Below are 56,713 nucleotides of genomic sequence, written 5' to 3' on the forward strand. Positions count from 1 at the left end.
TGGTCGCCGGATTCCGCACCGCAAGTGTCGAATCCGCGGGGGACGGCCAGGTGTCGCTGATCTCCGATGGCGGTCACCGGGTCGAGAACGTCGACAATGTCGTCGCATTGACCGGCTTCCGTCCTGATTTGTCCTGGCTCTCGGAAATCCGCCTCGGTCTCGACCCCGTATTGCAGGCACCGACACAGCTCGCGCCGCTGATCGACCCGAACGTCCACTCCTGTGGCACGGTGTATCCCCACGGCGCGAAGGAACTTCGACACCCCGAACCGGGTGTGTACCTGGCGGGGATGAAGAGCTACGGCCGCGCGCCGACGTTCTTGGCCATGACCGGATACGAGCAGGTTCGCAGCATCGCCGCCGAACTTGCCGGTGATCACGAAGCTGCTGCCCGGGTGGAGTTGATTCTCCCGGAAACCGGAGTCTGCGGTGGGGCAGGAGTTTTCGACGAACCCGATACCGCGGAAAGTGAAGGTGGTTGCTGCGCTACACCGGCTCCGCAACTGATTTCACTCTCCGGCCGCGCCGGTAGTGCCAACTCCTGCGGATAGAACCCAACCGATGACCACCGTCGAGGATCCGTCCGTTGCCCTCGCTCCTTCGGGTCTGCGGCGGGTCCTGGCGGCGTTGTGCCTGACAGAAATTACCAGTTGGGGAATCCTGTACTACGCGTTTCCTGTTCTGTCGGTGTCGATCTCACGCGACACCGGATGGTCGATCACGGTGATCGTGGCTGCGTTCTCCGTCAGTCAGCTGATTGCTGCCGCAGTCGGGATTCCGGTCGGGCGAGTCCTTGACCGACACGGGCCCCGCTGGGTCATGACCACGGGTTCGGTGCTAGCGGTCCCTGCGGTTGTCGCCATTGCGACAGCACCGACGATCCCTGTCTTTTTTGCCGGGTGGGTACTCGCAGGAGTCGCTATGGGGGCGGTGCTGTATCCACCGGCATTCGCCGCGTTGACGCGTTGGTACGGTGACGGCCACGTCAAAGCGCTGATGATCCTCACACTTGCCGCCGGCCTGGCCAGCACGATCTTCGCGCCGATTTCCGCTGTTCTCGACGATCGATTCGATTGGCGCACAACGTACTTGGTTCTCGCACTCATTTTGGCTGCAGTTACTATCCCCGGACATATCTGGGGTTTGCGAGGTCCGTGGCTCGAACCGGTCCGCCTTGCCGGGGCGCACCCAGGCATTTTCCGAAACGCCGTCCGCAGTCCAGCCTTTCTGGCACTCACCATTGCTCTCGCAGTCGGGGCGTTTGCCGCGTCCGCGGGAGTGTTCAATCTTGTGCTGCTGTTGATCGAGCGAGGTTTCAGTCCCGGTCTTGCCGCTCTGACGCTCGGGTTGGGCGGCGCCGGCCAGGTTGTCGGCCGACTCTTCTATCTGCCGTTTGCGGCACGAACGACCGTTCGTATGCGCACCGTATCCGTTATTGCAGTCGCCGGACTGAGCACCGCCGGGCTAGGTCTCACTGGCGTGGCCACCGTATTGATCGGTCTGGCAATCGGCGCGGGATTGGTCCGCGGAATCTTCACCCTCATCCAGGCAACTGCGATTACCGATCGATGGGGAAGAGAGCACTACGGCCGTCTGAGCGGAATCATGTCGGCGCCGATCGTCATTGCCATGGCGCTCGGGCCGTGGGCCGGCAGCGTGCTCTCGATGTGGTCCGGGAGTTATGCCCACGCCTACCTGATTCTCGGAGCGGTCGCCGTCGTTGCCGCCGCGATCGGTGCCGCAAGCATTCCCGCTGCGGTCTCTCCGAAGTGAGAGAATTTTCCTCAATTGTCGGTGCCTTCCTTTACCGTTGGCCCATGACACTGACTCTGGGAATGATCACATTCGACAGCCTTGATCCAGGTCCACTCGCGCGATGGTGGGCTGAGCAGTTGGGCGGCAGCGTCACACAGGAGAACGACGGATGGTTCTACGTCGTCGAGGTTCCCGGCGCCTCCGCCAATTTTGCCTTCCAGAAAGTCCCGGATCCCACGGCCGGAAAGAACCGAATCCACCTCGATCTGTCCAGCGAGGATCTCGACGCTGAAGTGTCGCGGCTGATCGAGGCCGGCGCCTCTGAGCATCACCGCGAGAACATGGACGGATTCCGCTGGGTGACACTGACAGACCCAGACGGCAATCAGTTCTGTGTGTCCGGCGCCCACAGCTGAGTGGTGGCTAGTCGGGCATGATGAAGGACATGACTTCCCACCCTTCTCTGACCGGGGCCGACGCTACTGGCCTGTGCAGTTTCGTTGATTCGTCGCCGTCACCGTTCCACGTATGTGCAACAGTGGCGTCGCAGCTCACAGCCAGCGGATTTGTGGAACTGCAGGAGACCCAGGCGTGGCCGTCGGAGCCGGGACGGTATTTCCTGGTGCGGGGCGGTTCACTGATCGCGTGGAGTACCGACGGAGTAAGCGATTCCGCGCCGTTCCGCATCGTCGGCGGTCATACCGACAGCCCGAACTTGCGGGTGAAGCAGCATCCGGATCTGACGTCGGCGGGCTGGCAGATGGTAGGCCTCGAGCCGTATGGCGGAGCTTTGCTGAACTCGTGGCTTGATCGCGATCTCGGTATTTCCGGCCGTGTGAGTGTCCGGGTGGGAAACACTGTGGAGCAGAAGCTGGTTCGCATCGACGACCCGATTCTTCGCGTCCCGCAGTTGGCGATCCATCTGTCCGAGGACCGCAAGGGCGTCACACTGGATCCGCAGCGGCATGTCAACGGAATCTGGGGTGTGGGCACCAAGCCCAAGTCATTCATCGGATTTGTCGCCGATCGGGCCGGAGTGGCTGAATCATCCGTTCTGGGTTGGGAGTTGATGACTCACGACCTGGCGCCGAGCGCTGTGGTTGGCCTGGGCAAAGAGCTCGTCAGTGCGCCGCGGCTCGACAACCAGGGCACGTGTTATGCCGGGACACAAGCACTTCTAGCCGCCGCCGAATCTCCGGGGAGCCATGTGCCCGTGCTTGCGCTCTTCGATCACGAAGAGGTAGGCAGCATGTCCGACCGCGGTGCGTTCTCGGATCTGCTCAACACGGTCCTCGAACGAATAGTGTTGGGCCGCGGCGGTGGGCGCGGCGAATTCCTACAGGCGATGGCAGGTTCGGTGTGCGCATCCGGCGACATGGCGCACGCGACGCATCCCAACTACCCAGAACGTCACGAACCCGCGCACCGCATCGAGATCAACGGTGGGCCGGTGCTCAAGGTCAACCAGAATCTGCGATACGCGACGGACGCTGCCGGTGCCGGTGAGTTCGCGCTTGCCTGCGACCAAGCAGGAGTTCCGTTGCAGCGCTACGTGCATCGGGCTGATCTGCCGTGCGGTTCTACCATCGGACCGATCACCGCATCGCGGACCGGGCTGTCCACCGTGGACGTCGGGGCGCCTCAGCTCGCAATGCACTCGGCTCGCGAGTTGATGGGCGCTGCCGACATCACGATGTATGCGGACGCTCTCGGCGCGTTTCTTACACCAAGGAGTTAGAGGCCATAGCGGGGAGTTTCTCGAAGAATTCCGTGGTCGGGGTAAAGAACATCGAACCCGTCACGGCTGTCGAGAAGTCGAGAAGGCGGTCGTAGTTACCGCGCGGTGAGCCGAGGAACATGTTCTCCAACATGCGCTCGGTGATGGCGGGAGTGGCGCAGTACCCGATGAAGAATGTGCCGATCTCGTCATCACCGAGGCGTCCGTACGGCATGTTGGCGCGCAGAATTTCGAGGGAGTTGCCGTCGTCGTCCTTGATCGCGTTGAGCGCGACGTGTGAGTTGGCCGGCATGACGTCCTTGGACATCTCGATGTCCTCGAGTTTGGTGCGGCCGATGACGCGTTCCTGTTCGTCGACTGTGATCGCTTCCCACTCACGCATGTTGTGAATGTATCGCTGGATATGGACGTAACTGCCGCCCGAGAAATCGGGATCTTCGTCGCCGACGGTCACGGCAGCGATCGCGGCGCGGCCCGACGGGTTCTCGGTTCCGTCAACGAAGCCGATGAGGTCGCGGTTCTCGAAATACTGGAAACCGTGAATCTCGTCGACAACAGTTGCCGCGCCGTGCAGGCGCTTCGTGATCTGACGAGCTACCTCGAAGCACGCGTCCATGCTCATCGCACGAATGTGGAAGAGCAGATCTCCGGGCGTCGACGGCGCGTGATGGACGTCTCCCTGCAGAGCAGTGAACGGTCGTAGCAAGGCGGGCCGTGGACCGGCGAACAAACGATCCCAGACGTCCGAACCGATGCTGGTCACCACGTCCAAACCGGAACCGGGAACGCGCAGACCCACCGACCGCTGCAGGCCGGCCACATCGGCGAGCAATGCGCGCGTTGTGTCCTCCCCACCAGGGTTCACCGTCGCAACCAGGAAAATCGCCGCGGGAGTCAGGGGGGTCGTCACCGACTGGGATTGAGCCGTGACGTCCGACTGACGCACATCCTGTGGCATGGGGAAACCTTCCGTTCGAGTACCAAGCGACACCGGACCGAAAATAAAAACCGACCGGTTACCGAAACCGTAAACGAGTGTGACGGGGACGACTTCGAAGACCCGCTGCTCGCGTCGGTGCCGCCGTCTGCGGAAGTCGTCGGCCCACCCCGATAGACTGTCTCCCGGCACGTTCTTTCGTTGGGCACATTTGTGGTGTCCCGCTCCGCGCCGGCTCGCTCTTGACTCCCGTAGGGAAGGGACCCCTCTCCAGTGTCTGCTCATCAGGTCGATACCGTCACGCACGCATCGGCTGATCCCGATGCCGCTCAGCCGTTCAAGGAGCTAGGTCTCAAGGACGACGAATATGCCCGCATCAAGGAGATCCTGGGTCGCCGTCCCACGGACGCCGAACTGGCGATGTACTCGGTGATGTGGAGCGAGCACTGCTCGTACAAGTCCTCCAAGGTCCACCTCGGCTACTTCGGCAAGACCACCACCGACGAGATGCGCGCCAACATGCTGGCCGGTATCGGTGAGAACGCCGGCGTCGTCGACATCGGCGACGGTTGGGCAGTCACGTTCAAGGTCGAGAGCCACAACCACCCGTCCTACGTCGAGCCATACCAGGGTGCGGCAACCGGCGTCGGCGGCATCGTCCGCGACATCATGGCAATGGGTGCCCGGCCGATCGCCGTCATGGATCAGCTGCGTTTCGGCGCTGCTGACGCGCCGGATACCCGTCGCGTCGTCGACGGTGTCGTGCGCGGCGTCGGTGGATACGGCAACTCCCTCGGCCTCCCCAACATCGGCGGCGAGACCGTCTTCGACGAGTCCTATGCCGGCAACCCACTGGTCAACGCCCTCGCAGCCGGCGTCATGCGTGTCGAGGATCTGCACCTGGCCTTTGCTTCGGGCGCAGGCAACAAGATCATCCTGTTCGGCGCTCGTACCGGTCTCGACGGCATCGGCGGCGTCTCGGTTCTCGCGTCGGCAACGTTCGACGGTGACGGTGGCGGTCGTAAGAAGCTCCCTGCGGTTCAGGTGGGCGACCCCTTCACCGAGAAGGTGCTCATCGAGTGCTGCCTCGACCTTTACAAGGCCGGACTCGTAGTCGGTATCCAGGACCTCGGCGGCGCCGGACTGTCCTGCGCCACCTCCGAGCTGGCTGCAGCCGGTGACGGCGGAATGCACATCAACCTCGAGAAGGTTCCGATGCGCGCCACCGGAATGACCCCGGCCGAGGTTCTCTCCAGCGAATCGCAGGAGCGCATGTGCGCCGTGGTCACGCCCGAGAACGTCGACGCGTTCATGGAGGTCTGCAAGAAGTGGGACGTCCTGGCCACCGACATCGGCGAGGTCACCGACGGTGAGCACCTCACCATCTCCTGGCACGGCGAGACCGTCGTCGACGTTCCCCCGCGCACCGTCGCTCACGAGGGCCCGGTCTACCACCGTCCCGTCGAGCGTCCGGCCACCCAGGACGCGTTGATCGCGAACACCACCGCAGGACTCAAGCGCCCCGAGACGGATGAAGAACTCGAAGCCACCCTGCTGAAGATGATTGCTTCGCCTGCGCTGTGCAGCCGCAAGTGGATCACCGAGCAGTACGACCGCTACGTCCGCGGCAACACCGTTCTGGCCGAGAACGCCGACGGCGGCGTCATCCGCATCGACGAGAAGACCGGCCGCGGAATCGCGCTGTCCACCGACGCCTCGGGCCGCTACACCGCGCTCGACCCGTACACCGGTGCGCAGCTCGCTCTCGCAGAGGCATTCCGCAACGTGGCAGTCACGGGCGCGACGCCCAAGGCCGTCTCCAACTGCCTCAACTTCGGTTCCCCCGAAGACCCGGGCGTCATGTGGCAGTTCCAGCAGGCCGTTCGCGGCCTCGCAGATGGTTGCGCCACACTCGGAATCCCGGTCACCGGCGGCAACGTCAGCTTCTACAACCAGACCGGCACCACGCCGATCCTGCCGACGCCGGTGGTTGCCGTCCTCGGTGTGATCGACGACGTTCACCGCCGTATCCCGACGGGCCTCGGACTCGAGCCCGGCGAGACGCTGATCCTGCTCGGCGACACCCACGACGAGTTCGACGGTTCCATCTGGTCGCAGGTCGAGCACGGCCATCTCGGTGGCGTGCCGCCGAAGGTCGACCTCGCCCGTGAGCAGCTTCTCGCCGACATCCTGCTCGCGTCGTCGCGTGACGGCCTCGTCACCGCAGCCCACGACCTGTCCGAAGGTGGACTGGCGCAGGCAGTAATCGAAGCCGCACTGGCCGGCGAAACCGGCTGCCGCATCCTGCTTCCCGAAGATGCCGACCCGTTCGTGGCACTCTTCTCCGAGTCCTCGGGTCGCGTCCTGGTGGCGGTTCCGCGCACCGAGGAAACGCGCTTCACCGGAATGTGCACCGCTCGCGGCTTGCCGTGGACGCGTATCGGCGTCGTCGACGAGGGCAGCGACTCCGTGGAGATTCAGGGACACTTCTCCGTCACGATGGCCAAGCTCCGTGAGGCCTTCGAGGGAACGCTGCCTGCCCTGTTCGGGTGATAGATGGTCGATTCCGGAGAACTGACTTCTTCTGACAGCCAGCCGCAGGAACACCACCTGCGGCTGGCTGTTCCCGCATCTCTCGAGAAGCTCGACAATCCCTTCACCGAGTGGGCGTGGGGGCTCCTCAAACTCGACTTCACCGGCATTGCGTTTGCCGCGTTCTTCTTCTGCTGGTCGCTGACTCCTTCGCTGTTGCCGCGTGATTGGCTGTTCCAAGGTTTGATCGGCGGTATCAACTCGGCCATCGGTTACGGCGTCGGAACGGCAATCGGGTGGGCCGTGGAGCGGTATTTGCTTAGTGGCCGTCGCTGGTGGCCTCTTCCCGAACCGGTGCCGAGCGCGATCAAGATCTTTGTTCCGGTCGCGTCGATCGTTGCCTCGATCATCATGCTCGTCTACGCCGCGGGGTGGCAGCGCGAAATCGCCGCGCTGACCGACGCGGAAGGCACCACCACCAGCGGATACATTCGCACTCTCGGCCTGAGCGTGCTCATCGGTGGTTCACTGATCGCGTTGTGGCGGTTGCTTCACGATCTGGTGAAACTCATTGCGCGCGTGCTGATGCGACGCTTCCGCTGGTCGCGGTCGGTTGCCAACGGCGTCGGCGTTGTGGTTGTGACGGTTCTGTTCTTCATGTTGGTCGACGGCGTACTGGTGCGCGGAATCTACGCCGCGACCAACTCGATCTTCAGTCTGCAGAACTCCACCACGCGCGACGGCGTCGTAGAACCACAGGATCCGATGAAATCGGGCAGCCCCGAATCTGCCGCGCCCTGGGACACATTGGGGTTCGAGGGACGGAACTTCGTCTCACGCGGATTGAACGCACAGGAACTCGAAGCGGCCAACGGCAAGCCCGCGACGGACCCCATCCGCGTGTATGCGGGCTTGGAAAGTGCCGAAGATCCGGATGAGCGCATGGATCTGGTCATCAAGGAACTCGAGCGGACCGGCGCTTTCCAGCGCAAGGTGCTCGTTGTCATTCCGACGACCGGTACCGGTTGGGTGAATCCCACCGCTGCGCAAGCGATCGAGTTGGTCGGAAACGGCGATACGGCGCTGGTCGCCAGCCAGTATTCGTATCTGCCGAGCTGGATCTCTTTCCTCGCAGATCAGGAAAAGGCGCAAGCTGCCGGACGCCTCTTGATCGAGCGGGTTCACGAAAGATGGCTCCAGGAACCGGAAGCCACCAGACCCAAGTTCATGGTTTACGGCGAAAGCCTCGGCGTCATGGCCGGCGCTGGAGCTTTCGACACTCTTCAAGCTGCCCGCGAGACCGCTGACGGAATCTTGTGGGTGGGCCCGCCAAACGCCACGTCGCTGTGGCGTTCGATTGTGCAACGACGCGACCCCGGCACAACCGAAGTGGCTCCCGTCTACGCCGACGGTCTGGCCGGGGTCCGGTTTGCGGATCGAGCCGAAGACATTCCGACCGCAGCAATGGTGTGGCCGGACCCCCATGTGCTGTTCATCCAGCACCCATCGGATCCGGTGGTGTGGTGGTCGCCCGACCTCATGTTCAACCGCCCACCGTGGTTGAAGGAGATCCCTGGATTCGACCGGTCGCCGTCGATGAAATGGTTCCCGATCGTCACGTTCTGGCAGGTCTCTGCAGATCTCGGTAATGCTGCGGGTGTTCCGGACGGGCACGGCCACAACTACGGAACCACCGTGCTCGACGGCTGGGTCAGCGTCGCTCAACCAGAAGGCTGGACGGCGGCAGACACCGAGCGAGTGCGGGCGTCACTGGTTGCCGCGTTGCAGTCTCAAGGCCCGGAGAAATGAGGGGAGTAGCGTCGATTGCGCTCTCGGTAGCTGCGATCACGTGGAGCAATGCGGTGCTCCCGGCGTTCGGACTTTCACCCCGCGCGCGGGCAGTGGTCAACACCGTGGTGGGGTGCTCGGCCATCGGAGTCCTTCGGGCGCGCGGTTACAGCCGTGAGGAATTGGGTTTGGCCCACACCGGTATTCGTGGCGGTGCGCGGTTCGGGGGAGCTGCGGCCGGGGCAGTCCTTACCGGTTACAGCGTTGCCTTGGCCGTTCCGTCGTTGCGCGCGACCCTCGCTGCCGACGAGCGCGCGGACGGTCGCGAAGACTTCCTCGAATGGATCATCCTGCATATCCCGTTCGGTACGGTGTTGTCCGAAGAATTGTTGTTCCGCAGCGCTATGTCCGCAGTCTGGAATCGTGAACTGAACCGCCCAACAGCGCAGGCCGTGCATGCTCTCACCTTCGGGTTGTGGCACGTCGCGCCGGCGCGCGGCGCCGGCGACAATGTCCCTGCCGCAGTGGCCTTTACGGGCGCGTCGGCGTTGCTGTTCGAGTGGCTGCACCGCCGAGGTGGCAGCGTCCTCGCGCCGGCGTTACTGCATCTGGCGACCAATGCCGGTGGAGCACTTGCCGTTCGAATCGCCACCAATGGACAGGGAGTGAACTGATGCCACCGCGCCGCGCGGTCGACCCCGCAGAATTTCGTGCCGCGATCCTTGCTGTCGGAGCTTGGCTTCGAGATCCGGAGCTTCCGAAGCCTTCTCGTGCTGAACTCGGTGCGGCAGTGAAGATGAGTGCGCGCACTCTCGAACAGATTGCTCCTGGATCGAGCGTCGAGGTGCGGGTCCCACCCTTTGTCGCGGTGCAATGCATCGAAGGTCCGCGTCACACTCGCGGAACCCCACCCAACGTCGTCGAAACAGATACTCGTACATGGTTGTTGATGGTGACCGGTCTGCTCGAGTTCGGTGAAGCTGCCGCTGACGGCCGGGTTGACGCATCCGGCAGTCGGGCTCCCGAAATTGCGCACTGGTTGCCGCTACTGCGATTGTGACATCAAGCTACGAACGGTTAGCTGACGAAACACTCAGTAGGGGGCTGACGTCGTAGTGGGGTCCGAATCTCTCGCGAGCGACTGATGCAGCCCTGACATGGTGCAGGTGGATCGACCAGGCGATCACGACGCTCAATTCGAGAATGAGAACGGTCGGCTCATCAGTGGAGGTCCTTCCAGGCGGCATCTTTTTCGGCGAATACGGAGTAGTAGGTTGCGGGGCTCCGAACTGAGTGGCGCGCCGTGAGCCATCGCTGAAATTCGCCGCGTCGACTACAGAGACTGATCGGTCCGATTCAAGGCAAGGTTGCCCTGGGCAAGGCACGAGGAAAATTGGCCGTAGACTGTGTATGCCCCCCAACCCCTGCCCACAAAGGGAGCGCCACGTGACTCGTGCCGATCTGTCGGTCAACAGTCCAAATCTCCTCGCTACGAACCCGTCCGACGAGGACGAGAACGAGCCCCGCGAAGAATGCGGTGTATTCGGCGTCTGGGCGCCGGGAGAGGATGTGGCGAAGCTCACGTATTACGGACTGTATGCGCTACAACACCGTGGTCAGGAAGCTGCCGGCATTGCGGTGGCCGACGGCTCCCAGGTGCTGGTGTTCAAGGATCTCGGGCTGGTCAGCCAGGTGTTCGACGAGCAGACCCTCGCAGCGATGCCAGGTCACGTCGCCGTCGGACATTGCCGTTACTCCACGACCGGGTCCACGACGTGGGAGAACGCGCAGCCCATCTTCCGCACCACGACGGCGGGCACGGGCATCGCCCTCGGCCACAACGGCAACCTGGTGAACACCGCTGAACTCGCGAGCCGCACTCGCGCAGCCGGCCTGGTCAACGACAAGCGCCCAAACGCTGCGACTTCCGACTCCGACCTCATCGGTGGTCTGCTGGCACACGCTGCCGGCGACAGCACCATCGAGCAGGCCGCCATGGAACTGCTTCCCACTCTGGAAGGCGCGTTCTGCCTCACCTTCATGGACGAGCACACGCTCTACGCAGCGCGTGATCCGCACGGAATTCGTCCGCTCTGCCTCGGTCGCCTGGATCGCGGTTGGGTGGTTGCCAGCGAGACCGCAGCCCTCGACATCGTGGGCGCGTCGTTCGTCCGCGACATCGAACCCGGTGAGCTGCTCGCGATCGACGCCGACGGCGTCCGCTCCTCCCGTTTCGCGAACCCGACGCCCAAGGGTTGCGTCTTCGAATACGTCTACCTCGCCCGTCCCGACAGCGTGATCGGTGGCCGTTCGGTCCACTCGACCCGCGTCGAAATCGGCCGCCTGCTCGCCAGCGAGCATCCTGCCGAGGGTGACTTGGTCATTCCGGTTCCCGAGTCCGGCACTCCCGCAGCAGTCGGGTACGCACAGGGTTCAGGCATTCCCTACGGCCAGGGACTGATGAAGAACGCCTACGTCGGCCGTACCTTCATCCAGCCGTCGCAGACCATTCGTCAGCTCGGCATCAGGCTCAAGCTCAACCCGCTCAAGGAAGTTATCCGCGGCAAACGGCTTGTTGTGGTGGATGATTCGATCGTCCGCGGCAACACGCAGCGTGCGCTCATCCGGATGCTCCGCGAAGCCGGCGCCCTCGAAATTCACGTCCGCATCGCTTCGCCGCCGGTCAAGTGGCCATGCTTCTACGGCATCGACTTCGCCTCACCGGCCGAATTGATCGCCAACGGAGCAGGCGGACAGGATGCCACGTTCGAGGAGATGCTCGACGGTGTGCGTCGTTCCATCGGAGCGGACAGCCTCGGCTACATCTCCACCGAAGGCATGATCGCGGCTACCGAGCAGCCCGCAAGCCGTCTCTGTGCTGCCTGCTTCGACGGCACCTACCCGATTGCGCTCCCGAAGGAGACGTCGATGGGTAAGAACGTCCTCGAAGGCATGCTCGAGAGTGCGGCCGGTTCGGCTGCCACGCGCGACAACGACAACGCGAGCGCACTCAGCCGCCCGTAATCCGCCGAAACGGATAATTTGCCGCCCCGATTGTCGGGGCGGCAAATTTTTTTATGTTTCCGGTCACGTCAAGTGTCGCGGCTATCTGGCATAGTGCCCTCGTGGCGCAACTGAGAATGGATGGGCATCGAGTCCTGGTCGCGGACTTGATGGGGGACACCATCAAAGCGATCAGCGGATCTATGGTGGCGTACGAGGGTGCGGTCACCTTCAAGAACGCCGGAATGGGCGGAGGCGGTGGAATCCGCGCTGCGCTCAAACAGAAGGCAGCCGGAGAGTCGCTGTCCTTGATGGAAGTCAGTGGTCAAGGCACCGTTTACTTCGCCGTGGACGCCCAGGACATCACGATCATCGAACTCAACAACGACGCTCTCCACGTAGAAGCATCACAGCTGTTGGCAATCGTGGGACAGCTACGCACCGACGTGAAATTTGCCGGCCTCCGCGGCGCCGGCTCCGGCCAGGGATTGTTCACGACAGTTGTCAGCGGCACCGGTCTGGTGGCCGTGCTGTCGAAGGGCGGGCCGATCATCGCCCTCGAAGTCAGCCCGCAGTACCCGCTTGTTGCCGACCCCGACGCCTTTGTCGCCCACCGCGGACAACTGAATCAGAGCTTCGTCACCGACGTCACCTGGCGGTCCGCGATCGGCGGTGGCAGCGGTGAGGCGTTCTCGCTGCGCTTCGACGGATCCGGCGTCGTCTACATCCAGCCCGAGGAGCGCTGAACCATGCCGTTAGAAAAGGTGAACAGCAAGGTCGTCAAGTCGACTCTCGTTCCAGGGCAGAACGTGCTGGCCCGAACCGGATCGATGCTCTACTACACCGGCGACGTCAGATTCGTCCCGCACAGCATGGGCGGCGGTCCTGGTGCGATGCCGAATATGGGTGGCATCGCGGGCATGGCCGGCCGGATGATGTCGGGCGAACATGCACGCATGATGGCGGCAGAAGGACAGGGCGAGGTCCACTACGGTCACGCCGGACTGTACGTCGACGTGATCCATCTGGACGGCTCGTCCATGCTCACCGTGGAAGCAGATCGTCTTCTAGCGCATGACGCCTACCTGCAAAGTTCGATCGTGGCCTTGACGTCGCAAGGTGGTGTTCGCGGCGCCGTCCGCGGTGCGATGACAGGGCAAGGACTGTTCACGACACAACTGCACGGGCAGGGAAGCGTCGCGGTGCTCTCGCACGGCGGGGCAATTCCTCTGCAGGTCGGTCCGAACAATCCCCAAGTTGTGGTGGACCCACAGGCGTACGTGTGCCACCTCGGGCAGATCACCGTCGACATCTCCGCCAACGTCGGCTGGCGTGAAGCCGTCGGCAAGGGCTCGGGGGAGTCCATTCAGCTGAAGATGACCGGTATGGGCACCGTCTGGGTTCAGGCGTCCGAGCAGAAGTTCTGAGGGAGAAATCGAATGAGTATCGAAATTCACACTCCGGCATCTCTGCCTGCGAACGACAACGTCCCGGGGAATGACTACGCCTTCTGCATCGAGCTGACCGGGCAGCCCTGGTTCACGTCCAAAGGCGCAATGATCGCGTACTACGGCATGGTCAATTTCGAGCCGCTCGGACGCACGAGCATGTCGGCGATGGTGGCGGCCAGATTCTCGTCGCCGCTGTACGCGGACGACTGGGTAATCGCCCAGGGCCAAGGCAAGCTGATTCTGGGCGACCGGGGATTCAACATCAATTCCTACGATCTCGACGACGGCAACCTCACGATCCGCGCTGCCAACCTGCTTGCCTTCGAGAACGGGCTCGAACTCAAACAGTCAATCGTGCCAGGCTTTTTGACGTTGCTCGGTACCGGGAAGTTTCTGGCGTCGTCCAACGGTCCGGTCATGTTTGCCGAACCTCCGTTGCGGATCGATCCGCAGGCTCTCGTCGGCTGGGCTGACTGCCCGTCGCCGTCCCACCACTTCGACGCCGACTGGATGCAGAGCTTCCTCGGTTCGGTGCGGGGAACCATGTTCGGTGCGAATACGGGTGAAGAGAAACAGTTCGATTTCACCGGCGCCGGAACGGTGCTGATCCAGTCGAGCGAGAAGGTTCTCAACGACGGACACCTCCTGCGGCACATCCAGTCGGAGACTGTTGCACTCGGGCAGAACAGTCTGCGGGCGCTGCACACCTCGATCGGTTCGCAGCTCCAGAACTGAGCGCGAACGGTACGCGAGGTCTCGTCAGCTGCCTGTGTCCGGTAGCGTAAGGGCGTAATCGTCGGTATTTGTGTGCGCTGAGGTCTTGTTCGCTCGAGTCGACCGCCTCGGCACGTCGCGAGGATTACACAACACATACCTGTGCACGGAGAAAACGTGCGCGAGAAATACTAGGGCTGGAGTAGTAATCCGATGACCGAGGACAGTCACCGCACAGCAGGCGCCTCCTACGCAGCAGCAGGAGTCGATATCGCCGCCGGCGACCGGGCGGTGGAACTCTTCGCCCCCATGGCCAAGAAGGCCAGCCGCCCCGAGGTCATGGGCGGCCTCGGCGGATTCGCCGGATTGTTCTCGCTCAAGGGTGACTACAAGGAGCCTGTCCTCGCTGCTTCCACCGACGGCGTCGGAACCAAGCTGGCCGTCGCTCAGGCGATGGACAAGCACGACACCGTCGGCCTCGACCTCGTCGCGATGGTTGTCGACGACCTCGTCGTCTGTGGCGCCGAGCCGCTCTTCCTTCAGGACTACATCGCCGTCGGACGCGTGATCCCCGAGCGAGTTGCCGAGATCGTGGGCGGCATCGCCGAGGGCTGCATCCAGGCCGGCTGCGCGCTGCTGGGCGGCGAGACCGCCGAGCACCCCGGCATCATGGCCGATGGTGACTACGACCTCTCCGCCACCGGCGTAGGCGTCGTCGAAGCGGAGAAGCTGCTCGGACCGGACCGCGTCCGTCCCGGCGACGTTGTCATCGCCATGGGATCCTCGGGTCTGCACTCCAACGGTTACTCACTGGCCCGCAAGGTGCTTCTCGAGATCGACCGTATGAACCTGAACGCACACGTCGACGAGTTCGGCCGCACCCTCGGTGAGGAGCTCCTCGAGCCCACCAAGATCTACGCCAAGGACTGCCTGGCCCTCGCTGCCGAGACCGACGTCCGCACCTTCTGCCACGTCACCGGTGGCGGCCTCGCGAACAACCTCGGACGCGTCATGCCCAAGGGACTCGTTGCCGAACTCGATCGTGGAACGTGGAGCCCCGCGGCAGTCTTCGCGATGATCGCGCAGCGTGGACGCGTCGAGCGCGCCGAGATGGAGCAGACCTTCAACATGGGTGTCGGCATGGTTGCCGTCGTCGCTCCTGAGGACGTCGATCGTGCGCTGGCCGTGCTCACCGCACGCCACATCGACTGCTGGACGCTGGGAAGCATCAAGAAGGCCTCGGACGCCGCAGCAGAGCGTGCGTTCCTGGCTGGAGATCACCCGCGCTTCTAAGCCGGTAAGACCACAAAGCTGCCCCACCGATTCAGTTCGGTGGGGCAGCTTTTTTGTGCGGATCGAGCACCTGGAAGAAGCACGCAAAAATGAGGAAGAGCGATCAGCTCTTCCTCATTTCACAGTCTGCGCAGATGGCAGTGCGCGGTCAACGCCGCCAGTCGTCGTAGTCGTCCTCTCGCGAATGCCCTTCCCTATCGGAAGTCTGGTCCGATCGGACACTGCTCCGATGCGAGTTGGTCGATCCACCTGCGAGCTCTCGTTGCAGGCTATCGAAATCCGTGGTCGGTACGCTGTACTTCAATTCGCGTGCAACCTTGGTCTGCTTTGCCTTAGCCCGGCCGCGGCCCATGGCTGACCCCCTCGCGCTTTCGCGGGGCGGCCTGGGGAATTTGGCGGCCCCGTTTGAGTGTGTAAGTTTCCTGACACACACTCTAGCCTGGAAAAGTCGCTTCCGCTTCCACGTGGCCCTCGTCGCCGTGTCTGTTTGCTCTCACTATGGCCGCGAGCTGCCAGGATGCTGACAGAACTGCTCAGAACTTTGTTAGAACTGCGCAAAAGTTTTCCCGGAACTACTCAGAAGTTCCCCGGAATCGCTCGAATCGTGCCCACGCGGGCATCCCCGCCGAACACCGGAGCCGACGCCAGAGCCGCCAATTCTTCGGTCCATTCGGTATTCATCCGCTTGAGTAGTGCGGCGGCCAACGGAAGCAGCGCCCGCTCGTGTCCGTCGTCGATCTTGAGAGCAAACGCCGAACCGTCGGGGAGGGCTCCCGCGTAGATACCGTCGTATCCGGTCTTGGTGAACAGGCCGCGCACCGCGGACATCAGACGCTGATCGTTGCGCCCGGTTCCGGAGACGAGGAACGGGTTGGCTCGCACGGCGTCGGCGACAGCGCGTTCCGGGGAATCAGGCGTCGCCGACGGCAGTCGACCGAAAGCTCGAGCCAGATTCGAGAGCGAGAGTGGCACGATCGGCAGGCCGCAGCCGTCGATTCCCAACTCCTGCTCCTCCTCGCCGCTGAGATCGAAGATCGTCTCCGCGATGGCGAGTTGCAGGGGATGTGTCGGTTCCATGTACGTCTCGAGCGGCCAGTCGTTCACCACGCACGTGGCGAGCATCGCGGAGTGCTTGCCCGAACAGGTCATGTAGATCGGGCTGGGGAGCTGGCCTGCGGCAATCAGCTCGGCGCGGGCCAGTTCGTTGCCTGGCAGATCTGCAGGGCACTGCAATTGATCTACGCGGAGGTCGTAACGTTCGAGTAGGCCCTCGACGAGTTCGATGTGGTCGGCTTCACCGGCATGCGACGACGCCGCGACGGCCAGTTCCTCCGGGCTGCTTGGTTCGAAGCCGTTGCGGAGCGCTGCGACGGCCTGCAGCGGCTTGTTTGCCGAGCGGGGATAGATGGGTGTGTGGATTTCGCCCACCCCCACAACCAGGTCGCCGTTGGCGTCGAGGATGACGGCCGATCCGCGGTGTACACACTCGCGGAATCCGGAGCGGACAACTTCGACCAGTTCAATGCTCACGAATGCACCTGTGTTTCCGCTCGTTCGACGAATGTGCTGATCCGCTCGAGGACGTTCGGCGCAAGATCGTGGTGACCGTTCAACAGTTGCCGCAGATGTTCGGGATCTGCGCCTGTGAATACTTGTCGAACCGTGACGCCGTGATCGGGGACGTGCACTCGCGTGACCGTATCGCCGGCTGCGAGTGTGCCCGTTCGGTTCACTCGCAGATACGCGCCGACATCGGCTCGCTGGGTGAACCGCTTGACCCAGCCCTTCTCGCCCGACCAGAGTCCGAAGGTGCCACACGGCACGCGGGGCCCGGTGACTTCGAGTTCCACCACATCGGACGAGTCCGCTCCGGTGATGTGCCAACGTTCGCCGATGACCGCGTCGGTCACGGCGATACCGCTGAGGCGAAGGTTCTCACCGAACCAACCGGGATGGAGAGGTCGGCCCAACTCCGTCGACCAACGCTGCGCTTCGGCATGGTCGTACGCGTAGACGGCTTGATACGCGCCGCCGTGGAATTCGGTGTCGCAGACATAGTCGCCGCCGAGGCCGAGTCGGCCCAAGGGGACCCGGCCGTCGACGGATCGTTTGTCGATTGCGGTTCGAGTCACGCGTTTGACGCCGCTGTCGCGTTCGGCATGTACGACGCACACGGCGTCCACGATGCCGGTCACTTCCCGCGCAATCGGTTGACGGCTTCACGTCCGGCCTGAGGTGCGTTGTCGTCGACTATCGAGTCCGGATCGATCGACGCGGCGCTGGGACCGGCAACTAATTCGGTCCCAGCGGGGACGTTGCGCTTGACCAGTGCGAGCGCGATAGGCCCGAGCTCGTGATGATTGACGACGGTTCCGACGCGGCCCACTGCGCGGCCACCGGCTGTGACGGGGTCGCCCGGTTCGGGGAGGGCTTCGGCGCTTCCGTCGAGGTGCAGGAGAACGATGTGACGCGGCGGCTTGCCGAGGTTGTGCACGCGCGCGACGGTTTCCTGACCGCGGTAGCAGCCCTTCTCGAGGTGGACCGCGCCGTGTTCGTCTGGGCCGCCGATCCACCGAACCTCGTGCGGGATGGTCTTCTCGTCGGTGTCGAGCCCGATTCGGGGGCGGACGGCTTCCACACGAAGGGCCTCGAAGGCCCAGGTTCCGGCGGGTGTGGCGCCGGCGTCGGTGAGCTTGGTCCACCAGGCTGCCAAGTGCTCGCGGGGTACGAGGAGATCGAAGGAGTCTTCGGTCGGCCACGGCATCCGACGGACGAAGCCGCCGCCTGGCAGGGCATGCGCGTCGTACACGTCGACGGGCGCACTCGTGCCGACAGCGTCGAGGACCGAGGCGGCTTTCGGCCCGAGAATGCTGAGAACGGCAAGTTCGTTGCCGTCGCGGGGTTCGGCCTTGGACCAGAACACCATCTTCTTCAGGAAGGCGAGGAGTGCGGGGCCTCGATCAGCCTCGGTGTCGATCCAGGTGACGCCGCCGAGGTCCGTCTGGACAAAGTGGTGCTCGACGCGGCCGTTGATGTCGAGGCTGAGATTCTCGGCGCTCTTCCCGTCGGGGAGCGCTGCAACGTGCTGGCTCGAAATGGTGTGCAGCCAGGTGAGTCGCTCGTCGCCGGGAATGGCGATGACAAATCGGTGGCTGCGATCGATGACGATCGCGTCGCGCTGCGCAGTCCGTTGCTCACCGAGTGGATCGCCGTGATGCCACGCGACACCGATGTCGACCGATCCGTCCGGGGCTGCGACCGCACCGGGGGCAGTCATGAGTGGGCTGTTGGGCACAAGAGCGTTGTCGACCACGTCACCAGTCTAGGAGTGTGGTCCGCGCGTTGGTCGAGTGCGGGGCGTGAGCGGTGTTTTCCGTCGCTAGTGTTGAGGGTATGGCTGATCGCGTATTGGTAACTCTCGACCATGAGGTGCTCGATGCTGACGCACCCTTTCTCCATGCTGACGACTTGGCTGTCGTGCGGGGCGACGGGGTATTCGAGACGTTGTTGGTTCGGGGTGGCCGAGCGCGGGTAGTCGAAGCCCACCTGAGCCGACTGGTTCTCAGCGCCGAGGCATTGGGTTTGCCTGCCCCGGTACTCGACGACTGGCGTCTGGCGATCGAGATGGCCGTCGAGGAGTGGGGCAGCGAGAAGGAAGGCGCGTTGCGTCTCGTCCTGACGCGCGGGCGCGAGAGTGGGGACAAGCCGACGGCTTTCGTGATGGTCGGACCGGTGGCGGATCGGGTGCGGCAGGTGCGAGAAGCGGGTTTGTCGGTGATCACGCTCGAACGCGGATTCTCGGTGGATTTGTCGGCACGCGCGCCGTGGCAGTTGCTGGGAGCGAAGACGTTGTCCTACGCAACCAACATGGCTGCACTGCGCTACGCCGGCACTTTGGGGGCCGATGATGTGATCTTCGTCAGTTCGGAGGGCAATGTGTTGGAAGGGCCGCGTTCGACGGTGGTGGTCGTGCGGGACAGGACTTTGATCACACCGCCGCCCGCTCAGGGCATTTTGATGGGCACAACACAGCGTGCTCTGTTCGACGTCGCCAAGGGAGCTGGCTTCGACAGTCGTTACGAAACCCTGCGACCTGCGGACTTGATCGCAGCGGACGGTGTGTGGATGGTTTCGAGCGTCACGCTGGCGGCGCGCGTCACTACACTGGACGGCTTTGCTTTACCAGAGCCTAAAGTCGCTGCCGAATTCACGAAGTTGGTCGAACGGGCCGTCGACTAGAGAGCGGGGCCGAAATGGGCGAATAGGAATCCTCGACAGTCTCTACTACCTTGAGTAGTAGCAAAGTCCTGCGGTCCAAACCGGACAGCAGTACCGTGTCCGCAGGGGCCGAGCGAACGCCCGCGTCTCGAACCCCGAAGCCTGTCCCAGGGCCCTACTCTCGGAGTAGCCAATGGATACTTTGGACGTCTCCAGGTGGCAGTTCGGTATAACTACCGTCTACCACTTCATCTTTGTTCCGCTGACCATCGGATTGGCTCCGATGATCGCGATCATGCAAACCATGTGGGTCGTGACCAAAAAAGATCATTGGTACCGACTCACCAAGTTCTTCGGCAAGCTGTTCCTCATCAACTTTGCCATCGGCGTAGCTACCGGCATCGTGCAGGAATTCCAGTTCGGTATGAACTGGAGTGAGTACTCACGATTTGTCGGCGACGTCTTCGGTGCACCGCTGGCTCTCGAAGGTCTTGTGGCCTTCTTCATGGAGTCCGTATTCATCGGGCTGTGGATTTTCGGTTGGGGCAGGCTACCCAAACTTGTTCACCTGGCATGTATTTGGCTCGTGGCGATCGGCGTCAACGCGTCGGCGTTCTTCATCATCGCAGCCAACTCGTTCATGCAGCACCCCGTCGGAGCGGTGTACAACCCGGAGACGGGTCGTGCTGAGCTCACCAGCATCTGGGAGTTGTTGACCAACAACACCGCTCTTGCCGCATTCCCGCACGCAGTAGCAGGTGCCTTCTTGACTGCGGGAACCTTCGTCGCCGGCATCTGTGGTTGGTGGATGGTGCGAAACATGCGCCGCACCAAGACCGTCGGCCCAGCGGAGGCGACAAAGCTCGAAACCGATGCCAGGACGATGTACCGTCCCGGTGCCCGATTCGCGTTGCTGGTGATCATCATTGCCGGCATCGGCGTCATCTACACCGGCGACGTCCAAGGCAAGCTCATGTTCCAACAACAACCCATGAAGATGGCGTCGGCAGAGTCGCTGTGTGAGACCGAGATGGATCCGGATTTCTCACTCTTGACCATCGGAACTCACAACAACTGCGACAGCGTGACTCACGTAATCAAGGTGCCGTTCGTTCTTCCGTGGCTGGCCGAGGGCAAGTTCACCGGTGTCGAGCTTCAAGGCGTCAACCAGCTGCAGGAGCAGGCCGAGCAGGACTTCGGCCCCGGCAACTACCGTCCGAATCTCTTTGTCACGTACTGGTCATTCCGCGCGATGATCGGCCTCGCCGCCGGTTCCGCAGCCTTGGCACTTGCCGGTCTGTGGGTAACCCGCAGGGGTCGGGTACCGGACCAGAAGTGGTTCGGAATCCTGAGCCTCGTCGCGATTCCCATGCCGTTCCTCGCCAACAGTGCGGGCTGGATCTTCACCGAGATGGGCCGCCAGCCCTGGGTGGTGCATCCCAACCCGACCGGCGTGGACATGATCAGACTCACTGTCGACCAAGGTGTTTCGGACCACGCGTCGGCAACGGTCTGGGTCTCGTTGATCACCTTCACCCTCCTGTACGGCGCTTTGGGTGTCGTCTGGTTCAAGCTGATCGTGCGATACGCGAAGGAAGGCCCGTTGGAACACGACATGCATCCGCCGGGAGATACCGACCACGAAGAGCCGGAAGATCCGGACAAGCCCAAACAACTGTCGTTCGCGTACTAGGAGGCGATCATGGGACTTCAAGAAGTATGGTTCGTGCTCGTCGCAGTACTGTTCGTCGGCTACTTCGTCCTCGAAGGCTTCGATTTCGGTGTCGGAATGCTCATGCCGATTGTCGGCAGAGGCAGTGGCCTACCGGCAGATACGCGTCGACGCGTTGCGCTCAACACCATCGGCCCGGTCTGGGACGGCAACGAAGTGTGGCTCATCACGGCCGGTGGTGCGCTGTTCGCCGCGTTCCCCGAGTGGTACGCGACGTTGTTCTCCGGCTTCTACCTACCGCTGCTGATCATCCTGGTGGCCTTGATCGTTCGCATCGTTGCCATCGAGTGGCGAAGCAAGATCGACGACGACAAATGGCGTCAGCGTTGCGACTGGGGCATCATTTTCGGCTCCTGGGTTCCCGCAGTTCTGTGGGGCGTGGCATTCGCGAACATCGTTCGGGGCGTGGAGATCAATGCCGACAAGCAGGTCGTTTCAGGATTCTTCGATCTGCTCAACCCGTACGCATTGCTCGGCGGCCTGACCACTGCTCTGGTGTTCGCGCTGCACGGCGCAGTGTTCCTGGCACTCAAGAGCGCCGACGAGGTTCGCGAAGATGCGGTGAAAATTGCTGCCCGACTCGCGATTCCGGCGGTTCCGGTGGCCGGCGCATTTGTACTGTGGACCCAGCTTGCATACGGCAAGGGATGGACGTGGATTCTGGTTGCCGCTGCGGCAGCAGCATTGATCGGCGTTATCTTCCTGACCCGCGCTGAAATGGAAGGGTGGGCGTTCGTGCTCACCACGGTGGCCGTCATCGCGACCGTCGTGCTGCTGTTCGGCTCCCTGTTCCCGAATGTCATGCCGTCGACGCTGGATCCGGCGTACAGCTTGACCATCGAGAACGCGTCGTCGAGTCCGTACACGCTCAAGGTGATGACATGGGCCGCGGCGTTCATGACGCCGATCGTGATCATCTACCAGGGCTGGACGTACTGGGTATTCCGTCAACGCATCTCCACCAAGCAGATTCCACCGTCGATCGGGCTGAAGTTCAAAGCCAAGACGTGGTAAATCCGGCATCAGTGCCTCGAAAGAAGTGACGGTCGAATTCAAGTGACAATCGAGGTAGGCGACGTTCCCACCACTCGGGAGCGTCGCCGCGGACCGATCGATCCGCGCCTGTGGCGGCATTCCGCCTCTGCGCGTGGATATCTGATTCTGACAGTCGCCCTGTCGATGATCAACGTCGTGATGGTCATAGTCTCGGCGCTCATGATCGGCCGGGTGCTGGCCGGAGTCATCACCACCCGAACCGTCGATATTTCTTCGTGGACAACCGAACTCGGCGTCCTCGCAGGCGCTGTCGGGATTCGGATACTGGGAACCTGCCTGCAAGCGCGGTTTGCTCACCGCGCGTCGACCCGTGTGGTGGCCGAGATCAAGGAGGGTGTGCTCACGTCGGCGACGGCGATGAGTCCCCGCGATCTCGACCCACGTCGAGATGAAATCGCTACGGTTCTCACCCGTGGTGTCGACGGTCTGGCTCCGTATCTGACGGGTTATCTACCGTCGTTGATCCTGTCGGTGACTCTGACCCCGATCACGCTGATAGTTATTGCCCTGCAAGATATGACGTCGGCAGTGATCATCTTGATCACGTTGCCTTTGATTCCGATCTTCATGATCCTGATCGGATTGCTGACAAAGGGTAAGTCCGAGAAGACCCTGGCTGCGATGACAACGTTGTCGTCGCAATTGCTCGATCTCCTCTCGGGTTTACCCACGTTGCGAGCGCTGGGTCGCCAAGACGGTCCGGCCGAGCGGGTTCGGGAACTGGGCGATTCGCATCGCCGCACCACGATGTCCGCGCTGCGGGTCGCCTTCCTGTCGTCGATGGTGTTGGAATTCCTTGCAACGCTGAGTGTTGCGTTGGTCGCAGTCAGTATCGGCTTGCGGCTCGTGTACGGGGACATGTCGCTGGAGCCAGGCGTCGTTGCGTTGATTCTTGCCCCGGAGGTGTATCTGCCGTTGCGGATGGTGGGAATGCAGTTTCACGCAGCCGAGGACGGAATGGCGGCTGCGGACAAAGCTTTCAGTGTCATCGAAGCGGACACCTCTGCACCCGTCGGCGGCGCAGTCGTGGTTGATGCGCGCGGCACGGACATCGTTTTCGACACGCTGAGCGTGAATTCGCGTGGTGGTGTTGCGCCGTACGAGCTTTCGGGAGTGGTGCGACCCGGTGCGATCACGGTGCTCACCGGAGCAAATGGTTCCGGCAAGTCGAGCGCGGCGCAGGCCCTGCTCGGGTTGATCGAACCCAGCGGTGGTTTTGTGAGCGTCGGCGGAACCGACGTTCGACAACTCGACGAGAATACGTGGTGGGCGCAGATCGCTTGGCTGCCGCAACATCCGGTCATGTTGCCGGGAACCATTCGGGAAAACCTCCATCTCACCGGACCCATCGACTCCGATGCGCTGCAAAATTCTTCTGCGGCCACAGGGTTCGACGGAGTTCTTGCCGAACTGTCGTCAGGTCTCGATACCGTGGTGGGGGCCGGGGGTGTCGGTCTCTCGCTCGGGCAGCGGCAGCGGCTGGCACTGACACGTGTGCTGTCGTCCGATCGGCCCGTCCTTGTGCTGGACGAACCCACCGCCCACCTGGACGCGGATTCGGAAACTACGGTCCTGGATGCATTGCGAGCGCGAGCGAAGGGCGGCGACACCGTCATAGTCATCGGACATCGCCCCAGCGTGCTTGCCGTCGCAGATCAGATCATCGAGGTGCACGCACATGAGAACTGACCACCGCGATCCGTTGCTGCGCGCACTGGGTCTCCTCGAACTGCAACCACGACGCGTACTCATCGCTGTCGCGGCCGGAGTGGCGACGCTCGGCAGTGCTCTGGCGTTGGCGGCGCTGTCGGCCTGGTTGATCACCAGGGCCTGGGAAATGCCGCCGGTATTGGATCTCAGCGTTGCTGTTGTCGCCGTGCGTGCTCTGGGTATATCCCGGGGTGTATTCCGCTACTTGGAGCGTCTCACGACGCACGATGTTGCGCTGCGCGGGACAACGTCCGCGCGGGCCCAGATATACGCGCGTCTTGCAGCGGGTAACCCGGCTGCGGCCGCCGGCCTGCGCCGTGGCGACTTGCTTGCGCGTACCGGAGCCGACGTCGATGCAGTTGGTGATGTGGTGGTGAAAGCACTTGTCCCCATAGCTGTATCGGCTGTTCTTGCCGTTTCCGCCGTGGGCATCTTGATGTTCATCTCCGTGCCGGCGGCAATGGTCTTGGCGATCGCGCTCGCGGTCTCCGGAATCCTGGCTCCCTGGCTATCGGCCCGCGCTGCTCGAATTGCTGAATCCGACAGCTCTTCTGCTGCTGTGCGATTCAGTGCGTCAGCGGTCACCGCGCTCGATCATTCTGCCGAGCTTCGAGTGGCGGGACGTTTGGACGCTGCCGTGTCCGACGCGGTGTCGGCCGAAGGCGACGTAGTCGATGCTACCGACCGCGCTGCGGTGCCGAGCGCATTTGCCGCTGCCGCAACACCTCTCGCAGTGGGAGTCAGCGTCCTGGCGTCGCTGCTCATCGGCATCGTGCTCTACGGGAATACCGACATGACACCGATGGCACTGGGCATCCTGGTATTGCTCCCGCTCTCGGCGTTCGAGGGAACTGCGGCTCTGCCCACTGCTGCAGTGGCATTGACCAAAGCCCGGTTGGCGTCGGCGCGAATCATGGCGGTACTCGACCGCGCAGACGAGGAGATCGCAGAGGGCGACAACGCGTGGCCCGAGTCGGATGTCCTGACAGTCGACGGACTCTGCGCTGGGTGGCCTGGAGGCAACGTCACCGCGCCACTCACGTTCGAGGTGCGTCCCGGCGCGCGGATCGCGTTGATCGGCCAAAGCGGATCAGGAAAGACAACGGCCCTGATGACGATGGCGGGGCTCCTCCCACCGGTATCGGGGACAATTTCCGCTGGCGGCGTTCCGATTTCAGAGATCGAACCAGCAGAGCTTCGCCGACACATCGGGTTCTTCGCAGAAGACGCACATCTCTTCGAGACCTCCGTGCTCGAAAATCTGCGAGTAGCGCGCGGCGATCTCACGCCTACCGCCGCGGCGACAGTACTCGGTGACGTCGGCCTGGGGGAGTGGCTCGCTCACCTGCCCGACGGACTCGACACCGTTCTCGTCGGCGGCATGCGAGCAGTCTCAGGCGGCGAGCGTCGGCGTTTGCTGCTGGCCCGGGCAGTCGTCTCACCCGCGCAAATCCTGCTGCTCGACGAACCAACCGAACACATGGATGCCGAAGCCGGCGCGGAGGTGCTGCGTGAACTGCTCGGACGAGACGGCACTCTGCTGGCTCCGCATCGGACCGTCGTGGTCGTCACCCATCAACTTCCGGAACACACTGGAGCTGACCAGGTGATATGCGTCGGAAATATTTCGGCGGAAAATAGATTGCCGTCGCGGTGAAGTGGGCGTACTTTCTCCTGTACACAAGGAAGGAGGTGGTCTGAAATTGAAGTACAGACGGACGCGTGAGGTGGCTGCCAGCTAGCCGCAATCGCTGACGGAATTCACTTACCGCAGGAGCGGCCGGCGAATCCCGGGCAGCCACCCGACCCCCGAGCCCCCGATCAGTCCGACCGGGACCCACGCGAAAGCGTGGGTATGGCTCGGGGGTCGCTTCGTGCGGTGGGCAGCAGTTAGCCGATGTAGCGGGTGAGCCGCGCCGAGTAGCGCGGTTCGAGCGCGCCGTCCGCGAGGATTCGCTCCTCGACGTATGCGAGGTCGCCACCTTCGACGATGCCGTAAAGGCGCTTTGCGCCGCCGTACAGTGCACCGGACTGGCTGCGGATCACGACGTCGGTCGCGAGCTCCCACGAGGACTGGGTGAGCGCGGTTCCGTAGTACATTTCGACGACGCCTGAGCTGTGGGTGAGGAGTAGTTCGACTACTTCCTCGTTCACGCTGCCGGGGATGCCGTCGCCGCCCATGCGCCAGTAGCCGCTTTCGCGCGTGTCTGGCTTGGTGTAGTTGCCCTCGGCATCGAGAACCCAGGATCGGGATTCCCAGCACAGGTAGGGGCCACCGTCGTGGGAGATGACGATTTGTTGTCCGAAGGGGTAGTCGCCCGTTTCCGGGTCGTGCCCTTCGCCTTCGCCGCGCCAGACGCCGACAAGCGGCAGCAGGGCGAGAAGGGCGGGATTGATGTCCGGGCCGAGTCGCAGATTTGCGGTGTCCTCGGGGACCGGGAGATCCGGGAGAGTGGGAATGTTGAGTGAAGCTGTCGACTTGGAACGTTCGACAGCTATTGCGACTGCCTCATCCCCGCTTCCGCGCCTGATGGCACCTGAAGCGGTGGAATCGTCAGCTGTCGCGTCAGACCCTGATCCCGGAGCTTGACTCACGATTCGTCGGTGACCAAACGGTAAACGACGTACACGGAGAACCAAGCGATCATGACGGATGCGAGTGCGAGAAGTACCTCGAAGAAGATGACCACGTGCCTATCTTAGACGGCCTCGACCTGCCGGAAAAATCGGGAGGCTGTGACAAATCAAACGACAAGAAAAGGTCCCGCATCCTCCTGGGATGCGGGACCTTTGCCGGTGAGTCCGGAACTTACTTGCTGACCGTGACATCCACGTTGTGGACGCCCGATGTTTCGGGGTTCACGGCGCTTGTGCCGTTGCCGGAGCTGGAGAGTGCACGCACAGTCCAGGATCCGGGGGCGGCGAAGAAACGGAAGTCGCCGGTAGCGGACGCGACGACCTCGGCGGTGAATTCGTCGGAGCCGTCGAGCAAGCGCACGAATGCGCCGCCGATGGGCTGGCCGTCAGCCGCGAGGACACGGCCGGTGATGACGGTTTCCTTCTCGACGTCGACGCCGGCAGGCAGGGTCTGACCCTGAGTAGGTGCTCCGCACATGTTCTATGCTCCCAATTCGATCGGTGCGCCGACGAGTGAGCCGTATTCGACCCAGCTGCCGTCGTAGTTCTTGACGTTGCTCTTGCCGAGGATTTCCTGCAGTACGAACCAGGTGTGGCTCGAACGCTCACCGATGCGGCAGTAGGCAATGGTGTTCTTGGTGTCGTCGAAGCCCTTGTCCGCGTAGAGCTTTGCAAGGTCGTCGTCGGACTTGAAGGTGCCGTCTTCGTTAGCGGTGGTGCTCCACGGGATGTTGATCGCTGTGGGGACATGGCCACGCTGCTGAGCCTGCTCCTGCGGAAGGTGCGCGGGTGCGAGGATCTTGCCGGAGAACTCGTCGGGGCTACGGACGTCGACGAGGTTGACGGAGCCGATGGAGGAGATGACCTCGTCGCGGAATGCGCGGATCGAGAAGTCGGGTGCCTCGGCCTTGTACTGCGTTGCGGGACGGGTTACTTCGTCCTTGGACAGCTCGCGCCCGTCGAGTTCCCACTTCTTGCGGCCACCGTCGATGAGCTTGATGTCCTTGTGGCCGTACAGCTTGAAGTACCAGTAGGCGTAAGCGGCGAACCAGTTGTTGTTGCCACCGTAGAGGACGACGGTGTCGTCGTTGGCGATTCCCTTGGCCGAGAGGAGGTCTGAGAACTGCTCCTGGTTCAGGAAGTCACGGCGGACGCTGTCCTGGAGGTCCTTGCGCCAGTCGAGCCGGACTGCACCTTCGATGTGGCCGCCGTCGTATGCACTGGTGTCCTCGTCCACCTCGACAAAAACGGTCTTGGGGGCGTTGAGGTTCTGCTGCGCCCAGTCGGCGGAGACTAGGACGTCGGAGCGAGCCATGGTGTTCCTTTCGATGTGGTCGTGCTCGATATGGTCTTGCGGGGGTATGTGTCCGGTGGGGTCACCGGTGATGCGCTTTCACGCGGTGGTTGCTCTTCCGATTGTGCGGAATCGCGTTACGAGTGGGTAGATCTGGCAGCCGAGGCAGATGCCGAAGGCTGCGTTCAGAAGAGCAGCGAACAGGGCAAATCCTGTGGCGACTGTGCCGACGACGGTGGATCCGGCAAGGAATCCGACGGTCCCGGCGAGCGCGAAGACAAAGCCGACGAACTGTGCGAAGCGCAACGGCGCAACAGGTTCACGTTCGCGCACGGGTGAGATGCGAGGGGCGACGAGTTTGCCGAAGATCAGTCCGTACGGGCTGCGCTTGGGTCCGGTGACGGCGCCGATCGCGAAGACTATTGCCTGCAGTGCCAACAGTGCGGTGGCGGCGGGCAGAGAGAATGTTGAAAGGATCAGTGTCAGAACAAGTATCGCGGTGGTGATCCACGCGGCGAACCGCGGACCGCGCACGTCGACCTGCTCGGATTGCGAAGTGGTGGTGGACATCGGGTGTGCTCCTGCGTTGGTTGCATGGTGCCTGCCTGGGCCGAGAATTTCAGGCTTCAGGCTCGGAGATATGTGGGCTGGAAGGCCCGTTATCGGCGAGAGTGATCACGTGAGCGAAAGGCTCGAATCTCAGCGAAGGCTGAGCGCTGGGTGATCAGCAACAAGAACAGCAACAACCACCGAGGCGGCACAGGTCTACTGCGCGGCGTCGGGTGAGCATGAGCTCGTGGCGGGTTTGCACGGTTGGGAGTTTACCCTGCAGACGGCGAATTTGGGGTACCGGGTGTTGAGAAGGGCGCGAGCGCGCTTGTGAGGTCCGCGGTGGACGGCACCCCGGACACTCGGAATCGTTCCACCAGGTCGCGGTCGAGGATAAAGGTGGTCGGCAACGACAGGACGCTCATCTCACGCGCAAGCGCCGGGTTCTTGTCGATGTCGAGTTCAACGTCGACAGGTGGATGAGGGGCGTTTGCCATTGTGGTCACCACCTGATCGACGACGCGGCGGACGGCGCTGCACGGACCACACCAGTCTGCGGAGAAATGCAGGACGACTGGTCCGGAGTCGGGCGCTATACCTGCTGCGGCGAGGAGTTCGATGCGGCTGCCGACGGCTTCGGAGGTACCCGAGCCGCTGGCTCGAACGGCTCCGCTGCGTGATTTGAGGAGCAGTCCGACCGCGACAACGGCGACGAGGGCGATGAGTAGAACTGTGATACCGGTCATTGGTTCTGCAGATCTGCGAGGTTGATGACTGTGTTTTCCGTGCTGCCTTCGATCACTATGCGACCGCCTTCTGCGTAGACGAGGCTCGGCTTCAGATTGAAGGGAAGTGACTGTGGATCGATGGTGTAGCTGAACATGCCGAGGACGATCGGCTCGAGAACCGCCGGGATCGAGAAGTTCGCTTCGCCTTCGGGGCCGAAGTAGAGATTGCTTGCCACGATCTTGACCTGATCTCCCTCGAGCACGAGGTTGGCCTGAACGCTGACCGCGGTGTCGATGGGGCCGACGGGGACCGTTCCGCTCAGAACGATCGCGCCCGCGGTGCTCGCCCCGGTACCGCCGCTGCCGCCCGTACCGTCGGACTTGTCGGCAGGAGGAGAGGAAACCTGCAGGTCAGGTATATCGAGGAGCTTGCCGAGGTCCGTGGCGTTGATGCCCATTCTGCCGTCGAGCTTGTCGACGGGAAGTTCGGTCACCCTGCCGTTGACCAGGTCCGAGAACGGGACGGTGACGCCCCGCAGATCCGCTTCGACGGTGACTTCGCCGACGATGTTGCTCTGGACTCCGGTTGCCCGGATGTAGACGTCTTCGTACTTGCCGCCCAGCGCTTGCGTGAGGAACGGGAAGCCGTTGAACGTGACTTCGGGGTCGGCATCGAGTGATGCGCCGGCTCGTAGCTCGCGGGAAACTCGGTATTCCGCGTACGCGGCGGCACCGAAATCGGCGACCAGTCCGAGGCCGAGGAGGAAGACGATGCCGATGATCAGTTTGCGCACAGCACCATTGTGACGGACTCCGTCGTAGGTTCGGTGCGACGGTCCCAACGGCGCGCACGCTAATGTAGGGACCGACCAAAAGGGTCGAACTACCAGAGCGTCGCCCTGTCCGGGGTGCGCGGGCTACTAGATAGGAGGCCGTGTGGAGCTGCTTCTCCTCACCTCCGACCCCAACCCGGATGCAGTTCTTCCGGCGTTGGCGCTGCTGGCGCACTCGGTTAGGCCTGCTCCCACTGAGGTTTCGTCGCTGCTCGAGGCAAGTTCGGCCGACATCGCGTTGGTCGACGCACGCACCGATCTGGCTGCCGCACGAGGGTTGTGTCGATTGCTGGGAAGTACGGGATCTGCCGTGCCGGTCGTGGCTGTCCTGACCGAGGGCGGGCTTGTTGCCGTCAACGCGGACTGGGGGTTGGACGACATTCTCCTGCCCGGTACGGGACCCGCTGAGGTGGACGCCCGATTGCGGTTGTTGCTCGCCCGCAGTGGCGGCGTTGCCAGTCCCGAAGCGTCAGGAAAGATCACGCTGGGCGAATTGGTTATCGACGAGGGGACGTACACGGCACGACTGCGTGGACGGCCCCTTGATTTGACTTACAAGGAATTCGAACTGCTCAAGTACCTCGCGCAGCATGCGGGACGGGTGTTCACTCGTGCGCAGTTGTTGCAAGAGGTGTGGGGTTACGACTTCTTCGGTGGCACCCGGACCGTGGATGTTCACGTGCGTCGGTTGCGGGCCAAGCTCGGCACCGAATACGAATCCTTGATCGGTACAGTCCGAAATGTCGGATACAAGGCGGTTCGCCCGACGCGTTCCAAGAACGGGGCTGCGGCGCCGATTCGATTCGAGGACGACGATGTCGATTACGAGGCTGCAGACGGATCGGTGTTGTGACATGAGTTGGAGCGATGTGCTGACGCCGGATCAGGCTCGGCAGGTGTCGGGACTTGTCGACCGTGCAACGGAATTCGACGGCAAGGCGCCGGTTTCCGAGCAGGGTCGGCACGCGATTGCCGGCCGTGGTCAGGCTCGGCACCTCGTGATCCTCGACGACGGTGTCGTCGTCGGATACGCCCAACTGCAAGCCGGTTCGGACGAGCACCCGGACATGGCGGAACTCGTCGTGGATCCTGCTCACAGGCGGCAAGGTATCGGAACTGGCCTTGCCGCTTCGGTTTTCGACGAAGGCCGACCGGGAACGCGAGTCTGGGCGCACGGAAACATCGACGCGGCAGTGGAGTTCGCCAAGAGTCTGGATCTGGTCAGTGTTCGTGAACTCCTCCAGTTGCGCAGACCACTCGGTGCTCCGCAGCTTCCGGAAATTGTTGTTCCGGAAGGTGTTTCGCTGAGGACGTACCGCGGCCGCGAAGACGATTCCGAGATCTTGCGGGTCAACAACGCCGCATTCTCGTGGCATCCCGAGCAAGGTGGCTGGACGCAAGCGGAGATCGATGAGCGAACCGCCGAGGGGTGGTTCGATCCCGCCGGGTTGTTTCTGGCGTTTGCGGACACCGATCCGAACACGCTTCTGGGGTTTCACTGGACCAAGGTTCATCCGCCCGAGGGCGACGAACCGGAGCTCGGTGAGGTGTACGTCGTCGGTATCGATCCGGCGGCGCAGGGACGCGGGCTCGGTCGGGTTCTGACGCTCGCCGGCATGCACTACCTGCGTGAGCGGGGTCTCGATACGGTTCTCCTGTACGTCGAGGGAGACAACACGGCAGCCCTCAACACGTACGAGAAACTGGGCTTCGAAAAGTTCCACACCGACATGGCCTATGCCCGAAATTCCTGACTTTCTCAGGCGACTCGAATAAATCTCCGGTCTGTTCATGCTCCGTTCACTTTGTGTGGTCCAGCCGGACACCGCGCCCCCCTACTTTTCTCTATGGGCAGCGCCGCGCTGCCTGATGCAGTAATGCGCTGCATCTCATGTCGCCGCCTGATCGTGGGCCCGGCGGTAGCTATTTCCGGAGGACCGAAGGTGAATTTCAAGCGCAGTGGTGCTCTGCTCGGCGTAGTGGCCGTGGGTGCTATGACCTTGGCAGCATGTGGCAGCGACAACAACGCATCGTCGAGTGGTGTGGACACATCCGCTTCGACTGCAACATGTGAAGGCAAGGAAAAGATCTCTGCGGCTGGTTCATCGGCGCAGAAGAACGCGATGGATCAGTTCGTCGCCACGTACATCGCTGTCTGCCAGGAAAAGGGCAAGACAGTCAACGTTGCTTACAACCCCAGTGGTTCGGGTGACGGCCGCACCCAGTTCATCGCCGGCCAGATCGACTTCGCCGGCTCCGACTCGGCGATCAAGGACGAGCAGGCGGACAAGGCCAAGGAGCGTTGCGTCGGCGGCGAAGCCTGGAACCTTCCCCTCGTTTTCGGTCCGATCGCGGTGGCCTTCAACCTCGACGGCGTCGACAACCTCGTGCTCAATGCCGAGGTTCTTGCCAAGATCTTCAACGGCGGCATCACCAACTGGAACGATCCGGCCATCGCTGCCCTCAATCCGGACGCGAAGCTTCCCGATCTGAAGGTCACGCCCGTGATCCGCTCCGATTCCTCGGGAACCACGGACAACTTCCAGAAGTACCTCGAGGCAGCATCGAACGGTGCCTGGACCTCGGGTGCCGGTTCTGACTTCACCGGTGGCGTCGGTGAGGGCGCCAAGGGTTCGGCCGGAGTCGCTCAGGCAGTTTCGACGGCACCGGGCTCCATCACCTACGTCGAGAAGTCGTTTGCCGATCAGAACAAGCTGTCGATGGCCGAGATCAACACGGGCACCGAAGCTGTTGCACTGACCAATGACACTGCTGCCGCGTCGATCTCCGGCGCGAAGTTCAAGTCGGACGCAACCGGCGACCTGACGCTCGACCTCGCGTCGATCTTCAAGACCAACGAAGCCGGCGCCTACCCGCTGGTTCTCGCGACGTACTCCATCGTCTGCTCCAAGGGCTACGACGCCGATACGTCTGCCGCTGTGAAGTCGTTCCTGACGAGTGCCGCGAACGAGGGACAGGCCAACCTTGCCGAGCAGGGTTACGTCCCGCTGCCGGCAAACGTGCAGGACCGTCTGAACGCGTCGATCTCAGCCATCGGCTGATTCGACCGCGGACTCGTACGGACAAGCCCATGGATCTACATTCAAACGTGAAGGAATGTGAGCGCACATGAGCGACGCGCCCATCACATCAGCATCTCGTTCCTCCGGCTCCGCAACCAGCGGAGCCGGGGTGGGCGGTCCGAACGGCATCACGGAGGACACGATTACTTCCATCAAGGCTTCAGAAGTCGAGCAGCCACCGAAGGACGACGGTCCGGCCGGCGGTAGCAGCAAGACCGTGACCCGACCGGGTGACCGCATCTTCAGTTCGCTGGCTTCGGGTTCGGCCATCTTCATCACCGTTGTCATCGCGGCGATCGGTGCCTTCCTGATCTGGCGCGCCGTCCCTGCGTTGAGCCGCAACCAGGTCAACTTCCTGACCAGCCGTGAATGGGTCACGCAGGACATCAACGCGATGGCGTTCGGTGTTCTCGACCTCTTCCAGGTCACGGTCCTGGTGTCGCTGTTCGCTCTGGTGCTGGCGATGCCGATCGCGCTCGGTATCGCGATCTTCCTGACGTCGTACTCGCCTAAGTGGCTCACGCGTCCGCTGTCCTACACGATCGACCTGCTCGCGGCAGTCCCGTCCATCGTCTACGGACTCTGGGGCCTGCTCGTGTTCGCTCCGGCGATCACTCCGGTTGCCGTGTGGCTCAACGACACTCTCGGCTGGTTCCCCCTCTTCGCCGACGGCAGCGGTTCCATCACCGGCGGCGGCACCATCTTCACCGCCGGCATCGTGCTGGCCGTCATGATTCTTCCCGTCATCACCGCGGTGACCCGCGAGGTGTTCATCCAGACCCCGCGCTCGCAGATCGAAGCCGCACTCGCGCTCGGTGCGACCCGTTGGGAAGTTGTGCGCACCACCGTCATTCCGTTCGGTAAGTCCGGCTACATCAGCGGATCGATGCTCGGTCTCGGCCGCGCACTCGGTGAGACCATGGCCCTGTACCTGATCCTGCGCACCACCTCGCAGGCATTCGGCTGGTCTCTGTTCGACGGCGGATCGACCATCGCCTCCAAGATTGCCCTCGGTTACGCGGAGTTCAACAACGACATCCAAGCGGGTGCGTACATCGCAGCCGGTCTGGTGCTGTTCGTCCTGACCTTCGTGGTCAACGCTGCTGCCCGCGCCGTGATCGCCGGAAAGAAGGACTGACCCATGAGCACCACTCTGGACCGCCCGGTCAAGGCGCCCACCTTCCAAGGCGTCGGAGCAAAGCGTCGGGCCACGGACGTCACTGCGACGATCCTGGTCAGCCTCGCCGTTCTGGTTGCCCTCATTCCGTTGGTCTGGGTGCTCTACACGGTGATCGCAAAGGGCCTGCCCGCGTTGACGTCTGCGACCTGGTTCACGAACTCGATGAGCGGCCTGACAGCGTCGGCGTCCGGTGGCGGTGTCTATCACGCACTGGTCGGCACCTTGATGCAAGGCGTTGTGTGCGCGGTCTTCTCGATCCCGCTCGGAATCTTTGTTGCCATCTACCTGGTGGAGTACGCGGACCGTAAGTCCAAGCTCGGCAAGCTCACGACCTTCATGGTCGACATCCTCAGCGGTGTTCCGTCCATCGTGGCCGCGCTGTTCATCTACGCACTGTGGATCGCGACGTTCGGATTCCCCAAGTCGGCATTTGCCGTCTCGCTCGCGCTGGTGCTGCTGATGGTCCCGGTCGTCATCCGATCCACCGAGGAAATGCTTCGCATCGTCCCCATGGACCTGCGTGAGGCGTCGTACGCACTCGGTGTTCCCAAGTGGAAGACCATCTCGAAAATCGTTCTGCCGACGGCACTTCCCGGCATCATCACCGGCGTCATGCTGGCCCTGGCCCGCGTACTCGGTGAGACCGCGCCGCTGCTGATCCTCGTCGGCTATGCACCGTTCATCAACTTCGACCTGTTCAACGGCGAAATGGGCACGCTGCCTTCGCTTATGGTCGCCGAGATGAACAACCCGACCGACGCCGGCACCAACCGCATCTGGGGTGCCGCCCTGACTTTGATCCTGCTGATCGCGATTCTCAACATCGTCGCCAAGCTGATCGGTCACTTCTCACAGGTCCGCAGCAAGTGACGCGGCAACAGAACATGTTTGTACTCGACAGCATTAACAACTCAGTAGGGAGCCGGTAATGGCCAAGCGTCTGGATCTCAAGGACGTCAACATCTACTACGGCAAGTTCCACGCCGTTGCCGATGTCGGCCTCTCCGTCCCACCTCGGAGCGTCACCGCGTTCATCGGTCCTTCCGGTTGCGGTAAGTCGACCGTGCTCCGGTCCCTCAATCGCATGCACGAGGTCATTCCCGGTGCGCGCGTCGAAGGTTCCGTGTTGCTCGACGGTGAGGACATCTACGGCTCCAACGTCGATCCGGTCGGCGTTCGCAAGACCATCGGCATGGTGTTCCAGCGACCCAACCCGTTCCCGACCATGTCCATCAAGGACAACGTCGTCGCCGGGTTGAAGTTGCAGGGTGAGCGCAACAAGAAGCGCCTCGACGAGGTTGCCGAGCGGTCCCTGCGCGGAGCCAACCTGTGGAACGAGGTCAAGGATCGCCTCGACAAGCCCGGTGGAGGACTCTCAGGCGGCCAGCAGCAGCGTCTGTGCATCGCGCGGGCCATCGCGGTCTCGCCCGACGTCCTGCTCATGGACGAGCCGTGCTCGGCTCTCGACCCCATCTCGACTTTGGCGATCGAAGACTTGATCACCGAACTCAAGAAGGACTTCACCATCGTCATCGTCACGCACAACATGCAGCAAGCTGCTCGCGTGAGTGATCAGACCGCGTTCTTCAACCTAGAGGCAACCGGCAAGCCGGGTCAGCTCGTCGAGATCGACGACACCGAGAAGATCTTCTCCAACCCGACGCAGAAGGCAACTGAGGACTACATCTCGGGCCGCTTCGGATAAACCGCTTCGGATAGACACTGCACGACCATGTTTCACCCCCGTTTCCAACAGGAGACGGGGGTGAAACTTTTTGGTGGTGGTGATAGTTCCCACTTCGGCCCGCAGCGCCGAGCATCGTTGGGCGCGCGAATAATTCGATGAGCAGCGCAAGTGCGTCCATCGGGCGGCGGAGTGGCCGACAGTGTGAATCTCGTAGATACTGGCGACGCTTCGGGCAATGCTAATCTCGCCCAACAGTGTGCTGTCGAATCTGCGTCGTCAGCACAGTGCCAGATCATTTTTCGTTCCACAACCGGAAGGGCTAGTCAGTGCACCTCACCCCTTCAGATACCGAAAAGCTGCTGTTGAGCGTTGCGGGCATGGTCGCTCGCGATCGACGCGAGCGCGGGGTACTTCTGAATTACCCCGAAGCGATGGCGCTGATCTCGTGTTGGATTCTCGAGCGGGCGCGTGACGGTATGACGGTTGCGGAACTGATGAACGCCGGTCGCCAGGTGCTCACGCGCGACGACGTCATGGAAGGGGTACCCGAAATGATTGCAAATATCCAGGTGGAGGCCACTTTTCCGGATGGTCGCAAGCTGGTCACCGTGACGGAGCCCATCCGATGATTCCCGGCGAAGTGCGGGTGTCTTCCGAACCGCTCGAGTTCGGCGCAGATGCTCACAGGATCACGCTTGTTGTCGTCAACGACGGCGATCGACCTATCCAGATCGGATCGCATCTGCACCTTCCGGCGGCCAACCCGGCGCTGACATTCGATCGCAAAGCGGCCGACGGGTTTCGGCTCGATATTCCGTCCGGGACCTCGGTGCGTTTCGAGCCCGGAGTCTCTCGCACGGTGACGCTGATCGAACTCGGTGGACTCAAGCGAGTTCCCGGCCTGCAGATCGGATCCGGCGACCAACTGCCCACCCATGCGCGCGAACCCAAACCGGTGTTGCCGTTCGGGACACCGGGCGTCGAGGTGGAGGAACCGCTTCGGGCGTCGTCGGTGAATGTTCGCATCAGTGACATCGCGGCCACGGATGGCGCAGTAGCGACAGACGAAGCAGCGCAGAGTGACGACACAGACGAGGTGACCGCGTAGTGAGCACGATGGATCGGCGTGGATACGCGTCGCTGTTCGGCCCCACCGCGGGCGACCAGATCCGGTTGGCAGATACCGACATCTGGATCGAGATCGAACACGACTACACCGCAACCGGTGACGAAATGGTGTTCGGCGGTGGCAAGAGCATCCGTGAATCCATGGGGCAGGGCACAACCACCCGGGATCAGGGCGCACTCGACGTGGTCATCACCAATGCGGTGATTCTCGATCACTGGGGAATTGTCCGGGCAGACGTCGGAATTCGTGACGGCCGCATCGTGGCGATCGGGAAGTCGGGTAACCCCGACATCATGAACGGCGTGCATCCCAAGCTGCTCATCGGGCCCAGCACCGACGTGATCGCCGGGGAGGGAAGGATTCTCACCGCCGGGGCGATCGATACGCACGTTCATATTCTCAGTGAGATCGAGATGCTGGAAGCGCTCGCCACCGGCACGACAACAATTGCCGGCGGTGGCACCGGACCGACCGAGGCCACCAAGGCCACGACGGTCACGCCCGGCGCCTGGTCGCTCACGATGATGCACCGCGCGCTCGACCACATTCCGCTCAACGTGCTGCTCCTGGGCAAGGGCAGCACCGTCAGCCACGAGGCGCTTCGTCAGGAAGCGCTCGCCGGGGCCGGCGGATTCAAGGTGCACGAGGACTGGGGTTCCACCCCCGCCGCGATCGACGCAGCCTTGCGCGCTGCCGACGAATTCGGTCTCCAGGTGGCACTCCATGCCGACAGCCTCAACGAAACCGGCTACGTACAGCACACTTTGGACGCTATCGCCGGTCGAGGCATTCACGTATTCCACGCTGAAGGCGCAGGCGGTGGGCACGCTCCCGACATTATCGTGACGGCCGGTGAAGCGAATGTTCTTCCGGCATCGACCAATCCGACGTTGCCGCACACCGTCAACACGGTTGCCGAGCATCTCGACATGCTCATCGTGTGCCACGCGCTCAACCCCCGGGTGCCGGAGGATCTTGCGTTCGCAGAGTCTCGTATCCGCCCGACAACCATTGCGGCAGAGGATTTCCTGCACGATATCGGCGCAATCTCCATCACGTCGTCCGACGCTCAGGCCATGGGCCGGATCGGTGAGGTAACCCTGCGAACCTGGCAGGTAGCGCACGTGATGAAGGCGCAGCACGGCAAGCTGGGCTCGTCGATGCCCGCCGACAACGAGCGTGCCCGTCGATACGTCGCGAAATACACGATCTGCCCCGCAGTGGCGCACGGTATCGATCACGAAATCGGCTCGGTCGAGGCCGGAAAAATGGCCGACCTGGTCCTGTGGGATCCCGCATTCTTCGGGGTGCGTCCGGCCGCGGTCATCAAGGGTGGCGCGATAGTCGCTGCGCCGCTGGGAGATCCCAATGCCGCGATTCCGACGCCTCAGCCGGTGTTCGTGCGTCCCGCGATGGCGTCCGCACCGGGTTCGGCTCCACACCTGTCCACGACCTTCGTCTCGCCGATGGCAATCGAGGACGGGTTGGCAGGCCGACTCGGGCTCACTCGCACGCTCACCGCGATCCGCCCGACGCGTCATCTCACCAAAGCCGACATGCCGAACAACACGGCACTACCGTCCATCGACGTCGATCCGGAGACCTTTGCCATCAAGGTCGACGGTGATCTGATCCAACCCAATCCCGTCGATGTAGTGCCGATGGCTCAGCGCTACATGCTGTTCTGATGCCCGGTGCGAGTTGAGATGATGTCCGCCGAGATAGCGTCGATGCTCCTGGCCGACGGGCGTCTGCCTACCGGTGGGCACGCGCACTCGTCCGGGCTGGAACCGGCATTGGCGGCCGGGCTGCACCAAAGTCAGGTTCCGGATTTCATTCGAGGTCGACTCGAGACGGTCGGACTGGTCGAAGCCGCTGCAACGGTGATTACGCGGCGCTGGGCCGTAAGTGAGGGTGGTGCAGACGAACTCGAGGCCATCTCGAACGAATTGCTCGCTCGCACGCCCAGCGCGCCGCTGCGTGAGGCGTCCATCCAGCTCGGACGTGGGCTGGCCAGGTTGGCGTCGCGGTTGTGGCCGGGGCACCCCGCGGTGAAACTCCTCATGGCGCTACCGGGGCATCCGATGCGGCCGTTGGCATTGGGAGTGTTCACCGCCGTCTCCGGCATGGACGATCTGGCGGCGGCGCGATCTTGCCTGTACGACGACGCGCAAACCGTCGCATCGGCGGCACTGAAACTACTGCCGGTGGATCCGGCAGAACCGGTCGAATGGCTGCTGCGGGCAGCCCCGACCATCGAGACCGTCGCCGCGGCAGCCGTCGCGGTCGAGAGTGCCTCGGCTATACCTGCAACAACAGGACCGTTGGTCGAACAATGGTCACTAGAACACCACGCTCGATCCAGGAGGATTTTCCGTGCTTGACAATCTGAACACAACCACCGATACCGCAACTGCTGCAAGAGGTTTGAGGCTCGGTGTTGCCGGCCCGGTCGGCACTGGCAAAAGCACCCTGATCGCCACCATCTGCCGCGAGCTCGCGTCGGAGTTCGAGATCGCGGTTGTCACCAACGACATCTACACCGATGAGGACGCGCGACTGTTGCGCGCCGCAAACGTCCTGCCGATCGAGCGCATCGTCGCAGTCGAGACCGGGGCGTGCCCGCACACGGCGATCCGTGACGACGTGACACCCAATCTGATTGCGGTGGAAGACCTCGAGCGCGAATTTCATCCCCTCGACATGGTGATCGTGGAGAGCGGCGGCGACAACCTCACTGCGACGTTCAGTCCCGCACTCGTCGATGCGCAGATCTTCTGCATCGATGTTGCCGGCGGCGGCGATGTCGCGCGTAAGGGTGGACCCGGAATCGAGCGCGCAGATCTGTTGGTGGTCAACAAGATCGACCTGGCTCCGTATGTCGACGTCGATGCCGTTCAAATGGTTGCCGATGCAACAGCAGCACGCGACGGACTGCCCGTCCTCGCGCTCAGCCAGAAGGACCACGCCACGATCGATCAGCTCAGCGCGTGGCTGCGCAAGGTCATCGCCGCTCACCGCGAGGGCAATCATGTGCCCCAGGACCCGGGACCGATGGCACCGCACTTCCACGCCGATGAAGAAGACCACGACCACGACCACGGACACGGTCACGGGCACAGTCACTCTCACGCTCACTGATGACTGCGGGAGCTACGCGGGTCGTCGTTGAGCGAGTGGGCGGCACCGCTGTTGCCAAAGAGTTGATCTCCGGGGATTTCCTGGCGCCACGCCTGGTGAGTGCTCACGGGTTGCACGTGCGCGTTGCCCTGGTAGGACACAGCGCGACACTGTTGGCCGGTGACAACCTACGCATCGAGTTCGACGTGGCGCCGGGAGCGTTCCTCGAGGTGCTCGAGCCGTCCGGCACCGTGGCGTACAACGCCCGCGGCGGTCACGCATCGTGGACGGCTTCGGCGACGGTGGGTGCCGGCGGCGCTTTGGTATGGCGAGCGGCGCCCTTCGTGGTAGCCGGCGGCGCGGATGTCGCTCGGCGAATTGACATTTCGCTGCAGCCGGACGCGGTTGCCCTGCTCGACGAGATGGTGGTGTTCGGCCGTACCGGTGAGATCGGTGGCGCACTGCGTTCGGATCAGCGCATCACCGTCGACGGGACGCCGCTTCTGGTGGAGACTCTGGACTTGCGAAGTGTTCCCGATCGTTCCCGTCCCGGTGTTCTGGGAGGACATCGGGTTATCGGCACCACCATGTTGCTGGGGATGAAGACCTCGGACGCGGCCGAGGGGCATGTGAGCCCCCTGGCCGGTCCGGGCATGCTGGCCCGGGCTGTTGCAGACCAGGCGCATGAGGTGTCTGCGGCCTTGGACCACATCAGCTTGGATTGGCGTGCACGCGTGGCGAGTCGGTTCACGGAGGACTAGATTCCTGCCGTGACGTAAGACTCCGCGCGAGACTCTCACACCTGGAGGCCGTTGTCGTCCAAGATGAGGAGAGGCGAACGTCGAGGAGACATCATGCGGATAGCAGTGCTCGGTGGGACAGGTTTGATGGGCAAGCTCGTAGTTGCGGAAGCCGAGGCGGTGGGCCACGACGTGGTGATCGCGGCCCGCTCGACCGGCGTCGATATCAGCACTGGTGCCGGGCTGGCCGGAGCTCTCGCGGGTGTCGACGCGGTTGTCGATGTCAGTGACCACGTCACCAACAGTGCAAAGAAGGCCGTCGCATTCTTCGAGGCCGCGGCGCAGAACATTGCCGCAGCAGAGAATGCGGCAGGAGTGAAGCACCATGTTGTGCTCTCGATCGTCAACTGTGACGATCCGCGATTGAAGGCATTCGGGTACTACCAGGGTAAGGCTGCGCAGGAACGCGCAGTCAGCGCGTCGGGCATCCCGTTCACGATTCTGCGATCCACGCAGTGGTTCGAGTTCGGCGAGAAGACGGTGTCGCTCATGGGTTTCGGCCCGTTGGCCCTCGTACCGCGGATGAGATCGAAGCCCGTCGCTGCCAAGACCGTTGCGAAGGCGTTGGTGCAGGCAGCGGAGAAGGGGCCGTCGGGTCGCGCTGCTGATCTCGCCGGTCCGGAAGTCCTCGAGATCCCGGAGATGACGAGGAAAATACTGCGCCGTCGAGGCACGCGGAAGTTGCTGATCCCGGTATCCATGCCAGGCGCAGGCAAGGCAATGCGCAGCGGTGCTCTCCTGCCAGGAGCGGACTCGATCAGCGCCGGGCCGACGTTGGACGAATGGCTGGGTTCTAACTGAAGGGACACAACAGAAAGGCGGCCACGCACATGCGCGGCCGCCTTCTGCTCGTGACGGGGAGTGGTTACAGATCCGGGTAGGCGGTCAGTTTGTCGACCTTTTCGGTGGATTCGGGCTCTTCGGGCAGCTTGCCGGTAACGAGGAAGATCACTCGGCGTCCGACCTCGACAGCGTGGTCTGCAAAGCGCTCGTAGAAGCGACCGAGCAACGTGATGTCGACTGCCGCTGCAACCCCGTACTTCCAGTCGCGATCCATGAGGACCGTGAACAGGTGACGGTGCAGGTCGTCCATCGCCTCGTCCTCTTCGCGCAGACGGGCTGCACGCTCGGGATCACGGGTCTCGAGGACTTCCTTTGCCGCGGCACCGATACTGACGGCGATGCGGCCCATCTCGGCGAAGTAGCCGTTGACGACCTCGGGGAGGACGTGGTTCGGATGGCGACGACGCGCAATCTTGGCGACGTGCAGGGCAAGGGCGCCCATGCGGTCGATGTCGGCGACGATCTGGATTCCGCTGACGACGGAGCGGAGATCGCCGGCAACGGGAGCCTGCAAGGCGAGCAGCGCGAAGGCGCGCTCCTCGCAAAGGGTGCTGAGTTCGGTGATCCGGTCGTGTTCGCCGATCACCTGCTCGGCCAGGGTCAGGTCTGCTTGGAGCAGTGACTGGGTGGCTCGCTCCATGGCGGTGCCTGCCAGTCCTGCCATCTCGCCGAGCAAGTCTGCAAGCTCGGTCATCTGTTCGTTGTAAGCCACGCGCATGAGGTGAGAGCCTACGTGCAGTGAAAGACCAAGTCACAAGCGACAGGTGAACGCAAGGTGAATGATCACCGCAGCGTCGTGCGAAATGAACACCGCAGCGTCAGGTGGAGATGATCACTGCAGCGTCAGATGCAGGCTGTGTCTCCGGCGTTGACTGAGGCTATGTCGGAGGGCAGTGACGTCGACACGCTGGTGTCCACCGATGACGGCTCTGCGGACAACGAGGTTCCCGGATCTGCCGGCGCTACGACTGTGCCGGAAAAATCACTGCCGATGACAAGTTCGACCATGTCGCCCATGCTCGGGGTGAGAACGAGTACGGCTCCGGGAATTGCGGATGCGACGGTGGCGGCCTCGGCTTCGTAACCGGCCGCATACCGCACCACAGTCGCCGAGGCCTGGACATTGGCCAGTCCCGTCGCTGCGCTGAAATTACCGATTGTGGAGATCTGGAATCCGTACGCTGCAAGTTGGTCGGCGGCGGTCGCGGCCTGACCGGAAACGCCTGACGCGTTCGAAACATCGATGTAGATGTTGTACGGACTCATTGCCGACACGAGTGTTGCCTCGGGCACCGGCGTCGTGGCGGTGGATGGCGCTGAGCTGGTCGATGTCTTGTCGGTATCGTTGGCACGCTCTTCGCCCGGGAGCGGCTCGTCGTCGATGATTGCCTGGAACAGCGCTTTGATCTCGTCGGTCCGGGGGATTTCATTGCCCCAGTCATTGGTGCCGTCGGTGGGCACGGTCAGGAAGGTGACGGCGCCCGCATCGACGTTCTGCAATGATCGACCCAGCGTGACCAGGGATTTTGTATCGATGTTCTCGACAAACGTGTCCTGCGTGAATGCGTTGATGAACCCGTTGAGCTTGCTGGGATTGAGCAGCACATTGTTGGACAGTGCCGAGCGCAGCAGCGCGGACAGGAACTTCTGTTGCCGCGTGATGCGCCCGTAGTCGCCGTTGCCCTCGGCTTCGACGTGCCTGGCGCGGACGTAGTTCAGCGCGGTCCGGCCGTCGAGTACCTGGTTTCCGCTGTTTGCGAGGACAGTGCCCAGAATGCCGTCTTCGATGGGAACCGGGGTGCAGATGTTGACCCCGCCAACTGTGTCGACCATGCTCTCGAATCCGGCGAAGTCCATGCCGACGAAGTGGCCGATCTTGAGTCCGGACATTTTCTGGATGACCTTGACCAGACACTTCGGGCCACCCAGGGCGTAGGTCGCGTTGAGTTTGTCGCCAGAGGCAGCGGGGAAGGACTCGCTGGTGTACGTCCCGGAACTGTTGTCCCAGCCCTGGCAGACCGGCCGGTCGACGTCGAGGTCGCGGGGAAACGAGACGGCGACGACGCGGCTGCGGTCGGCGGGGATGTTGACCAGCATCACGGTGTCGGCCCGGGCGCCTTCGGCGTCCTCGACGGTGCCGGCGCCGATCTCACCACTTGCGCCGGCCCTGGTATCGGTGCCGACGATCAGATAGGTTTCGTCGCCGAGCTGGCCGCCCGCGTCGACGATGTCGTCGGAGTTGGTGTCGAGCGCAGCGATCTGTTCGAACTTTCCTTCGGTGGTGCGAAGGTAACCCCAGACGACGCCGGTCATGGTCAGTGACATCACGGCAAGAAATGCGACCGCGGATCGGCTGATCGTCTTCATACGCTGGCGGCGTCGAATCTTGTTCAGCGCAAGCCGACTACCACCGGTTTCGCTGACGACACGCGGAGAAGCGGAGGATGGCGGGTCGCTGCTGATCCATTCGGCCGCGGCCGGTGCGATCGGTGGGGGAGGTAGCGGCTTTTCGGGGGGCAGCGGTTTGTCGGGGGGCCTGACGGGAGGCCTCGAGTCAACAGGTGGCGCTGCCGGGCTGCTCTTTTTCGGGGCCGGCGGTTCGACTACACGCTGGCCGGCTGTATCGCCGACTCGTTGGACGAGTTCTGCGACGGAGATGCTGTCGCTCGGTGGTGCGTCACGTCGACCGAATCGGCCGAAGCGTTCACTGCCCCGACGCTCTGACGGCGGGGCGTCGGACTGTGTCGCGCCAGTGGGTTCGGGTTTGGACGAACGACGATTGCGGTATCGCTGATCTGCAAGGGGGCGCTCCCACGGGGCGCGGCTTTCGGGCGAAGGCGGGCCCGAGTCGTGATCATCACCCACCGATGCAACCTGTCTCGTCGTTGACTGCCGATACGGACAGTGCGTCTCTTGTCGTGCGCCGTCCAACTGCTGTTGACGAAGCTGGAGCCATATTACTGGTGGATCCTGAGTTATTCACTCAGAAACTTGGCGAATTGCCCGAATTCACAGCAATGCGTTATCCGCCCGAATGCATGATGTCCGCTCCGACCGGCACCAGATCGTCCTCGGGATCGTCGAGCCAGCCCTCGGGCAGGGCAACCTGACCGGGGGAACCCTGTCGGCCGCGGGGACCTTCGGCGTCCTTCGGGAATGGAACGGAGCTGTCCAGCTGGGCCAGCAGTTCGTCGAGTTCGGTCAGGGTGCTGACCAGTGCCATCGACACGCGCAGGTCCGACCCGACCGGGAATCCGCGCAGATACCAGGACACGTGCTTGCGGAGTTCACGCAAGCCCTTCATCTCACCGTGGTGTGCGGCGAGGAGCTGGGCGTGGCGGGCGATGATCGTGGTGACCTCGCCGAGCGTCGGAGGCGTCGCGATGGGCTGACCGTTGAGAGCCGCGCTGAGCTCTGCAAACAGCCACGGGCGGCCCAGGCATCCGCGTCCGACGACAACGCCGTCACAGCCGGTCTCGTCCATCATGCGGGCGGCGTCGGAGGCGTCGAAGATGTCGCCGTTTCCGAGAATCGGAACGTCGGGAACGTGTTCCTTCAGGCGGGCGATCTCGTTCCAGTCCGCCGTTCCGGAGTAGCGCTGCGACGCGGTGCGCGCGTGCAAGGCAATTGCGGCGGCGCCCTCGGCAGCGGCGATGCGTCCGGCGTCGAGGTGCGTGTGATGGTCCGCGTCGATACCGACGCGCATCTTCACCGTGACAGGAATGTCGGTGCCCTCGGTGGCGCGAACGGCAGCTGCGACGATCTGTCCGAACAGTCGACGCTTGTAGGGGAGCGCGGAGCCGCCACCTTTTCGAGTGACTTTCGGCACTGGGCAGCCGAAGTTCATGTCGATGTGGTCGGCCATGTTCTCGTCGACGATCATTTTGGCCGCAGCGTAGGTCGTCTCTGGGTCGACGGTGTAGAGCTGCAGGGACCGTGGAGTCTCGGTGGGTCCGAAGGTGGTCATGTGCATGGTGGCCGGCTGGCGCTCTACGAGCGCGCGGGCAGTGACCATCTCACATACGTAGAGCCCGGAGGTGCTGCCTGCACGTTCGAGTTCGAGTTCACGACAGAGCGTGCGGAAAGCGACATTGGTGACGCCGGCCATGGGCGCGAGGACCACGGGGCTGTGCAGCTCGAGTGAACCGATACGAAGGGAAGACATGACTACCTCTGAACAAATATTTCTGACAAGTGAAAGTGCCCGGTACCGAATCCGGTACCGGGCACAGAATAGCTGGTGAAACTAAGAGGCCTGCTGTTCACGCTTGGCGGCTTCGCGGGCGAGCATGCGATCGCGCTGCTCCTCGAACTTTGTCGCCTGGGCGGCAAGTGTCTCGAGGAAGGCAGCCAGTTCTTCTCGAGTGTTCTCGCCTTCGGCGCTGAAGTCGTTGCGCTCGAAGATGTTCCACTTGCGCAGAACGGGCCAGATGACCTCGTCGAGGTGCTGACGGAGATCGTAGATTCCGTGCTTGGCCATCAAAACGCCGTTGCGACGGAAGTTGGGCATCCCAGCACCGGGCATCTGGAAATTCTGCACGATGTTCGACACGGACTTCAGTGTCTGATCAGGTGCAAGATCGAGAGCGGCGGCACAGATGTTGCGGTAGAAGATCATGTGCAGGTTCTCGTCGGCGGCGATGCGCTGAAGCATCTTGTCGGCGATCGGCTCGTTGCAGGCCTTGCCGGTGTTGCGGTGGCTGACGCGAGTCGCGAGTTCCTGGAAGGTGACGTACGCGACAGAGTGGAGAACGCCGGCTCCGTCGTCCGGGATGGGCGGGTTGTAGCCGGTGATCATGTGTTCCATGCGGTAGCGCTCGAGCTCGACGGGATCGACGGCGCGCGTGACAACCAGGTAGTCGCGCATCACGATTCCGTGGCGATTCTCTTCGGCGGTCCAGCGGCCGACCCAGGTGCCCCAGGCTCCGTCCTGCGAGAAGTTCTCGGCGATCTCGCGGTGGTACGACGGCAGGTTGTCCTCGGTGAGGAGATTGGTGATCATCGCAGCTCGGGCGACCTCGCCGAGCCGGGATTGTTCGAGACTCCAGTCTTCGCCGCCCATGGCTGCGAAGTTGCGACCCTCGTCCCACGGGACGTAGTCGTGCGGGTGCCATTCCTTTGCCATGGAGATGTGCCGGTTGACGTTCTCTTCGGCAACCGGCTGCAGTTCTGTCAGCAGTTCGAGCTGCGTCAGAATCCTCGTCATTTATTTGCCTCCGTGTTGAGTGAATGCCCGACTTCGCTCCAGCCTACGGTACCGTAGGTTTGGCCTGATCGACATGAACTGATCCCCCTGCGCGAATGTTACCGAGTCGTAGCCAGCGTACGTGGACGGAAGATGGACGCAGTCTGAATTGTCCGATGCGTTCCATTCGCTTGTTGCCGAGATCATACCTGCCGGTTTGGCTGTACGTGTGAGTTTCAGGACCACATATTTTCGCGGACAAAATCACGGAAATCGCGCGCTGGCCTCGACAATTCCCGATTCTCGGTCCAGACAAGCCCGATCTTGCGTGTTGCGCCGGCAAGGGGAACGAACACGATTCCCTCTGCCCAGATGGGCGGATCCTGAATCGGCATGACGGCCACGCCCAGGGATGCGGACACCAACCCGCCCACAGTTGCCAGCTCACTGCTCTCGAAGACGAAATCCGGGGTGAATCCGGCCGCGGCACACATCTCGTCGAGAATTCGCCGCATGCCGAAGTCCAGCTGCATTCCGATGAATTGCTCGCCCGCAGCGTCGGCCAGATCGACCTCGGGCAGGTCCGCGAAACGATGTCCGAGCGGAACGGCGAGGGCAAGTTTTTGCTGCGCTATCTGAGTCCATGCGAGTCGAGGGTTGTCCGGCTGCGGCGACACAAGCGCCAAATCGGCGTCGCCGGTGATAACGCGATCACTCAGGAACTGCGCTCGATCCTGATGGAGTTCGAACCGAACACCTGGATGTTCGGTTCGATATGCCCGAATCATGCGCGGAATCAACCAGGTTCCGAACGAATGGAGGAAGTCGAGTCGCACCGTTCCGGTGTCTGGCCCGGCCAGGGCGTCGATCTGGCGCAACGCGGAATGGAGTGTGTTCAGGGCGCTGGTTGCATGTTCGTAGAGGATGCGGCCGTACCGATTGAGTGTGAGCCGACGGCCGTGTCGGTCGAAGAGCGGCACACCAACGGATCGTTCGAGCCGTGCGAGTTTGCGAGAGAGCGTGGGCTGCGACAGGTGAGTGATATCCGCCGTCGCCGTGACCTGTTGGGTTTCAGCCAGCACGACAAACCACTCGAGATCGTCCGACAACATCACAGGTGGAAGCCTATATGTCTCGGAGGTATGTAGAACAGCAAAGTAATGCATTTTCTTTTGTTGTCATGGGCGCGGAAGATTCTTGCCGGAGGTCGTGACGATGAGCATGTCGGTAGAAATCAGCGCAGGAACAGAAGCCGGCGCAGGACCAGAAGTCGGCGCAGGAATCGCGTCGTACCGCCGGGGATCCGCCGGATACCGCGCGGTGACGCTTGCATTGTTTGCAGCGGGATTGACGACGTTTGTGTCGATGTACTCGGCTCAGGCACTGCTGCCTGCGTTTTCGCACTCTTTCGGAGTCTCGCCCGCGGTTTCGGCCCTGTCCGTTTCGGTGACCACTGGCATGGTTGCATTGGCGATCATTCCGGCGAGTGCATTGTCCGCACGCTTCGGCCGGACCCGCGTCATGATCTTCTCGGCAATCACGTCGTGCGTGATCGGTCTCCTGCTGCCGATGAGTCCGACAATCGAGATTCTGCTGGTGGGCCGAGCGTTCCAAGGCGCTGCGCTGGCGGGAATTCCGGCGGTTGCCATGGCGTATCTCGCGGAGGAGATCGACCCGAAGGATTTAGGCGCAGCGATGGGGCGCTACGTTGCGGGCACCACCGTCGGCGGATTGATCGGACGGTTGATCCCGGCTGCAGTGGTCGACGTAAGTTCTTGGCACTGGGCGCTTTTCGCGGTCGCACTGCTCTCGACGGTCTTTGCGATCGTCATGACCAGGACCCTGCCGGAGTCGCAATTCTTCCAGCCACAACCGGTATCTGTGCGACGGCTAATATCGAATCTGCGCGTTCACCTTGCGAACTCGGCGCTGCGGACGCTTTTCGCGCTGGGTTTCATTGTCATGGGCGCATTTGTTTCCGTCTACAACTTCCTCGGGTTTCGTCTCGCTGCAGCACCTTTCGGACTATCCGAGGCAGTGGTGGGGCTGGTATTTCTGTTCTATCTCGCGGGAACCGTGACATCGACTGCGGCCGGCGCTGCCGCGGACAGAGTTGGGCAGCGGTGGGTGTTGCTTGGCTCCGTATCGGCGACAGCGCTTGGCCTTGCGTTGACCGTCCCCGACAACCTCGCGCTGACGTTGGTGGGGATGTTGCTCTTCACCGGAGGGTTCTTTGCCGCGCATTCCGTAGCCAGTGGGTGGGTCGGCCGACTTGCCCGAGTCCATCGGGCGGAAGCGTCGGCGCTCTACCTGTTTGCCTACTACGCCGGTTCATCCGTTGCCGGCGTTCTGGCAGGTTCAGCCTTTGCGGTGGGCGGCTGGAATGGCGTCAGCATCTTTGTCGCCTGTTTGCTTGTGGTGGCAATGGGATTGTCGCTGAGGATGTTTCGGTCCACCAGGGTTGACTGATTCCAGTTGCGGGGGGGGCGGGGCCCCCCCCCCCGCGGGGGTGGAGTAGGGGGGGGGGGCCCCCCCCCCCGCCCCCCCCCCCCCCCCCCCCACCCCCCCCCCCCCCCCCCCCCCCCCCCCCCGCCCCCCGCCCCCCCCCCCCCCCCCCCCCCCCCCCGCCTCTTGCTTTTACTGCTTGCTTTCCAGCGTCAGGCTTTTCGCCCGAGCGCGACTACTTGGAAGCGCGCTTGGCCGGAGCCTTCTTGGCCGGAGCCTTCTTGGCGGCCGGAGCCTTCTTGGCGGGAGCCTTAGCGGCAACCGTCTTCTTGGCTGCGGTCTTGGCCGGAGCCTTCTTGGCGGGAGCCTTGGCGGCAACCGTCTTCTTGGCTGCGGTCTTTGCCGGAGCCTTCTTGGCGGGAGCCTTAGCGGCAACCGTCTTCTTGGCTGCGGTCTTGGCCGGAGCCTTCTTGGCGGGAGCCTTAGCGGCAACCGTCTTCTTGGCTGCCGTCTTTGCCGGAGCCTTCTTGGCTGCCGTCTTCTTGGCTGCTGCCTTCTTAGCTGCTGCCTTCTTGGCTGCTGCCTTGGTGGCCGGTGCTGCTACGCCGCGCTTGACTGCCGGGCCGCTGGCCGGAAGCTTCTGGCCGCCAGCGATAACCGCCTTGAACTGTGCGCCCGGACGGAAAGCCGGAACCGACGTCGGCTTGACCTTGACGGTCTCGCCCGTACGCGGGTTACGTGCGACACGTGCCGCACGACGACGCTGCTCGAAGACACCGAAGCCGGTGATGGTCACGCTCTCGCCACGGTGGACGGCGCGGACGATGGTGTCCACGACGTGCTCCACTGCATCGGTTGCTGTGCGCCTGTCCGAACCCAGCTTCTCAGTCAGAACATCGATGAGCTCTGCCTTGTTCATTGAAATTCCTCCGCAAATAATGGTCCACCGTAGGACCGACTGAGAACTACGGTAAACCTGATAACGGCAAGAGTCTATGTGCCACGCCAATTCTCAATCAACGTAGCCCCGAAATCGTGACCTATTTCTCTTCTTGCCCGCTATCCCCGATTTCCGTTCAGCCCTGGGAAATTTGGGCCGGGAGGGTAGTCGGTTTCCATGACGGCCTTGACTTTTCGAACTCGGAAATCGCCTCTACCTGGCGCAATGTCAGTCCGATGTCGTCGAGACCCTCGAGCAGACGCCACCTCGTGTAGTCGTCAATACTGAAGGGCACCACCGTTGTTCCGGCACTCACTGTCCGGTTCTCGAGGTCGACGGTCAATTCCAGTCCGGGCTGTTCTTCGAGCAATTTCCACAGCAGTTCGACGTCGCTCTGCTCCACCTGCGCGGCCAGCAGGCCCGCTTTTCCGGCGTTGCCGCGGAAGATATCTGCGAAGCGCGACGCGATCACAACGCGAAAACCGAAGTCGGATAGCGCCCAAACGGCATGCTCTCGCGACGAACCTGTTCCGAAATCCGGACCGGCAACCAGGACACTGCCCTTGTCGTACGGCGCGTGATTGAGGATGAAGTTCGGATCGGTGCGCCAGCCGGCGAACAATCCGTCCTCGAACCCGGTGCGCGTCACGCGTTTCAGATAAACAGCCGGAATGATCTGGTCGGTGTCGACGTTCGAGCGCCGCAGCGGTACGCCGATTCCCTTGTGCGTGCTAAAGGATTCCATCAAAATTCTCCTCGAGTGTTAGGTACGTCAGACCAGATCGGACGGTGCCGACAACGTTCCACGGACGGCGGTGGCGGCAGCGACGAGCGGAGAAACCAGATGTGTCCGCCCGCCTTTGCCTTGACGGCCTTCGAAATTCCGGTTCGACGTCGAAGCCGAACGCTCGCCCGGCGCCAACTGATCCGGGTTCATACCCAGGCACATCGAGCAGCCGGCCTGGCGCCACTCTGCTCCTGCGGCAACAAAGATGTCGCCAAGGCCTTCACTTTCGGCCTGCGCGCGCACCCGCATCGAACCGGGAACGATCAGCATCCGAACACCTTCTGCGACATGGCGACCCTCGAGAACGCCGGCGACCTCACGCAGATCTTCGATTCGACCGTTGGTGCAGGAACCGACGAAGACGGTGTCGACCGAGACCTCACGCAGCGGCATTCCGGCGTCGAGTCCCATGTAGGTGAGCGCCTTCTCGGCTGCCTGACGTTCGTTCTCTTCGACGATTTCTTCCGGATTCGGAACACGGTCACCGAGCGGCGCACCCTGTCCCGGGTTGGTTCCCCACGTGACAAAAGGCGTCAGAGCACTGGCGTCGATGTGGACTTCGTTGTCGAATTCCGCTCCGTCGTCGGTCTTCAGCAGTTCCCAAGCAGCCACTGCTGCATCCCAGTCCGCGCCGGTCGGCGCGTGCGGACGTCCCTTGATGAACTCGTACGTGATCTCGTCCGGGGCGATCATGCCGGCACGGGCACCGGCCTCGATCGACATGTTGCAGATGGTCATACGCGCTTCCATCGACAGTTTCCGGATCGCCTCGCCGCGGTACTCGAGGACATATCCTTGGCCACCGCCGGTGCCGATCTTGGCGATGACAGCAAGAATCAGATCCTTACTCGTGACGCCAGGCGGCAATTCACCGTCGACGGTGATCGCCATCGTCTTGAAGGGGCGCAACGACAATGTCTGCGTTGCCATCACATGCTCGACCTCGCTGGTGCCGATTCCCATTGCGAGAGCGCCGAAAGCGCCGTGGGTCGAGGTGTGCGAATCGCCGCACACGACGGTGGTTCCCGGCTGAGTCAGTCCGAGCTGTGGGCCGACCACATGCACGATGCCCTGATCCAGATCGCCCATGCGGTGCAAGCGAACTCCGAACTCTTCACAATTTCGGCGCAGAGTGTCGACCTGTGTCTTGGAGACAGGATCGGCGATCGGCTTGTCGATGTCGATCGTCGGGACGTTGTGATCCTCGGTGGCGATCGTCAGATCGGGACGGCGCAACTTCCGTCCGGCCAACCGCAATCCGTCGAATGCCTGCGGGCTTGTCACTTCGTGGACGAGGTGGAGATCGATGTAGATAAGGTCGGGATTCTGTCCCTCGCCTTTCACTACAACGTGGTCGTCCCACACCTTCTCGGCGAGAGTGCGTGCTTTCTGTGCCATGTCTTCCACCTCTGTACGTAGCCTCGCGTCGGCGAACTACGGGCTGGCCCGCCGCGCGTGAAATGTAAGTCCGACAGCCCAACAGTTCTCATGCTGCGCATCAAATTCTCGAAAGTGGATGCTGCTGACCTGTCGAAGATCATGCGCTACTATCCCACTATGCGAGAACTTGGTATCGACCTATGAGACAGCATAGCGGCATCGGCGTGCTGGACAAAGCAATGGGCGTGCTCCATGCAGTAGCCGAGGAACCGTGCAGCCTCTCCGAACTCTGTGCGCGCACAGGCCTGCCAAGGGCCACCGCACACCGTCTTGCCGTCGGCCTCGAGGTCCATCGACTTCTCGCCCGCGACTCCGACGGCCTGTGGTGCCCCGGCCCCGGCCTCGCCGAATTGGCTGCCACTGCCAATGATCCTCTGATCGCCGCGGCGGGGCTCATCCTCCCCCGCTTGCGTGAGATCACCGGAGAGAGCGTGCAGCTGTACCGACGCGAAGGTACGGCACGCGTCTGCGTCGCATCGATGGAACCGCCGACCGGCTTGCGTGACACCGTCCTGGTCGGCGCGCGCCTGCCGATGAATGCCGGCTCGGGTGCCAAGGTCCTTCTCGCATGGGCAGATCCGCAGACTCAGCGCGCGGTTCTGGCCGACGCGACCTTCGGAGAGCGCGTCCTTCTCGAAGTTCGCCGGCGGGGCTGGGCCCAGAGTGCGGCCGAGCGCGAACCCGGAGTTGCCAGTGTGGCGGCGCCGGTACGGGACAGCTCCGGCACTGTCGTGGCGGCGATTTCGGTATCCGGACCGATCGACCGGATGGGTAGGCGCCCCGGCGCACGGTGGGCAGCCGACCTTCTCGCGGCGGCAGAAGCGCTGCACAAGCGCCTGTAATCGGACACGTAATCATGTAATCCGTGCCACAGTAAGAACTTCAGGAGTACCCGCAGCCGAGGAGATCACTGCCGTCATGACCGGAAAACAACGCAGCCAGATCACGATGACGGAGTCCGAAATCTCGGACTTCGTCGAAAAGAGCCGTACTGCAACGATGGCCACGCTGAGCGGCAACGGCATGCCGCACCTCATCGCGATGTGGTTTGCGATCGTGGACGGCGAGATCTGGTTCGAGACCAAGGCCAAATCCCAGAAAGCCGTTAACCTACGACGCGACCGGCGGATGTCGGTCTTGATCGAGGACGGTCTCACGTACGACACTCTCCGCGGCGTCTCGATGGAGGGCGTCGGAGAAATAGTCGACGACCCCGACGCCTTGTTCGCGGTCGGCATCAGCGTCTGGGAGCGGTACACCGGGCCTTACTCCGACGATCTACGACCAGCAGTCGACGCCATGCTCCACAAACGCGTCGCGGTACGCTTCATCCCCGAGCGCACACGGTCCTGGGACCACCGCAAACTCGGAATGCCGGCGATGCCGTTGTCCGGGTCTACAGCTCCCGCTCCTGAAGGCGTAGCTTGACCACAGGCCCAAAATCCAAGGAGCACACAGATGAGCGAGCAGGACAGCACCAATCCGGAATCCGAAACGACGTCTGAATCGGAAACACCGGCGGAGGCCAACAAGCGCAAGTTCCGCGAAGCACTCGAGCGCAAGAACCACAGCAACGCCACTGCAGCCGATCATCGCGACGGTCAGTCGAAGGTCCACAGCACTCATGGTTCCGCTGATCACAAACGCGAATTCCGTCGCAAGAGCGGATAGGCACGCGGCCTTCCCGAAGATGAGATGACAATCACCCCAGTCGATTTCGACTGGGGTGATTGTTTTGTGGCGCCACTGTTCACTGATTGAGCGCATAACAAGAAAGACCCTCCGATCAGATGATCGAAGGGTCTTTCTTTTTGTAGCCCCGACGGGATTCGAACCCGCGCTACCGCCTTGAGAGGGCGGCGTCCTAGGCCGCTAGACGACGGGGCCAGGACACGCTTTAAGCATGTTCTATTTTTTCGCACTTCAAGAACTTCCCTTTCGGGCTGTTCTCTGGAAGCTCAGCAAGCTTAGCTTGTCTGAGTCCGGCTGCAAAATCGACCGGATTTTCGCTGGGGTACCAGGACTCGAACCTAGAATGGCGGTACCAGAAACCGCTGTGTTGCCAATTACACCATACCCCAAAGGTCTTGCTTGGCCTTGCTCGCTCCGCTTCGCTGTAATGCTTGGCGGCTCGTCTCCGGCCGAAAAGAAGATTACCAGTACCCCCGCCCCAAATACCAAATCGTATGGTCACGGGACGTTTTTACTTCATTTCCGGCCGGAGACAATCCTATTTAGGCGCTTACTGCTGCCCTACCGGCACGCAACCGGGCAAGAGAGACGTCGCGACCGAGCAATTCCATCGACTCGTACAGCGGAGGGCTGATGTGAGAGCCCGTAATCGCCACCCTGACCGGAGCGAAGGCCTTACGCGGCTTGAGCTCCAGATCCTCGATGAGCGCCTTCTTGAGGGCTTCCTCGATACTTGCCGCCGTCCACTCCGAGACAGCGTCGAGTGCAGCAAGAGACGCGTCCAGAACCGGACCCGCATCTTCCTTCAGGTTCTTGGCCGCAGCAGCAGGATCGAGAGCAAACGACGCCTCGTCGACGAACAGGAACTTCAGCAGATCCCACGCGTCGGACAGAACGACGATGCGGGTCTGCACGAGGTCCGCCGCAACAGTGAACGTCGCTTCGTCCACGTCGGCACTGATGTGGCCGTGCTCGACCAGGAACGACTTCAGTCGGGCCGCGAAGTCAGCCGGCTCGAGCAAGCGAATGTGCTCGGCGTTGATCGCGTCGGCCTTCTTCTGGTCGAACCGTGCCGGATTGGAATTGACCTTGGAGATGTCGAACGCCGCAACCATCTCGTCGAGCGAGAACACGTCGTGGTCGTCCGCGATACTCCAGCCGAGCAGAGCCAAGTAGTTCAACAGCCCCTCGGGGATGAACCCGCGGTCACGGTGAATGAACAGGTTGGACTCGGGGTCACGCTTGGAGAGCTTCTTGTTGCCCTGACCCATCACGAAGGGAAGGTGACCGAAGGACGGCGTGAAATCCGCAACACCGATCCGGATCATCGCCTCGTACAGAGCCAACTGCCTCGGAGTGGACGAGAGGAGGTCCTCACCGCGCAGAACGTGCGTGATCTTCATCAACGCATCGTCGACGGGATTGACCAACGTGTAGAGAGGAATGCCGTTGCCGCGCGTCAACGCGAAGTCCGGCACCGTTCCGGCCTTGAACGTGGTCTCGCCGCGAACGAGGTCGTTCCACGTCAGGTCGTGATCAGGCATCCGAAGGCGAACTACCGGCTTACGTCCGTCTGCGATGTACGCCGCGCGCTGCTCGTCGGTGAGATCCCGATCGAAATTGTCGTAGCCGAGCTTCGGATCGCGTCCGGCTGCCTTGTGCCGCGCTTCCACCTCTTCGTTGGTCGAGTACGACTCGTAGGCCTCGCCCGCCGCAAGCAACTTTGCGACGACGTCGAGATGCAGATCACGACGCTCGGACTGGCGGTACGGCGCATGCGGCCCACCGACCTCGGGGCCCTCGTCCCATGTCAGACCCAGCCAGCGCAGGGCGTCGAGGATCGCCTGATAAGACTCTTCGCTGTCCCGTTGAGCATCGGTGTCTTCGATGCGGAACACGAAGGTTCCACCGTGATGTCGTGCGAACGCCCAGTTGAAAAGGGCGGTGCGCACCAAACCCACGTGCGGGGTTCCGGTGGGTGACGGACAGAAACGGACGCGTACTTCGCTGTTGGTCATGGCTCACTTGGCTCGGCGATGATGGATGGTCGTACTACAGATTAGTCCCGCCGACTCTTCGTTTTCCCTGAAAGTGGTGAGCAGGCCAACCGTCAGCGCCCGGGGAGCACGTTTATCCGGCTCATGTCGCCGTCGTAATACGCAAGAAGTCGCTTGTCCATGATCGAGCGCCACAACGGCGGGACCCACGCACAGACGATCATGACCGCGTATCCCGCCGGCAACTGCGGTGCGTCGGCGGCGCTGCGAAGGCTCTGGTAGCGCAAACGCGGATTGGCGTGATGATCACTGTGACGCTGCAATTGATAGAGGAACAAATTGCTCACGACATGGTCGCTGTTCCAACTGTCCTCCGGTGAGCAGCGAACGTATGTACCGTCGTCACGCTTGGCACGG

At 62.6% G+C, this 56,713-nt stretch carries 57 protein-coding genes and 2 tRNA genes (2 of these 59 only partly in view); 35 read left to right on the top strand and 24 right to left on the bottom strand.

Features of this window, described 5'->3' with window-relative positions:
- The 4 genes in view from KYT97_RS24910 to KYT97_RS24925 are tightly spaced (at most 44 nt apart) and all read left to right on the top strand, a layout consistent with a single transcriptional unit that may run on beyond the window.
- Positions 1-551: the final stretch of an NAD(P)-binding domain-containing protein gene (locus KYT97_RS24910; RefSeq protein ID WP_219113117.1), read on the top strand. The gene continues 796 nt to the left of window position 1, outside the view; only the last 551 of its 1,347 coding nucleotides appear in the window; the start codon falls outside the window, past its left edge; its stop codon occupies positions 549-551.
- A 10-nt stretch (positions 552-561) separates the two neighbouring features.
- Positions 562-1,773 carry an MFS transporter gene (locus tag KYT97_RS24915; protein WP_219110916.1) on the top strand — a complete coding sequence of 404 codons (1,212 nt, stop codon included), beginning with the start codon at positions 562-564 and terminating at the stop codon, positions 1,771-1,773.
- Between the two features lie 44 nt (positions 1,774-1,817).
- A complete protein-coding gene (locus tag KYT97_RS24920; protein ID WP_045068789.1) occupies positions 1,818-2,171 on the top strand; it encodes a VOC family protein in 354 nt (117 codons plus the stop codon).
- A 29-nt stretch (positions 2,172-2,200) separates the two neighbouring features.
- Positions 2,201-3,493, top strand: coding sequence for a M18 family aminopeptidase (locus tag KYT97_RS24925; RefSeq protein ID WP_141486475.1), 1,293 nt, complete (start codon positions 2,201-2,203; stop codon positions 3,491-3,493).
- Here KYT97_RS24925 and KYT97_RS24930 read toward each other — a convergent pair.
- Positions 3,477-4,451 carry a Dyp-type peroxidase gene (locus KYT97_RS24930; protein WP_116102360.1) on the bottom strand — a complete coding sequence of 325 codons (975 nt, stop codon included), beginning with the start codon at positions 4,449-4,451 and terminating at the stop codon, positions 3,477-3,479. The two genes, KYT97_RS24925 and KYT97_RS24930, sit on opposite strands and share 17 nt — an antisense overlap.
- A 252-nt stretch (positions 4,452-4,703) precedes the next feature.
- On the opposite strand from KYT97_RS24930, the gene purL reads away from it, so the two are divergent.
- The 9 genes from purL to purM all read left to right on the top strand — a co-directional run bounded on the left by purL (position 4,704) and on the right by purM (position 15,211).
- A complete protein-coding gene (gene purL, locus KYT97_RS24935; RefSeq protein WP_033233942.1) occupies positions 4,704-6,983 on the top strand; it encodes a phosphoribosylformylglycinamidine synthase subunit PurL in 2,280 nt (759 codons plus the stop codon).
- A 3-nt stretch (positions 6,984-6,986) separates the two neighbouring features.
- Positions 6,987-8,771, top strand: coding sequence for an alpha/beta hydrolase (locus KYT97_RS24940; protein ID WP_033233943.1), 1,785 nt, complete (start codon positions 6,987-6,989; stop codon positions 8,769-8,771).
- Complete coding sequence (locus KYT97_RS24945) at positions 8,768-9,424, top strand: CPBP family intramembrane glutamic endopeptidase (RefSeq protein ID WP_219110917.1); 657 nt, start codon at positions 8,768-8,770, stop codon at positions 9,422-9,424. The genes KYT97_RS24940 and KYT97_RS24945 overlap by 4 nt, the downstream gene beginning before the upstream one ends.
- Positions 9,424-9,810, top strand: coding sequence for a sterol carrier family protein (locus KYT97_RS24950; RefSeq protein ID WP_033233945.1), 387 nt, complete (start codon positions 9,424-9,426; stop codon positions 9,808-9,810). Before KYT97_RS24945 ends, KYT97_RS24950 begins: the two co-directional genes overlap by 1 nt.
- Before the next feature lie 386 nt (positions 9,811-10,196).
- Complete coding sequence (purF, locus tag KYT97_RS24955) at positions 10,197-11,774, top strand: amidophosphoribosyltransferase (protein ID WP_033233946.1); 1,578 nt, start codon at positions 10,197-10,199, stop codon at positions 11,772-11,774.
- Between the two features lie 116 nt (positions 11,775-11,890).
- Positions 11,891-12,499 (top strand): AIM24 family protein, encoded by a 609-nt coding sequence (locus tag KYT97_RS24960; protein WP_033234334.1) that lies wholly within the window; start codon positions 11,891-11,893, stop codon positions 12,497-12,499.
- Between the two features lie 3 nt (positions 12,500-12,502).
- Positions 12,503-13,180, top strand: a complete 678-nt coding sequence (locus KYT97_RS24965; RefSeq protein ID WP_033233947.1) for an AIM24 family protein — start codon at positions 12,503-12,505, stop codon at positions 13,178-13,180.
- Between the two features lie 12 nt (positions 13,181-13,192).
- Positions 13,193-13,939 (top strand): AIM24 family protein, encoded by a 747-nt coding sequence (locus tag KYT97_RS24970; RefSeq protein ID WP_033233948.1) that lies wholly within the window; start codon positions 13,193-13,195, stop codon positions 13,937-13,939.
- 192 nt (positions 13,940-14,131) lie between these two features.
- A complete protein-coding gene (purM, locus tag KYT97_RS24975; protein WP_033233949.1) occupies positions 14,132-15,211 on the top strand; it encodes a phosphoribosylformylglycinamidine cyclo-ligase in 1,080 nt (359 codons plus the stop codon).
- 148 nt (positions 15,212-15,359) lie between these two features.
- Here the strand turns inward: purM and KYT97_RS24980 are convergent, their stop codons facing one another.
- From KYT97_RS24980 to ygfZ, 4 genes are all read right to left on the bottom strand, one after another.
- Positions 15,360-15,563, bottom strand: coding sequence for a DUF3073 domain-containing protein (locus KYT97_RS24980; protein WP_033233950.1), 204 nt, complete (start codon positions 15,561-15,563; stop codon positions 15,360-15,362).
- A 224-nt stretch (positions 15,564-15,787) separates the two neighbouring features.
- On the bottom strand, positions 15,788-16,741 hold the full coding sequence (locus tag KYT97_RS24985; protein ID WP_033233951.1) for an asparaginase: 954 nt from the start codon (positions 16,739-16,741) through the stop codon (positions 15,788-15,790).
- Positions 16,738-17,406: an MOSC domain-containing protein gene (locus KYT97_RS24990; protein ID WP_045068795.1), complete on the bottom strand. Its 669-nt coding sequence runs from the start codon at positions 17,404-17,406 to the stop codon at positions 16,738-16,740. The genes KYT97_RS24985 and KYT97_RS24990 overlap by 4 nt, the downstream gene beginning before the upstream one ends.
- Positions 17,403-18,488: a CAF17-like 4Fe-4S cluster assembly/insertion protein YgfZ gene (ygfZ, locus tag KYT97_RS24995; RefSeq protein ID WP_219113119.1), complete on the bottom strand. Its 1,086-nt coding sequence runs from the start codon at positions 18,486-18,488 to the stop codon at positions 17,403-17,405. The genes KYT97_RS24990 and ygfZ overlap by 4 nt, the downstream gene beginning before the upstream one ends.
- A gap of 116 nt (positions 18,489-18,604) precedes the next feature.
- Between ygfZ and KYT97_RS25000 the strand changes: the two genes are divergently transcribed.
- The 5 genes from KYT97_RS25000 to cydC all read left to right on the top strand — a co-directional run bounded on the left by KYT97_RS25000 (position 18,605) and on the right by cydC (position 25,584).
- On the top strand, positions 18,605-19,450 hold the full coding sequence (locus tag KYT97_RS25000; RefSeq protein ID WP_219110918.1) for an aminodeoxychorismate lyase: 846 nt from the start codon (positions 18,605-18,607) through the stop codon (positions 19,448-19,450).
- Between the two features lie 172 nt (positions 19,451-19,622).
- Positions 19,623-21,122, top strand: a complete 1,500-nt coding sequence (locus KYT97_RS25005) for a cytochrome ubiquinol oxidase subunit I (protein WP_033233955.1) — start codon at positions 19,623-19,625, stop codon at positions 21,120-21,122.
- 9 nt (positions 21,123-21,131) lie between these two features.
- Entirely contained in the window at positions 21,132-22,175 is a 1,044-nt protein-coding gene (gene cydB, locus KYT97_RS25010; RefSeq protein WP_033233956.1) for a cytochrome d ubiquinol oxidase subunit II, read from the top strand.
- A gap of 42 nt (positions 22,176-22,217) precedes the next feature.
- A complete protein-coding gene (gene cydD / locus KYT97_RS25015; RefSeq protein WP_219110921.1) occupies positions 22,218-23,906 on the top strand; it encodes a thiol reductant ABC exporter subunit CydD in 1,689 nt (562 codons plus the stop codon).
- Positions 23,896-25,584, top strand: coding sequence for a thiol reductant ABC exporter subunit CydC (gene cydC / locus KYT97_RS25020; protein WP_219110923.1), 1,689 nt, complete (start codon positions 23,896-23,898; stop codon positions 25,582-25,584). The genes cydD and cydC overlap by 11 nt, the downstream gene beginning before the upstream one ends.
- 233 nt (positions 25,585-25,817) lie before the next feature.
- On the opposite strand, the gene KYT97_RS25025 is transcribed toward cydC, so the two are convergent.
- From KYT97_RS25025 to KYT97_RS25050, 7 genes are all read right to left on the bottom strand, one after another.
- The gene (locus KYT97_RS25025) at positions 25,818-26,459 is read right to left on the bottom strand and encodes a heme-binding beta-barrel domain-containing protein (RefSeq protein ID WP_172935982.1); all 642 of its coding nucleotides are present in this window, start codon (positions 26,457-26,459) and stop codon (positions 25,818-25,820) included.
- 277 nt (positions 26,460-26,736) lie between these two features.
- The gene (locus KYT97_RS25030; RefSeq protein ID WP_033233959.1) at positions 26,737-27,042 is read right to left on the bottom strand and encodes a DUF1416 domain-containing protein; all 306 of its coding nucleotides are present in this window, start codon (positions 27,040-27,042) and stop codon (positions 26,737-26,739) included.
- 3 nt (positions 27,043-27,045) lie between these two features.
- Positions 27,046-27,879: a sulfurtransferase gene (locus tag KYT97_RS25035; protein WP_045068818.1), complete on the bottom strand. Its 834-nt coding sequence runs from the start codon at positions 27,877-27,879 to the stop codon at positions 27,046-27,048.
- A 78-nt stretch (positions 27,880-27,957) separates the two neighbouring features.
- Positions 27,958-28,428, bottom strand: a complete 471-nt coding sequence (locus tag KYT97_RS25040) for a DUF4395 domain-containing protein (protein WP_045068819.1) — start codon at positions 28,426-28,428, stop codon at positions 27,958-27,960.
- 154 nt (positions 28,429-28,582) lie between these two features.
- Positions 28,583-28,669 carry a putative leader peptide gene (locus tag KYT97_RS31305; protein WP_353805918.1) on the bottom strand — a complete coding sequence of 29 codons (87 nt, stop codon included), beginning with the start codon at positions 28,667-28,669 and terminating at the stop codon, positions 28,583-28,585.
- A 10-nt stretch (positions 28,670-28,679) separates the two neighbouring features.
- Positions 28,680-29,153, bottom strand: coding sequence for a thioredoxin family protein (locus KYT97_RS25045; protein WP_141486472.1), 474 nt, complete (start codon positions 29,151-29,153; stop codon positions 28,680-28,682).
- Positions 29,150-29,929: an LmeA family phospholipid-binding protein gene (locus KYT97_RS25050; protein WP_045068822.1), complete on the bottom strand. Its 780-nt coding sequence runs from the start codon at positions 29,927-29,929 to the stop codon at positions 29,150-29,152. The genes KYT97_RS25045 and KYT97_RS25050 overlap by 4 nt, the downstream gene beginning before the upstream one ends.
- 142 nt (positions 29,930-30,071) lie before the next feature.
- Between KYT97_RS25050 and KYT97_RS25055 the strand changes: the two genes are divergently transcribed.
- From KYT97_RS25055 to KYT97_RS25115, 13 genes are all read left to right on the top strand, one after another.
- Positions 30,072-30,821 carry a winged helix-turn-helix transcriptional regulator gene (locus tag KYT97_RS25055; protein ID WP_033233964.1) on the top strand — a complete coding sequence of 250 codons (750 nt, stop codon included), beginning with the start codon at positions 30,072-30,074 and terminating at the stop codon, positions 30,819-30,821.
- Between the two features lies 1 nt (position 30,822).
- Positions 30,823-31,722, top strand: a complete 900-nt coding sequence (gene mshD, locus KYT97_RS25060) for a mycothiol synthase (RefSeq protein WP_033233965.1) — start codon at positions 30,823-30,825, stop codon at positions 31,720-31,722.
- Positions 31,723-31,911: 189 nt separating this feature from the next.
- The gene (gene pstS / locus KYT97_RS25065) at positions 31,912-33,030 is read left to right on the top strand and encodes a phosphate ABC transporter substrate-binding protein PstS (protein ID WP_033233966.1); all 1,119 of its coding nucleotides are present in this window, start codon (positions 31,912-31,914) and stop codon (positions 33,028-33,030) included.
- 67 nt (positions 33,031-33,097) lie between these two features.
- On the top strand, positions 33,098-34,189 hold the full coding sequence (pstC, locus tag KYT97_RS25070; protein ID WP_033233967.1) for a phosphate ABC transporter permease subunit PstC: 1,092 nt from the start codon (positions 33,098-33,100) through the stop codon (positions 34,187-34,189).
- Positions 34,190-34,192: 3 nt separating this feature from the next.
- Entirely contained in the window at positions 34,193-35,101 is a 909-nt protein-coding gene (gene pstA / locus KYT97_RS25075) for a phosphate ABC transporter permease PstA (RefSeq protein WP_033233968.1), read from the top strand.
- Between the two features lie 58 nt (positions 35,102-35,159).
- Positions 35,160-35,936 carry a phosphate ABC transporter ATP-binding protein PstB gene (pstB, locus tag KYT97_RS25080; protein WP_033233969.1) on the top strand — a complete coding sequence of 259 codons (777 nt, stop codon included), beginning with the start codon at positions 35,160-35,162 and terminating at the stop codon, positions 35,934-35,936.
- A gap of 308 nt (positions 35,937-36,244) precedes the next feature.
- Positions 36,245-36,547 carry an urease subunit gamma gene (locus tag KYT97_RS25085; RefSeq protein ID WP_033233970.1) on the top strand — a complete coding sequence of 101 codons (303 nt, stop codon included), beginning with the start codon at positions 36,245-36,247 and terminating at the stop codon, positions 36,545-36,547.
- On the top strand, positions 36,544-37,026 hold the full coding sequence (gene ureB / locus KYT97_RS31205) for an urease subunit beta (RefSeq protein WP_045068827.1): 483 nt from the start codon (positions 36,544-36,546) through the stop codon (positions 37,024-37,026). The genes KYT97_RS25085 and ureB overlap by 4 nt, the downstream gene beginning before the upstream one ends.
- Positions 37,026-38,735 carry an urease subunit alpha gene (locus KYT97_RS25095; protein ID WP_033233971.1) on the top strand — a complete coding sequence of 570 codons (1,710 nt, stop codon included), beginning with the start codon at positions 37,026-37,028 and terminating at the stop codon, positions 38,733-38,735. The genes ureB and KYT97_RS25095 overlap by 1 nt, the downstream gene beginning before the upstream one ends.
- Positions 38,736-38,756: 21 nt before the next feature.
- Positions 38,757-39,431: an urease accessory protein UreF gene (locus tag KYT97_RS25100; RefSeq protein ID WP_245005918.1), complete on the top strand. Its 675-nt coding sequence runs from the start codon at positions 38,757-38,759 to the stop codon at positions 39,429-39,431.
- Positions 39,424-40,188: an urease accessory protein UreG gene (gene ureG / locus KYT97_RS25105; RefSeq protein WP_045068829.1), complete on the top strand. Its 765-nt coding sequence runs from the start codon at positions 39,424-39,426 to the stop codon at positions 40,186-40,188. The genes KYT97_RS25100 and ureG overlap by 8 nt, the downstream gene beginning before the upstream one ends.
- Positions 40,188-40,928, top strand: a complete 741-nt coding sequence (locus KYT97_RS25110) for an urease accessory protein UreD (protein WP_245005919.1) — start codon at positions 40,188-40,190, stop codon at positions 40,926-40,928. Before ureG ends, KYT97_RS25110 begins: the two co-directional genes overlap by 1 nt.
- Positions 40,929-41,021: 93 nt before the next feature.
- The gene (locus KYT97_RS25115; RefSeq protein ID WP_219110925.1) at positions 41,022-41,768 is read left to right on the top strand and encodes an SDR family oxidoreductase; all 747 of its coding nucleotides are present in this window, start codon (positions 41,022-41,024) and stop codon (positions 41,766-41,768) included.
- A 64-nt stretch (positions 41,769-41,832) separates the two neighbouring features.
- On the opposite strand, the gene phoU is transcribed toward KYT97_RS25115, so the two are convergent.
- The 5 genes from phoU to KYT97_RS25140 all read right to left on the bottom strand — a co-directional run bounded on the left by phoU (position 41,833) and on the right by KYT97_RS25140 (position 48,107).
- Positions 41,833-42,528: a phosphate signaling complex protein PhoU gene (gene phoU, locus KYT97_RS25120; RefSeq protein WP_033233978.1), complete on the bottom strand. Its 696-nt coding sequence runs from the start codon at positions 42,526-42,528 to the stop codon at positions 41,833-41,835.
- Between the two features lie 125 nt (positions 42,529-42,653).
- Positions 42,654-44,675, bottom strand: a complete 2,022-nt coding sequence (locus KYT97_RS25125; protein ID WP_219110926.1) for an LCP family protein — start codon at positions 44,673-44,675, stop codon at positions 42,654-42,656.
- A 157-nt stretch (positions 44,676-44,832) separates the two neighbouring features.
- The gene (gene dusB / locus KYT97_RS25130; protein WP_219110927.1) at positions 44,833-45,975 is read right to left on the bottom strand and encodes a tRNA dihydrouridine synthase DusB; all 1,143 of its coding nucleotides are present in this window, start codon (positions 45,973-45,975) and stop codon (positions 44,833-44,835) included.
- 81 nt (positions 45,976-46,056) lie between these two features.
- Positions 46,057-47,016: an acyl-ACP desaturase gene (locus KYT97_RS25135; RefSeq protein ID WP_033233981.1), complete on the bottom strand. Its 960-nt coding sequence runs from the start codon at positions 47,014-47,016 to the stop codon at positions 46,057-46,059.
- 215 nt (positions 47,017-47,231) lie between these two features.
- The gene (locus KYT97_RS25140; protein WP_172935980.1) at positions 47,232-48,107 is read right to left on the bottom strand and encodes a LysR family transcriptional regulator; all 876 of its coding nucleotides are present in this window, start codon (positions 48,105-48,107) and stop codon (positions 47,232-47,234) included.
- A 109-nt stretch (positions 48,108-48,216) separates the two neighbouring features.
- On the opposite strand from KYT97_RS25140, the gene KYT97_RS25145 reads away from it, so the two are divergent.
- Positions 48,217-49,464 (top strand): MFS transporter, encoded by a 1,248-nt coding sequence (locus KYT97_RS25145; protein ID WP_415395489.1) that lies wholly within the window; start codon positions 48,217-48,219, stop codon positions 49,462-49,464.
- A 211-nt stretch (positions 49,465-49,675) separates the two neighbouring features.
- Here the strand turns inward: KYT97_RS25145 and KYT97_RS25150 are convergent, their stop codons facing one another.
- The 3 genes from KYT97_RS25150 to leuC all read right to left on the bottom strand — a co-directional run bounded on the left by KYT97_RS25150 (position 49,676) and on the right by leuC (position 52,565).
- Entirely contained in the window at positions 49,676-50,359 is a 684-nt protein-coding gene (locus KYT97_RS25150; protein WP_033236577.1) for an HU family DNA-binding protein, read from the bottom strand.
- Between the two features lie 157 nt (positions 50,360-50,516).
- Complete coding sequence (gene leuD / locus KYT97_RS25155; RefSeq protein WP_033236578.1) at positions 50,517-51,125, bottom strand: 3-isopropylmalate dehydratase small subunit; 609 nt, start codon at positions 51,123-51,125, stop codon at positions 50,517-50,519.
- A gap of 27 nt (positions 51,126-51,152) precedes the next feature.
- Positions 51,153-52,565 (bottom strand): 3-isopropylmalate dehydratase large subunit, encoded by a 1,413-nt coding sequence (leuC, locus tag KYT97_RS25160; RefSeq protein WP_033236579.1) that lies wholly within the window; start codon positions 52,563-52,565, stop codon positions 51,153-51,155.
- Between the two features lie 182 nt (positions 52,566-52,747).
- On the opposite strand from leuC, the gene KYT97_RS25165 reads away from it, so the two are divergent.
- From KYT97_RS25165 to KYT97_RS25175, 3 genes are all read left to right on the top strand, one after another.
- A complete protein-coding gene (locus tag KYT97_RS25165; RefSeq protein ID WP_033236580.1) occupies positions 52,748-53,449 on the top strand; it encodes an IclR family transcriptional regulator in 702 nt (233 codons plus the stop codon).
- Between the two features lie 76 nt (positions 53,450-53,525).
- Positions 53,526-54,035 carry a pyridoxamine 5'-phosphate oxidase family protein gene (locus tag KYT97_RS25170; RefSeq protein ID WP_219110929.1) on the top strand — a complete coding sequence of 170 codons (510 nt, stop codon included), beginning with the start codon at positions 53,526-53,528 and terminating at the stop codon, positions 54,033-54,035.
- Positions 54,036-54,065: 30 nt separating this feature from the next.
- Entirely contained in the window at positions 54,066-54,278 is a 213-nt protein-coding gene (locus KYT97_RS25175; RefSeq protein ID WP_033236582.1) for a DUF5302 domain-containing protein, read from the top strand.
- A 143-nt stretch (positions 54,279-54,421) separates the two neighbouring features.
- Here KYT97_RS25175 and KYT97_RS25180 read toward each other — a convergent pair.
- The 4 genes from KYT97_RS25180 to KYT97_RS25195 form a co-directional block, all read right to left on the bottom strand.
- A tRNA-Glu gene (locus KYT97_RS25180) sits at positions 54,422-54,494 on the bottom strand.
- 122 nt (positions 54,495-54,616) lie between these two features.
- Positions 54,617-54,688: transfer RNA gene (locus tag KYT97_RS25185), tRNA-Gln, on the bottom strand.
- Between the two features lie 153 nt (positions 54,689-54,841).
- Positions 54,842-56,317, bottom strand: coding sequence for a glutamate--tRNA ligase (gene gltX / locus KYT97_RS25190; protein ID WP_033236583.1), 1,476 nt, complete (start codon positions 56,315-56,317; stop codon positions 54,842-54,844).
- A 92-nt stretch (positions 56,318-56,409) separates the two neighbouring features.
- Positions 56,410-56,713: the 3' portion of an alkane 1-monooxygenase gene (locus KYT97_RS25195; protein WP_045067164.1), read on the bottom strand. It continues 857 nt past the right edge of the window; the window shows 304 of its 1,161 coding nt (coding positions 858-1,161); its start codon lies beyond the right edge, outside the window; it ends in the stop codon at positions 56,410-56,412.

The organism is Rhodococcus globerulus (genome assembly GCF_019334125.1).
GTDB lineage: Bacteria > Actinomycetota > Actinomycetes > Mycobacteriales > Mycobacteriaceae > Rhodococcus_F > Rhodococcus_F globerula.

Excerpts from the sequence above, each read along its gene's own strand:
- KYT97_RS24915 (WP_219110916.1), top strand. The coding sequence starts at position 562 with ATGACCACCGTCGAGGATCCGTCCGTTGCCCTCGCTCCTTCGGGTCTG.
- KYT97_RS24920 (WP_045068789.1), top strand. The coding sequence starts at position 1,818 with ATGACACTGACTCTGGGAATGATCACATTCGACAGCCTTGATCCAGGT.
- KYT97_RS24925 (WP_141486475.1), top strand. The coding sequence starts at position 2,201 with ATGACTTCCCACCCTTCTCTGACCGGGGCCGACGCTACTGGCCTGTGC.
- KYT97_RS24930 (WP_116102360.1), bottom strand. The coding sequence starts at position 4,451 with ATGCCACAGGATGTGCGTCAGTCGGACGTCACGGCTCAATCCCAGTCG.
- KYT97_RS24940 (WP_033233943.1), top strand. The coding sequence starts at position 6,987 with ATGGTCGATTCCGGAGAACTGACTTCTTCTGACAGCCAGCCGCAGGAA.
- KYT97_RS24945 (WP_219110917.1), top strand. The coding sequence starts at position 8,768 with ATGAGGGGAGTAGCGTCGATTGCGCTCTCGGTAGCTGCGATCACGTGG.
- KYT97_RS24950 (WP_033233945.1), top strand. The coding sequence starts at position 9,424 with ATGCCACCGCGCCGCGCGGTCGACCCCGCAGAATTTCGTGCCGCGATC.
- KYT97_RS24960 (WP_033234334.1), top strand. The coding sequence starts at position 11,891 with ATGGATGGGCATCGAGTCCTGGTCGCGGACTTGATGGGGGACACCATC.
- KYT97_RS24965 (WP_033233947.1), top strand. The coding sequence starts at position 12,503 with ATGCCGTTAGAAAAGGTGAACAGCAAGGTCGTCAAGTCGACTCTCGTT.
- KYT97_RS24970 (WP_033233948.1), top strand. The coding sequence starts at position 13,193 with ATGAGTATCGAAATTCACACTCCGGCATCTCTGCCTGCGAACGACAAC.
- purM (WP_033233949.1), top strand. The coding sequence starts at position 14,132 with ATGACCGAGGACAGTCACCGCACAGCAGGCGCCTCCTACGCAGCAGCA.
- KYT97_RS24980 (WP_033233950.1), bottom strand. The coding sequence starts at position 15,563 with ATGGGCCGCGGCCGGGCTAAGGCAAAGCAGACCAAGGTTGCACGCGAA.
- ygfZ (WP_219113119.1), bottom strand. The coding sequence starts at position 18,488 with ATGACTGCCCCCGGTGCGGTCGCAGCCCCGGACGGATCGGTCGACATC.
- KYT97_RS25000 (WP_219110918.1), top strand. The coding sequence starts at position 18,605 with ATGGCTGATCGCGTATTGGTAACTCTCGACCATGAGGTGCTCGATGCT.
- KYT97_RS25005 (WP_033233955.1), top strand. The coding sequence starts at position 19,623 with ATGGATACTTTGGACGTCTCCAGGTGGCAGTTCGGTATAACTACCGTC.
- cydB (WP_033233956.1), top strand. The coding sequence starts at position 21,132 with ATGGGACTTCAAGAAGTATGGTTCGTGCTCGTCGCAGTACTGTTCGTC.
- cydC (WP_219110923.1), top strand. The coding sequence starts at position 23,896 with ATGAGAACTGACCACCGCGATCCGTTGCTGCGCGCACTGGGTCTCCTC.
- KYT97_RS25030 (WP_033233959.1), bottom strand. The coding sequence starts at position 27,042 with ATGTGCGGAGCACCTACTCAGGGTCAGACCCTGCCTGCCGGCGTCGAC.
- KYT97_RS25035 (WP_045068818.1), bottom strand. The coding sequence starts at position 27,879 with ATGGCTCGCTCCGACGTCCTAGTCTCCGCCGACTGGGCGCAGCAGAAC.
- KYT97_RS25040 (WP_045068819.1), bottom strand. The coding sequence starts at position 28,428 with ATGTCCACCACCACTTCGCAATCCGAGCAGGTCGACGTGCGCGGTCCG.
- KYT97_RS25045 (WP_141486472.1), bottom strand. The coding sequence starts at position 29,153 with ATGACCGGTATCACAGTTCTACTCATCGCCCTCGTCGCCGTTGTCGCG.
- mshD (WP_033233965.1), top strand. The coding sequence starts at position 30,823 with ATGAGTTGGAGCGATGTGCTGACGCCGGATCAGGCTCGGCAGGTGTCG.
- pstC (WP_033233967.1), top strand. The coding sequence starts at position 33,098 with ATGAGCGACGCGCCCATCACATCAGCATCTCGTTCCTCCGGCTCCGCA.
- pstA (WP_033233968.1), top strand. The coding sequence starts at position 34,193 with ATGAGCACCACTCTGGACCGCCCGGTCAAGGCGCCCACCTTCCAAGGC.
- pstB (WP_033233969.1), top strand. The coding sequence starts at position 35,160 with ATGGCCAAGCGTCTGGATCTCAAGGACGTCAACATCTACTACGGCAAG.
- ureB (WP_045068827.1), top strand. The coding sequence starts at position 36,544 with ATGATTCCCGGCGAAGTGCGGGTGTCTTCCGAACCGCTCGAGTTCGGC.
- KYT97_RS25100 (WP_245005918.1), top strand. The coding sequence starts at position 38,757 with ATGTCCGCCGAGATAGCGTCGATGCTCCTGGCCGACGGGCGTCTGCCT.
- KYT97_RS25110 (WP_245005919.1), top strand. The coding sequence starts at position 40,188 with ATGACTGCGGGAGCTACGCGGGTCGTCGTTGAGCGAGTGGGCGGCACC.
- KYT97_RS25115 (WP_219110925.1), top strand. The coding sequence starts at position 41,022 with ATGCGGATAGCAGTGCTCGGTGGGACAGGTTTGATGGGCAAGCTCGTA.
- phoU (WP_033233978.1), bottom strand. The coding sequence starts at position 42,528 with ATGCGCGTGGCTTACAACGAACAGATGACCGAGCTTGCAGACTTGCTC.
- dusB (WP_219110927.1), bottom strand. The coding sequence starts at position 45,975 with ATGTCTTCCCTTCGTATCGGTTCACTCGAGCTGCACAGCCCCGTGGTC.
- KYT97_RS25135 (WP_033233981.1), bottom strand. The coding sequence starts at position 47,016 with ATGACGAGGATTCTGACGCAGCTCGAACTGCTGACAGAACTGCAGCCG.
- KYT97_RS25140 (WP_172935980.1), bottom strand. The coding sequence starts at position 48,107 with ATGTTGTCGGACGATCTCGAGTGGTTTGTCGTGCTGGCTGAAACCCAA.
- KYT97_RS25145 (WP_415395489.1), top strand. The coding sequence starts at position 48,217 with ATGTCGGTAGAAATCAGCGCAGGAACAGAAGCCGGCGCAGGACCAGAA.
- KYT97_RS25150 (WP_033236577.1), bottom strand. The coding sequence starts at position 50,359 with ATGAACAAGGCAGAGCTCATCGATGTTCTGACTGAGAAGCTGGGTTCG.
- leuD (WP_033236578.1), bottom strand. The coding sequence starts at position 51,125 with ATGGAATCCTTTAGCACGCACAAGGGAATCGGCGTACCGCTGCGGCGC.
- leuC (WP_033236579.1), bottom strand. The coding sequence starts at position 52,565 with ATGGCACAGAAAGCACGCACTCTCGCCGAGAAGGTGTGGGACGACCAC.
- KYT97_RS25165 (WP_033236580.1), top strand. The coding sequence starts at position 52,748 with ATGAGACAGCATAGCGGCATCGGCGTGCTGGACAAAGCAATGGGCGTG.
- KYT97_RS25170 (WP_219110929.1), top strand. The coding sequence starts at position 53,526 with ATGACCGGAAAACAACGCAGCCAGATCACGATGACGGAGTCCGAAATC.
- KYT97_RS25175 (WP_033236582.1), top strand. The coding sequence starts at position 54,066 with ATGAGCGAGCAGGACAGCACCAATCCGGAATCCGAAACGACGTCTGAA.
- gltX (WP_033236583.1), bottom strand. The coding sequence starts at position 56,317 with ATGACCAACAGCGAAGTACGCGTCCGTTTCTGTCCGTCACCCACCGGA.